This is a genomic window from Rhodobacter sp. TJ_12, from assembly GCF_020023995.1.
GTDB lineage: Bacteria > Pseudomonadota > Alphaproteobacteria > Rhodobacterales > Rhodobacteraceae > Rhodobacter.
Map to the genome: position 1 here is coordinate 1 of NZ_NRRD01000020.1, position 57,113 is coordinate 57,113.

A 57,113-nucleotide genomic window follows, 5' to 3' on the forward strand; every position below is an offset into this window, starting at 1 on the left:
ATGGGCTGATCCCGATCCGCTCGGTCGGGCGCGAGTTCTTCCATTATGACCGCGAGGCGCAGCAGCTTGTCGGGGCGGGCAGGCCCGCCGCGGGTCGGGCGCTTCGGGGGCGCTGCCCCCGCTTGGCCGTGTCGGCCAATTCACCCCCGGAATATTTTCACAAAGTCGAAGAACGCGGTTTCGGCCACGTCTGGCCCCGGTGTCTGGCCCCGGTGAGTTGCGGCCCGAAAGAAAAGGGCGCCTTGCGGCGCCCCAGGTTTCCCTTCCCGGTTTGGTTCGGAAGGTTTCTCAGATCGCCGAGCTATGGCCCGCTTTGGACAGATCATAGGCGTCGAAATGGCGCGCGATCATCCGCGTCAGAGGGCGACCCGGTTCGGGGATCGCGATGCCATCCGCGGTGATCTCGACCATCTCGCCGAATTTCTCGACACAGGCGGCGAATTCGCTGTCGAGTTGCGCGCCATCGGCGCCCCAATCCTCGACCAGTTCTTTCTTCGAGACCGCGAAATCGCACATCAGCATCTCGATCAGCCGCGCCCGCATCAGGTCTTCTTGGGTGAAGACATGGCCGCGATGGGTCGAGAAATGACCTTCGCGAATGGCCGAGGTATGCGCGCCGGTGGCGGATTCGTTTTGCGCATAGCCTTGCGGGAATTTCGAGATCGACGACGCACCAATGCCCACCAGCGCTTCGGCCAGATCGTCGGTATAGCCTTGGAAGTTGCGGCGCAGCTTGCCCGCATGCAAGGCCTTCGACAGCCCGTCGGTGGGCAGCGCGAAGTGGTCGATGCCGATGATGTCATAGCCGGCTTCGGTAAAGAGCTCTTGAGAGCGCTCAAACAGACCCAGACGCGCTTGCGGCGTGGGCAGTTGATCCGCCGGGATCAAGGTTTGGCGACGTGCCATCCACGGCACATGGGCATAGCCGTAAAGCGCGACCCGGTCGGGTTTCAGCGTCAGCAGCTTTTCGATGCTTTCGGTGATCTTTTCTTTGTTCTGATACGGCAGACCATAAAGGATATCGGCGTTCAGGCTGTTGATGCCGCGCGACCGGATCATATCGACGACCTTCGCGGTCACTTCGTAGCTTTGTTCGCGCCCGATCACCGATTGGATGAAGGGATCGAAGTCTTGGATGCCGATCGAGGCACGGTTCATGCCCGATTGCGCCAGCGCATCCATGCGCTCGTCATCGATTTCATTGGGGTCGATCTCGACCGAGAATTCCCCATGCTCGCCCAGATCCACCGCGTCAAAGACGGCATCGGCCACTTTGCGCATGCTGTCGGCGGGCAACAGGGTGGCGGTGCCGCCGCCCCAATGCAGACGCGACAGTTTCACGCCCGGCGCGAGATGCTTTTTGAGCATGCCCAACTCGGTCACGAGCGTATCGGCATAAGCTTTCACCGGCGCATCGGTCTGCGTGCCTTGCGTGCGGCAGGCACAGAACCAGCACAGTCGGCGGCAGAACGGCACGTGGATATAAAGCGAGATCGCGGCACCCGCAGGGATTGCCTCGATCCATTCGACGAATTTCGACGCGCCGACTTCAGTCGAGAAGTGCGGTGCAGTCGGATAGCTGGTATAACGGGGCACCCGGGCATCGAACAGACCGAGCCGGGCGAGTTGCGATTCATGTTTCATAGGCGTATTCTATCCTTCAAGACGCGCACCAGGATTTGACCCATATCAAGCAAGGCAATGTCTCACGACGACGTGTATCCTGCCTCGTTGCAATGCGGAGATTGCCCGATTCGACACCGGGCCGTCTGTGCGCGTTGCGAGGCCAACGAACTAGATGAACTCGAATCGGTCAAGTACTACCGAAGCTTCGAGGCGGGTCAGACCGTGGTTTGGTCGGGCGATCAGATGGACTTTGTGGCCTCTGTCGTGTCCGGAATCGCAACCCTTACCCAAACGCTGGAAGACGGTCGGACCCAGATGGTCGGGCTGCTGCTTCCCTCTGATTTCGTGGGCCGCCCGGGCCGAGAACGGGCGGCGTACAACATCACCGCAACCACCGATATTCTTATGTGTTGTTTCCGTCGTAAGCCCTTTGAGGAGATGATGGACCGCACCCCGCATATCGCCCAGCGGTTGCTGCAAATGACCCTTGATGAGCTGGATGCCGCGCGGGAGTGGATGCTGCTTTTGGGCCGTAAGACCGCACGCGAGAAAATTGCCTCGCTGCTATCGATTGTCGCACGCCGGGATGCGTCGATACGTCACCGGGGCGGAGGCAACAGTTTGACCTTCGATTTGCCGCTGACGCGCGAGGCGATGGCCGATTATCTGGGGCTGACGCTGGAAACGGTGAGCCGACAGATTTCGGCGCTTAAGCGCGACGGGGTGATCGCGCTTGAGGGCAAGCGGCATGTGACCGTGCCCGATATGGAGCGGCTGCTTTTGGAGGCCGGGGATGACAGTGACGGCGGGCTGCTTACGTAACGCGCTGTGCGCGGCGCTTGTGGTGCTGGGGCCGACGGTCGCGGGGGCGGAAACCCGCTGCGGCTGGTTTGCCAATCCGACGCCGGGGAATTTCTGGCTGACCGATGCCGATGCCACCTGGGCGCTTGCGGTGCAGGGACGGGGCGGTGTGCCCGGTTGGGAGGATCTGGATTGGGCCGAGGCCGATTTCACCGCCCGCTGGGTCGAGATGAATGGCCATTACGGCTATGGCTGCGCCTGTATCGAGGGCGCGTTCGGCGCGCCCGAAACCGGCGAGGTGACGCGCATCACCCATTTGCGCGCCTTGTCCTTGGCCAAATGCGAAAACGACCCGGCGCTGGCGCGCGCCAATAGTGCGCCCTAGGCCTAGGCTAGAGACCGCTTATTTTGCGATGATCCCTGCCGCCGTGGGCTGGGCCGAAAGGCAAATGCAAAGGCCTCCTGCATCTGGCAGGAGGCCTTTGTCCTTTTCGCGTGTCAGATCGGCTTAGGCCGGGGCCGCCCCCGGCCCGCGTGGCCATTTCTGGCGCAAGATGATCGGCGCGATCAGTGCCAGCCCCACCGCCGTGGCGCCAAGGTTCGGGGCCACCAAAAGCAGCGCGGCGATCACCAGCACGATCCGCTCAAACCAGTAAAGCGGCGCGAAAAGCCAGTTCGACACGGCAGAGGCCAGCACCCAGATGCCCAGAAGCGCGCCCGAGAAGGCGAGCGCAAAGGCCTGCCATGTGAACCCGTCGGTCACGATCAAAAGCGCGGGCTGGAAAGCAAAGACAAAGGGCACAAGCGCCTTGCCCATGCTCAGCCGGAACGCGGTATTGCCCGCCTTGAACGCATTCGCCCCCGCAATGCCGGCACCGGCATAGGCCGCCATTGCCACGGGTGGCGTCACATCGGCCAAAACCCCGTAGTAGAAGACGAAGTAATGCGCCACCATCTGTTGCACGCCCAGCATGCCCAAGATCGGCGCGGCGACGGCCACCATGATGATGTAGTTCGCCGTCGTCGGGATGCCGCAGCCCATCAAGATGCAGACAATCGCTGTCAAGATCAGCGTGAACAGCAGCGTCAGCCCCGCCACGGTCATCACCTCGAACGGCAAGAAGGCCAGCGTTTCATGCAGCGACACGGCCCAGCCCTGCGCGATGGAGGTGACCATATAAGCGATTTTGAAGCCCACGCCGGTCAGCGTCACAACGCCAATCACCACGCCCACCAAAGCGGCGGCGGCGGTGACCGAAAGCGATTGCTTGGCGCCAAGAATGAAGCCCTCGATCACGCCATCAAGCGTGCCGCGCAGCCCCTCGATCACGCCCGATTTCATCACCTGCTGGATCGCTAGCACGATGATCGAGGCAGAGATCGACCAGAAAGCGGCAGCAAAGGGCGTGCGGCCCGACAGCAGCACCGCGACCAGCACGACCAGCGGCACAACCGACAGCCAGCCCGCCTTGAACACTTTCCAAGCATTGGGCAGTTCCGCCGCCGAAAGCCCACGCAGGCCTAGACGCCGCGCCTCAAGGTGGACCTGCACCAGCACGCCAAAGAAGTGCATGAAGGCGGGCACAAGGGCTGCGGTCAAAATCGTGGTGAGCGGCACGCCCAGATATTCGATCATCAAAAACGCCACGGCCCCCATCACCGGCGGCGTGATTTGCCCGCCGGTCGAGGCGGCGGCTTCCACGGCGGCGGCGAAGTGGCGCGGATATCCGATGCGGATCATCGCCGGGATCGTCAGCGCGCCGGTGGTCACGGTATTGGCAATCGACGAGCCCGAGATAGAGCCCAAAAGTGCGGATGACAGCACAGACACCTTGGCCGGGCCGCCCGCATAGCGCCCGGCAAGCGCCGAGGCGATATCGATGAACAATTGCCCCAGCCCGATGCGCGTGGCCATCACGCCAAACAAAACGAAGTGGAACACGTAAGTTGCAATCACCCCCAAAGCGGTGCCGTAAATGCCCTGCGATGTCAGATAGAGGTGGTTGACGATATTCGACCAGCTTGCGCCGGGGTGCACCAAGATGCCGGGCATGGATTTGCCGAAATAGGCATAAGCGATGAACAGGATCGCAATCACCGGCAAGGGCCAGCCCATCGACCGGCGCACCGCTTCCAGCAAGACACCGATCAGCACCGTGCCCATGAAGATGTCGATCGGCAGCGGATTGCCCACGCGGAAGGCCAGATCGCTATAAATCCAAGGCACATAAAGCGCCGCGACCAGCCCCGCAAAACCCAACAGCCAATCACTGAGCGGTAGCCCCCAAGGCGCCATGACGCTGGGGCGCAGGTGTTTGCGGCCAAAGGCGGCAAAGCTGAGGAAAACCAAAAGGATCGTCACCCCAAGGTGAAAACCCCGGTGCACCGTCGCCTGCGGAATGCCAAAGCCCGCCGTGTAATAGTGATAGCACGACAGCAAGAACAAAATCGCCGCCGAGGCCAGCATCAAGGGGCGCGCTAAAACGCGAAACCGCAATTCAGGGTCGAATTTCTCCTCAAGCGCCTTGAGTTCCTCGGCGCTCAGATGGCGAATGTCATCGCTCTCTTGGTTGCGGTTTTCGGCCATCGGCACGCTCCTTGGGATTGGGCGAGGGGGGCGCGATTGTCTTTCGCGCCCCCCTGAAGGTCAAAGAATGATGCGTCTGGCCGCTTAGTCCAGCAGGCCGGCTTCTTTATAGAACTTTTCCGCGCCCGGATGCAGCGGGATGCCCACGCCGTTCAGCGCGGTATCGGCAGTGATCATTTTGCCCTTGGCATGACCCGAGTCGAGTTGCTTGCGGGTGTTGTCGTTCCACAGCGCCTTGGTGATCTCATAGATCAGATCGTCGGGCTGATCGGCGCTGGTGACCCATTGCGCGCCCACCGAAAGCGTTTCCACATCGGTGTCATTGCCCTCATAGGTGCCCGCGGGCACGACATCGGGGGCAAAGAATTTGAACTCTTCACAGATCGCCGGGGCCTCGTCACACGAAATCGGCACCAGTTTCACGTCATGCTGGCTGGCCAATTCGGCAATCGCGCCCGCCGGGTAGCCGCCGACAAAGAAGAACGCATCCATCGCGCCATCGCGCATCCGGTCCGCCGCCTGATCGGGTTTGAGGAATTCTTCTTCGATATCGTCTTCGGTCAGGCCATAGCCCGACAGGATGATTTTCGCATCGACCAGCGTGCCCGAGCCGGGTTCATCCAGCGAAACGCGCTTGCCCGCAAGGTCGGCAACGCTTTCAATGCCCGAGTCTGCGCTGGCCACAAGGTGGATGCTTTCGGGGTAAAGGTTGGCAATGGCGCGCAGTTTCTCGACCGCCGGTTTGCCTTCCCAGATGCCGGTCCCGGTATAGGCCCAGGTGGCCACGTCCGATTGCGAGAAGCCCGATTCAAGCGAGCCGCCCGCAATGGCGTTGATATTGGCGACCGAGCCATTGGCCGACAGCGCCGAGGCGATCAGGCCGGGCACGCCGCACGAGCCGCCTTGGTCGCAAGGCCGCGAGCCGGGCGGGTTGGAGATCGCATTCGCGAGCAGCCCGCCAATCGGATAATAGGTGCCAGCGGTGCCGCCGGTGCCGATGCGGAAGAACGACATGTCCTGCGCCGCGACGCCGGTGGCCGTCAGCGCGACCGCAAGCGCGGCGCCCGTAAAGAGCTTGTGATGTTTCATCGTGTTTCCTTCCTGTTGTGCATTCCGCGCGAAAGGTAAGCGTATTCTGGGCGCGACCGCAAGCCGCATCGCGGCAGATCGCGGCACTTTTGCAGCCGCAGAAAGTCAATAAAGTGCCTTTTATTACAGGGTTTTGCGCGATCTTTTATCAATAAGAAAAACCCTGCCGCCCAAAGGGAGGCAGGGCTGTGGTCTGGCTGGCCGCACCAGGGCGGCGCGTGGGGAATCAGCTGCCCGGCGCGCGCCACATCGAGGTGGTGAGCCCGGCATCCACCAGCGCCTTTTGCGCGGCATAGGCCTGCTGCCAGCGCTCGCGCGCCTCGTCATAAAGGGCGCGGTTGGCAAGGTTCGGGGTCAGCGTGCGATCCCAGCGCACAAAGGCGCGGCCCGCCTCGGCAATATTGGAAAACTGGCCCACGCCAGTGGCAGCAGCAGCAGCCCCCCCCAAAGCGGTGGCTTCGCGCACTTGCGGAATGTGAATCTCGCGCCCGGTTACATCGGCCAGAATTTGCGGCCACAGCACGCCCTTGGCCGCGCCGCCCGCCAAAATCAGCGGCCCGGTGCCGCCCACGCCAGCAAAGGCCTCCACCCGCGCTAGGTTCACCGCCGCGACGATGGCTGCATTTTCCTGAATCGCGCGGAAGATTGAGCCTTTGTTGGCCACCGCCGGGTCAATCGACAAGTTCAAAAGCGACGGCGCGGCGTGATACCAATTGCCGAAATCCATCGCATCGGAAAAGACCGGGATGATGCCATTGGCGCCGGGCGGTACTTGCATCGCCAGCTCTTCCATCAGCGCATAGGCATCGCGGCCCGTTTCCGCGGCGATCCGCATTTCTTCTTGGCAAAATGCATCGCGGAACCAGCGCGCGGTCAGGCCGACGAAAAAGCTGATCGCCTCGGCTTGGTTCATATCGGGCAAAGCTGCAGCGTTGACGCGCAGGCGCATCGTGTCATCGACCTTGCCTTTGGGGATGTTCACCACCTGCTGCCAGAAGGTGCCACCCAAAACGGCGGCAGAGCCAAGCTCCACCACGCCAAGCCCAATGGAGCCAAGCTGCACATCACCACCGCCCGCAACCACCGGCGTGCCCTCGGCCAGCCCGGTATCGGTGGCGGCTTCGCCCGTGACATGGCCCACAATGGTGCCGGGTTCGACGATGCGCGGAAAGATCGCGCGATCCAGCCCGGCTTTGGCAATCAGCGCATCGGACCATTGCCGGGTCGCCAGATCCAACAGCCCATTGGTGGAGCCATTCGTTGGTTCGACCGTAATCTCGCCGGTCAGCCGTTTTGCGATCCAGTCATTGACCATGGAAATCGCCCGGACTTGTTCAAAAATCTCAGGCGCGTGTTTGCGCACCCAGTTGAGCCGGGGCAGGGCGCCCAGGGCGAAAGCCTCGCCCGAGATATCATAAAATTCGCGCTCAAAGCCCTCGGACCGCGCGCGCAGGTCTGCCACTTCGGCGCTGGCGCGGCTGTCGACATTGGCGCAGGCCCAGATTTCTTGGCCTTTGCCATCATAAAGAACGATGGCCTCTCGCATCGAGGTGGAGCTGATCGCGGCAATATCGCTGCCTTTCAGCCCGCAGCTGTCCAGTGCGCCTTGGATGCAGCGGCGCAACAGCGCCCAGCCGCCTTCGACATCAAAGGCCATCGAACCGGGCACGCCCTCTTCGGGCAGGTGCCGCCATTCCTCTTGTGCGACACCGATCTGGCGCCCCTCACGGTCAAAGATCACGGCACGCCCGGAGCCGGTCCCGGCATCCAGAACAAGCAAGTGAGTGGTCATCAGATCCTCCGCAACAATTCCTTGGCTGTCGGTTCATCGGTCACCAAGATATTGGCGAGCCGGCCCCGCAAGAGCCCCAAGATGGCTTCCACCTTTTCGGGGCCCGCGGCGGCGCCGATCACCGACGGGATCTGGCGCATGTCTTCGGGGGTGACGGCGACAACATGGCGGTGCACATCCAGATCAAGGATCTGCCCGTCGCGGTCATAGAAATAGCCCAGCACATCGCCCACGGCGCCTTGGCGGGTGAACAGTTCGATCTCGGCGGCGGTGCAGTAGCCATAGCGCACCAGCGTGGCAGAGCGGGCCACAGAGCCGATGCCGATCAGCGCGGTTTTCGCCGTCAGCGCCATATCCAGCACATGGCGCACATAGGGCTCCACCCGCAACATCTCGGCCAGTTCGGGCGAGGAAACGCGCAGCGGCGTTGGGATCAGATGGGCAAAACCTTGCGGGCCATAAAGCCCGGTATTGCCAATATAGGCCGAAACGCCGCCCGTCAGGCTGACCAGTGAGACATTGGTTTGCGGAAAGACCGGCGCCATGTAGCGCAAAGTGGTCGAGACCGCCTCGCCCCAGCCGATCGCCAAAAGATCATTCGGCGCGAGCCCTTGCGTCAGCAGGCTGGCCGAGGCGCGGCCAATGCGCGGGGCGGCGGGCAGGCCTTCGGCGGCAGGCACAACGCGCGCATCGGTCAGCCCAAAGGCCGCTACCAGCTCTTCTTGCAGGCGCAGGCTGCCCTCGTGCGGGGAATTGATGCGCAATTCGACCAGCCCGGTCTGGCGGCCCTTTTCAAGCAGGCGCGAAACCTTGATGCGCGAAACGCCCAGCAGGTCCGCGATGTGGTTCTGTGTTAGCCCGTCATTGTAATAGTACCACGCGGCGCGGCTGATCTGTTCGACGTCTTCTGCATCCAGCAGAAAGCCGCCGTCTTGCGGTGCAGAGACCTGACTCATCACGTGCCTCCTCCTGCCGCACAAAGGATCATTTGATCGTCATTCTGTCAACATCGAACGCATGCAGGCATTGCAATGGAAGGCAGAAAAATCCTTATTTTGCAGGTGCAGAAAGAAATTTCGTGAATTTTCCCTGCTTGACAGGTGTGTTCAAAAAGTTCTTCATGGAACAAATGATCGGCATTCGAGTCCCGGGCCCTGCCCGCCGCCGATCCTCCGGCTTGCCCGGAATGAGGAGGAAGGGGCTCGCATAAGGAGGAGTGCGATGTTCGTTCAGCTTGTCCACATTCGGGTCAAACCGGGCTGTGTAGATCGGTTTCTTGAGGTGTTTCGGGTCAATTTCGAGGGCACCCGTGCCGAGCCGGGCAATTACCGGTTCGACGTGTTGCAAGACCCCGAAGACGATCATCACTTCGTCATCTATGAGGGCTTCGTGAATGAGGCGGCGGTGGACGAACATCGCAAGACCGCCCATTACGCCGAGGTCGTGAAGGGCCTTGCCGAAATTCAGATCGGTGGCCGCGAGAAACAATTCTTCCGCATGGTCATGCCCGATCATGCTGCGGCGTTGGCCGGGGAGTAAGTCCCATGGATAGCGTCGAGCGCGCTGCGCTGCGGGCCCGTGCCAAAGGCATCGGGGTCGGAATTTTTGCCGCGCCGCCACTGGCGATCGGCACGGCTCTGGAGGCGCTTGACGGCGCCGAGGTGCTGCATTTCGATATCATGGATGGTGTCTGGGTGCCGCAATTTACCGCCGGGCCGGGGTTTGTCTCTGCGCTGCGGGGGCAGGGTTTCTTGGATGTCCACCTGATGGTGGCCGCGCCGGAAAGCCAGATTTTGCCATTTGCCAAGGCTGGGGCCGATCTGATCACCGTTCATGCCGAGGCGCTGAATGCTGCGGCGGCATTGGGCGCGATCCGGACGGCCAGCGCCGATCTGGGCCGCCCGATCCTGGCGGGGCTGGGCGTGATGCCGGGCACCGCGCTTGAGAGTTTGGCCCCGCTTTTGGCGCAAAAGCCCGATGTGATCTTGGTGCTGGCGCTTGATCCGCGCGATGGCGCGCCCGCCGATGTGCCCGCCGCCGCCGAACGGCTGGCGCAATTGCGCGCGCTTTGCGCCGAAGTTGCCGCCGATTTCACCCCGGTGATGGCGATTGACGGCGGGATCACCGCTGACAGCATCGAAGCGGCCTGCACCACGGGCGCCGATCTGGTGGTTTCGGGCTCTGCAATCTTCAAGGCGGCCGATCCCGCGGCCATGCTGGCGCAGCTGGAAGCCGCGCGCAAAGCCGGGAAAGTGGCAGCGGAGCAGACCCATGACTGACACAGCAACCCCGCTTGTGGCGCTGCGCGGCATCTGGAAGGTGTTCGAAAGCGTCACCGTGCTGCGCGGCATCGATTTCGAGATTTTCCCCGGTCAGGTCCATGCCCTTTTGGGCGGCAATGGTTCGGGCAAATCCACCATCGTCAAGATCATCTCGGGTGCCTACACGCCGACAGCCGGCACGGTCGAGGTCGATGGCGCGCCGGTCAACTTGTGCAAACCCTCTGTCGCGCATGACAAGGGCATCTATATGGTGCCGCAAGAGCCGCATATTTTCCCCAATCTCACGGTTTTGGAAAACCTGATCATGGGGCTTTCGGGGGATCGTGCGGAAAACGCGCGCCGCGCCGAAAAAGCGGCGAAAGAAATCGGGCTTGAGGTCGATTTCTCGGCCCCGGGGGGCGAGCTTTCGATTGCCAACCAGCAATTGGTCGAAATCGGCCGGGGCTTGTTGCGCAATGCCCATGTGCTGATCTTGGACGAACCCACCTCGTCGCTGACGCGGCGCGAAGTGGCCAGCCTTGCCGCGCAGATCAAACATCTGACGGCGCAGGGGATCGGGATTTTGTTCATCTCGCACCGGCTTAATGAGGTGCTGGATTTTTCCGACCGGGTTAGCGTGCTGCGCGACGGGCATTTTGTGCTGTCGCGTCCGGCGTCCGAGCTGACCGCCGATCAACTGGTCGAGGCGATGCTGCCCGAAGACTTCACCCCGCCCGCCGCCGATGCGCGCCAATGCTACCGGATCGAGGGGGCGCAGCCCGTGTTGCAGGTGCGCAACCTGTCGGGCCAAGCCTTCCGCGATGTCAGCTTTGATGTCTATCCCGGTGAGGTGGTTGGGATTTCGGGCGTTGTCGGGTCTGGCCGCACCGAATTTGCCGAGGCGATCTTTGGCATCGATTCCGAGGCCACGGGCGAGGTGGTGATTGCGGGCCAGCCCGCAACGGATCGCTCGCCGCAGATCTGCCAAGAAATGGGGCTGAGCTATGTGCCCGAAGACCGCCATGCCCATGGCATCTTTCTGGCGCTGCCCTCGGCGCAGACGATTTCGTCGGGGGTCATGTCGATGCCGCAAGGCCGCTTCATGTCCAGCGCCGAGGAAAGCAGGCTTGCCACGCGCTTTATCGAAAAGCTGCGCATCAAGCTGTCTTCGCCGATGCAATCGGCCAAGACGCTTTCGGGCGGCAACCAGCAAAAGATTGTGCTGGCCAAGACCTTGGCGCCCGAACCTCGGGTGGTGATCTTGGATGAACCGACCCGCGGGATCGACGCGCGCGCCCGCCAAGATGTCTATCGCATCATTCGCGATCTGACCGCCGATGGGGTCGGCGTCGTGGTGATTTCCTCTGAAGTGGGCGAAATCGCCGAAGTCAGCGACCGGGTGCTGATCATGAAACGCGGGCGGCTGGTGGAACTGGCCGCAGGTGTCACGGGGGTCGAGCAAATCTCGGCCGCCACCTTCGATGCGACCGGAGGCGCAGGGGCATGATGAAGATTCTCAAAAGCCGCGAGCTTCTGGTGTTGGTCCTTTTGGTGGGGATGATCCTTGCCGTGGCCACACAAAACAAGGCGGTGCTTTACCCGATCACGCTGATCAATATCGTCAACTCATCGCTGTTTTTGATGTTGATCGCGGTGGGGCAGATGTTCGTGGTGCAAACCCGCGGCATCGACGTATCGGTGGGCGCGATCGCGGGGCTATCCGCCGTGATCTTTGGTTTTGCGCTCAATGCGGGGATGCCCTTGCCATTGGCGATGATCTGCGCGCTGATCACCGGCGCGCTGGCGGGCGCGGTGAACGCAGTGGGCGTGGTCTTTATCGGCATTCCACCGATCATCATGACCTTGGGCACTTTGGGGGCCTATCGCGGCTTCATGCGGGTGCTGACCGGGGGCAGCTGGATTGAATCGATCCCGCAAAACATCAAAAGCTTCGCGGTCACCCGCTACATGAACATTCCGCTGATGGTTTGGGCCGTGGCGGTGCTGGTGATCGTTGTTGCCGTGCTTTTGTGGCGCATCCGGGCCGCACGCAACTTCTATGCCGTGGGCGACAATGCCGATGGCGCGTACCTGCTGGGCATCAATGTGAAGGCCACGCGCTTTGCCGCCTTCACGCTTTCGGGGCTTTTTGCGGGGGCGGCGGCGATCGTCTTTGTCGGCCAGATCGGCTTTGTGCCGATGCAAACCGGCAATGGGCAAGAACTGAAAGCCATCGCGGCTGTGGTTCTGGGCGGCGTCAGCCTGATGGGCGGCACCGGCTCGGTCTGGTCGGCGGTCATCGGGGCGCTGTTCCTGACGGCCGTGGACAGCATGATGATCTTCCTGCACGTGCCGGGAAGCTGGAACAATGCGGTCGCGGGGGCGGTGCTGCTGGGGGTGGTGGTCTTTGACTACCTGATCCGCCGCACCGTGCGGAACCGGCAACTGGCCGCCCGTGCTGCCGAAATGCGCCGCGCCGAGGCCGATCAGGACCGGGGCGCAACCTCTACCACCACGCGGGAGATGGCATCGTGAAAAGCTCTGTCTTCAAAAGCTGGGAATTCATGCTGGCCGCTGTGCTGGTGGTCGAGCTGATCGTGCTGGGCCTGATCAATCCCGCCTTCCTCAATATCGAGAACCTGCTCTTTTCCACCTCGGATTTCGTGCATGTGATCATCGCCGCCGTCGGGCTGACGCTGGTCATCATGACGGGGGGGATGGATATTTCGGGCGTGTCGGTGATGGGGCTTGCCTCGATCGTGCTGGGGCTGGCCTTCGTCGCGGGGGTGCCGATCGGCGCTTGTGTGGTGTTGGCCTTGGCCGTGGGGCTGGGGGCCGGGGCCTTCAACGGGACGGTGATCGCGAAAACGGATGTGAACCCGCTCGTTATCACGCTGGCCATGCTCTTCCTCTATGCCGGGGTGGCCTCGGGTCTGCCGACGCTTCTTGATATGATGGGCTTCGCCGTGGCCGGTGCCGGGGGCTTTGAGGCCTATCAATACGAGGGCATCTCGGGCCTGCCGAAAAGCTTTACCTGGATTGGCACGGGGGCTGTGGGCTGGGTGCCAGTGCCGTTGATCATCACCGTGGTGATTGCGGCAGGGGCGACTTACCTCATGCACCGCACCCGCTTTGGCCGGTTCCTGAAGCTGATCGGCGTCAGTGCCGAGGTGGCGCGCTTTACCGGGGTGCCGGTCACGCGCACGCTGGTCACCGTCTATGCGCTTAACGGTTTTGCGGCGGCGGTCGCGGGGCTGGTGCTGACGGCTTACTTCACCTCGGCGCGCTCTGACCTTGGGGCCGAGGCGCTTTTGAACATCATCACCGCCGTGGTTCTGGGCGGCTCGTCGATCTACGGCGGGCAGGGCTCGGTGCTGGGCACCTTCCTTGCGGGGCTGGTGCTGGGCTTCTTGCGGCAAGGTCTGCTGGCGCTGGGCATCAGTTCGGATGTGGTGCCGGTGATCGTGGGCGCGCTGTTGATCGGCTCTGTCGCGCTGAAAATCGGCATGGGGGTGCTGGGCACCCGCCGCGCCAACCGCCGCGCCTATGAAACCGAGCGCGCGGCGGTCGGAGGGAATGGCTGACGCCCGTGGTGGGCGTCGCTTATGAGGCCGGGGCACGCGCGGCGTGCGCCGGTAGGGAAGAACCAAGTGGAGGAACTACCATGACTTTCGGACGTATCGTGACAGGGCTTGCCTTAGCCTCGCTCACCACGGCGCTTACCACGCTTTCGGCCAGCGCTGATGAGGCGCGCGTCGCCTTCATCCCGAAACTGACCGGCGTCGGCTTCTTCGAAAGCGGTGGCAAGGGCGCGCTGGAAATGGGCGAGCAACTCGGCATCGATGTCAAATACGACGGGCCGAGCGAAGCCTCGGTCTCGGGACAGGTTGAATTCATCAACAACTTCGTCAACCAAGGCTATAACGCGATCGCGATTTCCTCGCTCTCGCCCGAAGGTCTGTGTGAATCGCTCAAACGGGCAATGGACAAGGGCGTGGAAGTGCTGACCTGGGACAGCGATGTGAGCCCGGAATGCCGCAGCTATTACATCAACCAAGGCACGCCCGAACTGCTGGGGGCGCTTTTGGTGCAGATGACGGCCGATCAGATGGAAGATCCGACCGCGCCGCAAAAGGTGGCTTTCCACTATTCCTCGCCGACCGTGACGGACCAAAACCAATGGGCCGAAGAAGCCAAGGCGCTGATTGCGAAAGACTATCCGAGCTGGGAAATCGTTGCGACCGAGTTTTCCAACCAAGATGCGCAAAAAGCCGTGCAGGTGCCGACCGCGCTCTATCAGACCTATCCCGATCTTGACGCGATCATCTGCCCCGATGCCAATGCGCTTCCGGGCTCGGCGCAGGCGGCTGAAAACCTTGGTGTGAACGGCAAGATCATCGTCACCGGTTTCTCGACGCCGAACACGATGCGCCAATATGTGAAATCGGGCACGGTCGAACAATTCGGCCTGTGGGATGTGGTGATGCAAGGCAAGTTGGCGGTCTATATCGCCGATCAACTGGTCAATGGCGCGGAATGGGAAAAAGGCGACACGCTGGATGTTCCCGGCGTCGGCACCGTCGAAATCAGCCCGAACTCTGCGCAAGGCTATGATTATGAAGCCGAAAACAACGGCATCATCTTGCTGCCCGAACGCACCGTCTTCACCGCCGAAAATATCGACGACTACGATTTCTAAGGCGTGTGCAGCCACCCGCCGCTCCCCCTGAGGGCGGGCCAAGATCAAGACGACCGGCGCTTCGGCGCCGGTCCCAATGCGCCAATAAAGCGGCGCCACGATACGGGCGCCAATGAAAGGACCTCCCATGGCCGATCTCGACGACATCAAGGAAGGCAAGGATTTCGGGCTCGACCAGCCTGCCGACTTGCAAGGCTTTTACCTCAAAGGGGCCGCGCATTACGATTGGGGGATGAAGAACCGGCTGAGCCGCATCTTCAACCCGAAAACCGGTCGCACCGTGATGCTGGCCTTTGACCATGGCTATTTCCAAGGCCCGGCCACGGGGCTGGAGCGGATGGACCTCAACATCCTGCCCTTGGCGGATTACGCCGATGTGCTGATGTGCACGCGCGGCGCCTTGCGCTCGACCATTCCGCCGACCAACACCAAACCGGTGGCGTTGCGTTGCTCGGGCGGGAACTCGATCCTAACCGAACTGTCGAATGAAACGGTTGCGGTGGAAATCGAAGATGCGATCCGGCTGGGCGCCTGTGCGATGGCCGCGCAGGTCTATATCGGCTCGGAATACGAGCATAAATCGATCACCAATGTGCTGAAGCTGATCGACACCGGCACCCGTTACGGCATCCCGACCTTGGCGGTGACGGGCGTGGGCAAAGATATGGCGCGCGACGCGCGGTATTTTGGCTTGGCCACCCGGATCGCCGCGGAATTGGGCGCGCATTACGTCAAGACCTATTTCGTGGAAGAAGGGTTCGAGAAAGTGGCCGCCGGTTGCCCGGTGCCGCTGGTGATTGCCGGCGGCAAGAAGCTGCCCGAGCTTGAAGCGCTTGAAATGGCGTATAAAGCCATCGACCAAGGCGCGGCGGGCGTGGATATGGGGCGCAATATCTTCCAGTCGGACGCGCCGATTGCGATGATCCAGGCGGTCAACAAGGTGGTGCATGAAAACGCCACCGCCAAGGAAGCCTATCAACTCTTCCTCGATCTGAAAAACGCCTGAGCCTTTCCTCACGGAACGGACCCCTCCCACCTACTCAGGCGGTGCGCCCCGGCCTCGGTCGGGGCGCATTTTTGTGCGAATTCTGCCGCGTGTCAGGCTGTTTTAAGCGCGTGATTTTGGAGGATCCAATTCGCCAGATCGGCCTCGGCCATCGGGCGGGCGAAATAAAAGCCTTGCAGACAGTCGCAGCCGTGCCGGGCAAGCACGCGGGCCTGTTCGGGGCCTTCGACCCCCTCGGCGGTCAGCCCGATGTTCAGCGCACCGCCAATATTGCAGATCGCTTCCACCACCGGGTCAATCGCCTCGGGCGTGGGGCCGCCCTGCGTGATCAAGGAGCGGTCGATCTTCAGCCGGTCGGGCCGGATGCGTTGCAAGGTCGCCAACGAGGTGCGCCCGCGGCCGAAATCATCGATCTCGATCGCGATTCCCATCGCGCGCAGCCGCGCCAGAACCTCTAGCAGGCTGTCGGTGATTTCGTCGTAATCGAGCGTTTCGAGCAATTCGAAAGACAGCGCACAGGGCAGCGGGTGCAGGTCCACCAGATCGTCGAACAGATCTGGCTGCATCAGCCGCTGCAAATCCACATTGACCGAGATTCGCGGCAGATCCAGCCCCCGCGCGACCAGCCGATGCGCCGCTTCGATGCTTTTGCGCAACACCAGCGCATCGATACGCCCCATAAGCCCCATTTCGCGTGCCACCGGCAAGAATGTATCGGGGCGGATCATGCCATCTTCTGGATCGCGCCAGCGCACCAGCGCCTCCACCCCCATCAGTTCATGGCTTATGGCACTGACCTGCGGCTGGAAATGCACCTCCAGCCGGTCCCGGCGCAGGGCATCAACCAGCTTGTCGGCAATGCGCTTGGTTTCTTCGACCCGAAGCCGCAATTCGGGGGAAAAGGGCACGATCCGGTCACGCCCGGCATTTTTCGCGCCGTAAAGCGCGATATCGGCATTTTGCACCATGGATTCGGCCGCTTCGGCGCTGTGACAGCTCAGCCCGATCGAGACGCTGAACCACAATTTGCGCCCGCCGTAATCCACCGGCTCGCGGCAGGCCTTCAGAAACTGCTCGGCGCAGGCCTGCGCCAGACGCGCCGCCCGTGGCCCTTGCAAGAACACCGCGAATTCGTCGCCGCCCATGCGGGCCACCTTGGCGCCGGGTGGGGCGGCCTCGGCCAAAAGCCGCGCCACGGTGGACAGAAGGTGGTCACCTGCAGGGTGGCCAAACACATCGTTGATCGCCTTGAACCGGTCGACATCGATATGCAGATAGGCCATCGGCGTTTGCGGATCGGCGGTTTGCAGGCAGCGTTGCAGGTGATCGTCCATGCCGCGCCGGTTGGCCAGACCGGTCAGCGGATCATGCAGCGCATCATGGGCAATGCGGGCCCGTGCCGCTTCGGCCTCGGCGCGGGCAAGCTGCAATTCGTGTTCGCGTGCCACCCGCTCGGAAATGTCGTAATTGACGCCGATCGCCCGCACCGGCTTGCGGTTGCGATCGCGAAACAGCCGCGCATGGGTGGCCATCACCCGGATTTCGCCCGCCGGGGTCACGATCCGAAATTCGTTGGACAAATCGTTGCCGCGTTGCATCGCATCTCGAAAGGCGGATACGGCCTGCTCTCGATCTTCGGGGTGGACCATGCGCAGCCAATGCGCATGGGTCCCCGAAAAGCTGCCCGGCGCCAGCCCGTACAACCGATGCATCGTTTCGTCCCACACTTCGTGATTGTTGACGATGTCGTAATCCCAGACCCCGATGCCGCCGGCGGTGGTGGCCAGCCGCAACCGTTCGCCCAAAAAGCGCGCCCGCTCGGCCTCGGTACGGGCGGCATTGGCCCAACGCACAAGGCTTAGACCCGCCAAGGCCAAAAACGCTGCCCCCAAAAAGACGCCAAACCCACCCCGCACAGCCACATTGCGCGCTTGGGCCTGTAGCGCCGCGTGACGGCGCAACACCAAGACATCAAACAGGCCCGAAGGGCTTTCGCTTAGCGTCGCGACCGCTTCGGGCAGGTCAAATCGCAATGTGCCGGGTTGGGGGGCGCTGCTTTGTGGCGGGCGCTGCGCGATCGCGGCTTCCACCGCCGTCAACAGCGGCGGCGCGCCTTGCGGCCCCGGCAGCGCAACAAAGCGCCCATCCGTGTGCAGGCGCAGATAGATTTGCACATCTTTTGCCGCGAAAGGTCTGTAAAGATGGCTGAAATAGTCTTCCTGCGCGACCACGGCGACAACCCCGCCAAAGCGCCCATCGGCGGTGGAAATGGGTAGGCTGACGGGCAGCGACCAGGTTTGATCTACGCGGGCGCGCAGCGGCGCGTTGATATAAAGCCCCTGCCACGTGCCATCGCGATGCCGGGTGAAATAGGGCCTGTCGGAAAGGTCCAGCCCGACCGGCGTCCCATTCTTGTAATGCCCATCGACCACATGACCGGTGGAATCGATGATCAGCACCGCCGCAATGCCAACGTTTTCATCGGTGACGGTCTGGATCGCATCATCGCCGGAATGCACAAGATCGTCGGCACTAACGGCTTCGGCCACCGTTTCCGCCGAGAGCCGCATGGAGCGAACCAGCAGATCCATGTGATCTGCGGCCAAAGCGCTATTGTCCACCAGTGCCTTGGTCGCTTGCGACCAAGCCCGATGATATTGAAGCACCCCATACCCTGCTCCGAGAACACTCGCAAAACCAAGAACAAGCAAGATGCCGGTGAAAGATCGAAAGGTCATTTCGCACCGCAAATTGTAACACCCAAAGATAGGAAGCAGAGGGTTAACGGAAGCTTAACAAGATCCGGCCGCGCCCAAAGGCCCGGCCGGCTATTTGCATCTCAGCACGCGTGGGCCGGATGAGATCAATCCATCTCGGCAATATGGCGCAGTTTGGAGCGCGAAACGGGCAGGGCATCGCGGTCTTGCGGGCTGAGCCCCTGTGCACCAAGTGCTGCGATCTGGGCGGCGCGGTCGTGCAGGCGGCGGCGCAGATCGGCGGGCAGGGCATATTCGCCCTCCGCCTCTTGCAAAACCAGATCGGGATAGTTTGGCGCGCCGGGGAATTCGCTCGCCCAATGTGCCGCGAATTGCGCCAAAAGCGCATCAAGCGCCTGTATCTCGGTCAGGAAGCGGCGCATCCGATGCTGACGGAAGTCGAAATCCTCGACCAGGGTTTCGCCTGCCTGCGCGCCGAAATCGCCCAAAAGCGTGATCGTTTCGGGGCGCATTTGCAGGTTCAGCCCACCTTCTTTTTCGGTCAGGTTCACGGTGACGATGCGTTCACGAAAGCCCGTGAGGACCGATTGCAGCGAATCTTGCCAATCCTTGGCCGAGGCAAACAGCGCGCCAACGAAACCGCCCAACCCGGTCACCGGATGGGTGCGCAAGGCGCGGCCCGCCTTTGTGGAGGTGGGCAGATCGATCCGGCCGGCATGGGCGTCGTCGGGTCCGGCGCGCTCGGCGTCATAATCGGCCAGCGCGATCCCGAAGGTGGGGCGCAGCGGCAAGAGCGCGTCAAAGAAATGCACCGGGAAATTCGACGACAGCCCGCCATCCGAAAACAGGCACCGCCGCAGCCGCGCCTCGGGCGGGGCGTTTTTCAGCGTGTAATCGATCCGGTAAAGCGGCACCGCCGAGATCAGACCGGGAAAGGACAGGCTCATCCGCGCCAGCACCACCACGGGCAGCGCCTCCATGCGGAAGTAATGCAGACGCCGCGCGCCTGCGTGCCAATGATCTTCGACCGGGCTTGTGGCGGCGACCATCGCATCCACCACCCGGTCAGGGAAAATGCGGCGGAACTCGTCTTCGTCAAAGGCGTGCAGATTGCTACGCATCGGCAGCACATAGGGGCGCCGGGTGGTGATATCCGTGGTCATGGTCTGCACGGTGATGCCACGCGCGGCCAACATTTCGGTGGTCAGCGGTCCGCTTTCCGGGGCAAGCCCGGCAATCTCGTCCAGCCGCTGGGTCATCCAATCCGACAGCGCGCTGTTTTCGGGGTAACCCGCTTGGCTGCGTCCAGAGCACAGCCCGTAATCAAGACCCGGCAGCACGTCTGTGATCTGGCGTTTGATCTCAAGCCCCACGCCGATCAGCATCCCGGCGATCAGCGCCACAAGCCCGATCAGCAGCCAGCCCCAGACCACGGTGGACGAGGCGAAAAGCGCCAGCACCACGATCACCGCGCCCGGAACCGCGCCTTTGGCCATTTCCCGCGGATAGCCGCGCATCAGTGCCCAAACCAGCCCAAGCGGGGTTTTCCAGTCGATCTTGCGGCTGTCTTGCACGGCGCCGGGCGGCAACGGTTTGGGTTGGGCCGCCAGCAACAGCCGGAACAGGTTGGCCACCGCCGGATCGGGCTGGAATTTTTCCAGCACCGAGGTGGAAAGTTCCTCGGCCAAGGCTTCGATCTGGTCGAACCCGCCGCTGTCGCGGCCATATTCGGCCGCAGCGGCGAAAACGGCGGCAATCGCCCCTGCCGAAGTGCCCCCGACCTGCCGCAGCCGATAGGCTTGGGACAGGCGTTTGAGCGCAAGGGGATAGATCACCCCCGAGGTGATGCCGCCTTTCATCACAAGATCGCAATGGGGCAGGGCGCCGGGGTCGGTCATGGGTGTCTCCTTCAGCTTTGCATCGTGGCGATCCAGTGGTCGATCCACTGGCGCACCAGTTCCGAATAGGGGTGATCGGGGGCGGCCATCGCGCCAATGGCGGCAATCAGCCGGTCGCCAAAGGCTTCGATCAGCGCAGCGGCGTCGCGCGCGCCGGGATCGGGGCTTGTGTGCAGCCGCGCGGCGATCTCATCGGCCTCAAGGATCATCTGTTCCAGCACGGCCAAATGACGCAAGACACGGGTGCGCGCCTGCACCAGGCCCAGCCGGTTCAGCCCATACACTTGGATCGATACCGCTCCGCGCGCCGAGACATGGGGCGGCGCCGCATCGGGGGCCATATCCGCCCCCGCAAGCGGCAAGGGCAGCGCATCGCTTTCGTGCGGGGCCAGCGGTGCGGGCAACACAAGGCCAAAGGGGTCCGCCGCATCAACCAAAAAACGCAAATGCGCGGCGGGATCATCGCGGCACGGGTCCAGCAGATAGGGCCGCTCTGCCGCGCTTTCGGCAAAGGGATCCGCCGAGGTGCCATAGGCGCGCGTGCCCGCAAAGACCGGAAAGGCGTTTTCCTTGCCGCTTTGCCAGATCGGTTCGCTTGCGGCCTGCAAATCGGAAAGGCTGGCCGTTTCGGGCGTGGGCAGGTGCTGGTAGCGGCGGCGGTTACAATCGATGCAAGAGGGCAAAAGATTGTCCCAATCCGCGGCGAGCCACCAGTAGCCGAAATGGTCGGGGTCGTCTTCCACCCCGCCTTTGGGGCGGTAATGTTCAATATCAACAGGGGCTTGCGCGGCATAATCGCTTTCGCAATAGGCGCATTTTCCGTGAAAGAGACGCTCCAGCGCCAGTTTTGCGGCCTCGTCCTTATAGACCCGGAAGCCAAAGGATTTGCCACGTTTTTCGCCGGCTGCCACGCGGGCACGGGCCTTGGCCACATGGGCGGCGGCCTTGGCGCGTTCGCGCGCGGCACGGCTTTCGGGGCCGTCCATCGCCTTGGGCACAGGGCCGATGCGCTCAACCCGGCGCATTCTGGCCCCCTTTCAAGATCGCCACGATCCGCGCCTTTGTGGCGTCGCGCAGGGCGCGGCGGCGGCTGTCGGTCAGATGGCGCTGGGCGCGCAGGTAATCGGCCACCGCCTCTTGTACCAGCATCGCCACCGCCGAAGGGCCGACCGGCAGCGCCCCGGTCACCTCGGCGCGAAAGCGGGCCAACAGCGCCTCTTGCTGGGCGGCACGGGCAGGGTCTGTGGTGTCCAGCCCCGCCAAAGCATCCGCCAGTTCGGCGAGGCTCGATCCGGTTTGCGGATCATCGGTGTCGTAAAGGGCAAAGAAATCCGATTTCAAAAGCTGCTCAATCGTGAGCTTGCCGACATCGGGCAGGGTGGTCAGCGCATCGACCTTCATCGGCAGGTGGCTGCCCGCCTCGATTCCCGGAATGCGGCGCAGCACCAACACCTCGCCATCCTGCATTCCGCGCAGGCATAATGGGTCATGGGTGGTGGCGATCAGTGTCATACCGGGCAGCGCCCGGCGCAGCCCGGCCATCACCTGCACCTTCCAGCGCGGGTGCAGATGCGCCTCGATCTCATCCACCAGCAACAGCCCGCGCGCCGATTTCAGGCTGGGAAAGTGGCCGGGCGCCGCTGGGTCGATCAGCCAGCGCATCACATCGCAGGTCAGCGCCAGCATGGTGCGAAAGCCCGAGGAAACGGCATCCAGCGGGGTGAACCGCTCGCCCGCCGCGGGGTCATTGGGATCGGGGCTTGTCACCACCATGCAGCCGCGCGCATCCCGCGCAATCCGGGCAAAGCCACCGCCCGGGCCAAAGATGAAGCGCAGCGCCTGCACCACCTCGTCAAACCGCGCTTCGGGCAGGATTTCAAGCCATTTTCCGGGGTTTGACAGCAGGTTGTCGGACCGAAACAGCGTAACGATGCCGCGTTCGGGCGCCCAGTCATGGCTGGCCTTCACGTAATGACGATAGGCCCCATAGGCAAAGACCGGCAGCCCCTCGGGCAAATGCCCGTCGGTTTCCAGCCCGCGCCGGGTCAGGCGCAGCATCACCCGGCTTTCCGCCCCCCCTGTCGCATCTTGGAAGGTCAGCCGCACCAGCCCGGTTTTGCGCGCGGCGCGGGCACTGCCCATCTGCGCGGGGTCAAGCAACAGCGCTGCGGGGTCAAGGTCCAGCGCGGCGCGGGCCGCGGGCGGGGCGAGCGTCAGCGCAATCGCCTCCAAAAGCGAGGATTTGCCCGCCGAATTTTCCCCCAAGATCAGCCGCGCTGCGGCCGGGGCATCGAACGGGGCGGGGGCGGGCAGGTCCAGATCCAGCCGTTCGATCCCCTTGAAACCTTTGATTTCGACCTTCACCAACGCGGGCGGCAGCGCATAGCCCGGCGCCGTTGCACGCTCTGGCGCGGCGCTTGGCCAAGGCGCTTTGGTCTTGATAGCAAAGCTTTCAGGGGCTTGGGGGGGCAAGCGATCGGGTGTTTGACGGCGTGCGAGATTGGCCAGAAATCCGGCGAACTCCGATGTTTGGGGGGGCTTTGTGGATGAGGCCCCTAGTGCGTCCCCCAGCGCGGTGACCGCCCGTGCCCTTGCGGCGACAAGATCGGGGCGGTTCAGCCGGTAAAGCCGCAGGGTTTCCAGCCCGCGCGGGCTGAGACCTTCCCAATAGCCATCGGGGCGGGCGCGCAGATGCGCCTCCAGATCGGCGTCAAAGGTGGGGTCCAGCAGCAGCGGCTCTTCTGCCAAGCCGCTTTCATCTTCGGCGGGCGCGCGCGGCCAGACCCCGGTGCCCGCCTGCACATAGTCTGCGTAAAGCGTGGCCGAGGGCAGCGCGGCGCGGCGCCCCGCAACCGGAAAGGCATTGCGCGGGTGGGGCAGGCAGTCGGCGCAGATCGGCAACAGGTTTTGCCAGCTATCGGCCAGCCAGCCATAGGCCAGGGTGCCCTCGGTATTGGCAAAGGGCAGCGCTTCGGAGGGCGGCCGAAACCGGAAAAGTTGCAACGTCACCTTGCGTTCGCAAAAAGCACATTTGTGATCAAACAAAACGGCGAGCGCGTCCAGCAGCTCGGGGGTCGGGGGCAGGCCGCGATCGGGCGGGCGGGTTTGCGCCCGCGCGCGCGGCTCAAGGCGCAGCCATGCCAAATAGGCGGTGCGCATCCGCGTGAATGCGGGGCCGGCAAGGGATTTGGGGGCCTGAGGCGGGCGCGGAACAAAGCGCATGGCAAGGCCTTCGAAAAGGAAAAGGGCAAAACGTCGCGCGATCATAGCATATCGCGCGCGAAAATCACCTGCCGCCCAAGCATTCCGGGGCGCGTCAAGCTTTTGGTTGCATCTTTCTGCCTATGTGACCGCGAACCCTATGACCTTGGAGGAACAGGTGCGCGCCGCGCGACAGGAGCACAGAAAAATGGGCCGCGGCCGCGCTGTCTTGTTCTTTTGGGGGCAAGGTTGATGCGGTCCCGGTCAGATGGGATCGGCGCGCCGGATGCTTCTTTGCCAAAAGGGGCCTTGTTTTCGTGCGATCAGGCGGGGCTTGCACAGCTTGAACGGCTAAGCGGGCTGGGCGCTTGGGCCTATGATCCGCGCGCGGGCGCGGTTTTGGTCAGTGCGCGCGTGCGCGATACGCTGGGCCTGCCCGACACCACAGAGGCCACGCTTGAGGCGGTGCTGGCACGCTTGGTATCCCCGAAGGCGCGCAATCTGCTGCGAGCGCGGCTGCATAATTTGCGCATGGCGCCGGTGCCGGGGCAGGGGGACGAAACAGACCTTGCCGCGCCTTTGCGCTTTGACACGACGATTGCCACCCCCTCGGGCAAGCTGCGCCGGGTGCGGCTGCGCGCGGAATTGCAACCCGCCCCCTGCGCGCGGGTGGTTGGCACGCTTGAAGATGTGACCCATGAAAACCGCGACCGGCAGCGGCTGTGGCGCGCGGCCAATATCGATGAGCTGACCGGGCTGATGAACGCGCGCGCCTTTCAAAACCGCCTGCACCAAGCCGTGCGCAGCGGCGAAACGCTGGCGCTGGTGCTGTTGGATCTGGATGGTTTAGCGCAGGTGGGCGATCGGCTGGGCGCGGCGCAGGCCGATGCGGTCCTGCGCGAAATCGCGGCAGGGTTGTCGGGTTTGGTGGGCGAAGATGGGCTGGTGGCGCGCCTTGCGGGCGATGAATTTATGTTGATGCGCGAAGACCCCGACCCGGATACGGCGGCGCAAAGCATGGCCACGCGGGCCTTTGCCGCGCTGGCCGAACCGTTCAGAATTGCCGCGAGCGCGGGCTTTGCGCTGGATGCGGCGGCGGGTCTGGCGACGCGGCCCGGCGATGCGCCGGATGCCGAAGGGCTGATGCGCGCCCTGCGCGATGCCTTGTCAGAGGCGAAACGGCACGGCCCCGCGCGCGCGGCGTTCTTGCGCGGGGAAACACGCGCCCGGTTCGAAGCACGCCGCGACGCCATTGCCTTCGTGCAGGAGGCCGTGCAGGCGGGCCGCCTGCGGGCCTATTACCAGCCCAAAGTCTGCTTTGCCTCTGGCAAGATCGTGGCCTATGAGGCGCTGGCCCGGATCATGGCGCAAGACGGCACCATCAGCGGGCCCGAGCAATGGGGCCCCGCGCTGGACGATGTGGATTGCGCGCGCCGGATCGATGCCGGGATATTGGCGGCGGTGCTGCAGGATCTGTCCACCGATGCGGCACGGCTGGGCCGCGTGGGGGTGAACTTTTCCGAATTTAGCCTGCGCGATCCAAGCTTTGCCGACTGTTTGCTGGCCGAGATCGCCCGGCATCGCCTGTCCCCCGATTTGATCGAGCTTGAGGTGATCGAGACGGTCTTGGTGGGCGAGCGGATGGGGCCGCTTTCGCAGGGGTTTCGCACATTGCGCGCGGCGGGCATGCGCATCGCGTTGGATGATTTTGGCACCGGTTTTGCCTCGCTCTCGCATTTGCGCGACTTGCCGATCGACCGGATCAAGCTCGACAAATCCTTTGTGCTGGGGCTGGATCAAGATCCGCGCAACGCGCCGATTTTGCGTGCGATTATCGCGTTGGCACATGCGCTGGATCTGGAAACCGTGGCCGAAGGCGTCGAGACAGAGGCCGCCGTTGCCTTTTTGCGCGCGCTTGATTGCGGCGAAGGGCAGGGGTTCCATTTCGGCCCGGCGCGCCCGTTTTCCGCGCTGCCGGCTTTGGACTAAGCGGGCCGCCCGCACGGGCGCGGCGGGCATGGCAAAAGCCTTTGCGACCTTTGCGGGGGGCGGGGCGGGCGCGCGCTGGTTCGCGCGCCTTTCGCACCTTAGATCGCGCGCAGGTAAGGGGCGATGGCCGCTTCCATTTCCGCCGGGCTGACCCCGTCGCCGAACCGGTTGGCGCGGCCTTTGGCGTCCAGCACGACGCCGAAACCGGCCGCGCGCCACAGCAGCAGCGTGACATTGCCATAGCGCGAAATTTTCGGCGGCTGGCGGGTGATTGCAGTCGAAGCCATGGTGATTCCCCTTGGTGGCGGCAGCAGATTGTGGCGCCAGCTTCGCGGGGCAAGGTTAACACCGGGTCAACCGTAATAACGCTTCTTTGCGCCCTGCGCGCGGTTTTCGCGCGCGGGTTCAGGGTCCGACAACCTTTTGATGCGATGCAGAAGATACCTGTAGCAACCGACATCTTGCCGTGCATCCGTTCCTTCGCTCTCTGCTTGCTCCGATTCGCGCGATGCTCTCCAAGCATCCTAGCCCGGAGGATGTGTCCAGCGTGGTCTCCGGCACCGCTTTCGGGGCCTTTATCACCGGGCTAAACGCACTGATTTATTTCATTGGTGCGTTCGACGAGGGCGATGTTTATTTTCTGGGGCCTTGGCTGGGGGCGGTGTTCTTGCTCTGCGTCGGGCTTAGCTGGATGTCGCAACGCGCCAACGGACGGCTGATCACCAAAGTGTCGAAACGCGCGGCGCGGCGTCTGATCCTGACCTCGGTTTTGCTGGCCTTGCCTTGGGCGGCGCTGCCGATTCATGTCTTCGCGTTGCATGGCAGTGGCGAGCCGATGCTGGTGATGGTGGTCTGCACCGGGATGCTGGCGGGCGGCGTGTTGATGCTGCATCGTGCGTTGACCGCCGCGGTCAGCTATATGGCGACGATTTTCCTTGCGGTGACAGGCTCGGTGCTGTGGGGCGGCTGGGAAGAGGCTTTGCCGATCACCGCCTATTGCTTCCTTTACGGGATGTTTCTGGCCTATTTCGCGGTGAGCGCGGGCGAGACTGCGCGGCAGCGCGATGACTCGGTCAATGCGCTGTCGCAAGCGGTCGACGGGCTGCGCCGGGCGCGCGATGAAAACTATCTGCTGGCCAATATCGACGACACGACCGGGCTTTTGAACCGCAAGGCGTTCAACACCCGTCTGGCGGAGGCGGTGGCGCGGCAAGCGGCCGAGGGCGGCCATTTTTCGGTGTTGTTGATGGATCTTGACCGGTTCAAGAACGTCAACGACCTGTTTGGCCATAGTGTCGGGGACGAACTTCTGGCCGAGATCGCGCGTCGGCTGCGCGCCAATCTGCATGAAGGCGATGTGATTGGGCGTATCGGCGGCGATGAATTCTCGATCATTCTGGTCGATGCGGCGACCGAAGACGAGATCCGTGCCGTGGCGGGGCGGCTGCTGGAGGCGCTGAACGTGCCCGCCCGTCTGGCCGGGCGGCAGGTGCATCCGGGGGCGTCGATCGGTGCAGTGATCTGCCCCGATGACGCGGCCGATCCGGTTGAATTGTTCCTCAAGGCCGATCTGGCGCTGAACCGGGCCAAGGAATCGGGGCGTGGGCAATGCGTGAAATTTGACAGCCAGTTGCGCGAGCAGGTGATCAATGATGACCGGATCGAAGCGGGGCTGCGCGATGCGCTGAAAGGCAACCTTCTTTACGTGCAATACCAGCCCAAGATTTCGCTGCGCGATGGCACATTGATGGGGGCCGAGGCGCTGGTGCGTTGGACCTTGCCGGATGGGCAGAAGGTGTCGCCCGAATGGTTCCTGTCGATCGCGGCCGAGCGCGGCATGTTGCCCGCATTGTCGCGCCATATCGCCGAGGCCGTGGCCGAACATATCACCGGCTGGCGTGCGCAGGGGCTCGACCCGGGCAAGATTGCGCTGAACATTCACCCCGACGACATCAAATCCCCGGAACTTCTGATGGAAACGATCCAGATGTTCGAAAGCCACGGCATCCGGGGCGATGCGCTGCTGCTCGAAATCACCGAGGGCTGCCTGATCGGGCGGGGCACCGATATGGTCAGCCGCCTGCTCGATGCGATTGCGGATCGGGGCTATGAATTGTCGCTTGATGATTTCGGCACCGGCCATGCGGCCTTGGCGCATTTGAAAAAAATTCCGGTGGCGGAAATCAAGATCGACCGCAGCTTCGTGTCGGGGTTGGAATACCGTCGCGACGACCGTGCCATCGTGGCCGCGATCATCGAAATCGCGCGCGGGATGGGCATTCGGTCCGTGGCCGAAGGGGTCGAGACCGAGGCCCAATGCGCGATCTTGCGCGATCTGGGCGTGGATTGCGGGCAAGGCTATTTGTGGTCGCGCCCGATCAGCGCCGAAAGCTTTGCGGCCTTTCTGGCCGACCAGCAGCGCAAGACCGGCTAAGCGGGTTTAAAGCCCTGCGGCCGCCTAAAGCTGGTCTGGATAGCGCGCGCCTTGCACCCCATGCTCGGTCACGGCGCGGTCGATTTTGGCCAGCATGTCGGGGGATAGGCGCAGATTGGCGGCACCAAGGTTTTCCGCCAAACGCGACGCTTTCGTGGTGCCGGGAATCGGCACGATCCATGGTTTTTGCGCCAACACCCAAGCCAAGGAGAGTTGCGCTTGAGTGGCCCCTAACTCCTGCGCAAGCGTGGCAAGCTGGGCAAGCAACGCGCGGTTATGGGCGAGCGCTTCGGGCTGAAAACGTGGATGGTTTTTGCGAAAATCCTGCGTGCCCAGTTGCGTGGCGTCGGTGATCGCCCCGCTTAAAAACCCCCGGCCCAACGGCGAAAAGGCGACCAGTGCGATCCCCAGCGTTTCCAAGAGCGGTAAAATCTCGGCCTCGATGTGCCGGGTCCAAAGCGAATATTCGCTTTGCAAGGCGGTCACGGGCTGCACCGCATGGGCGCGCCGGATCGTGCCCGCCCCGGCTTCTGACAGGCCAAAATGCGCCACTTTCCCCGCCGCGATCAGATCGGCCACCGTGCCCGCCACCTCTTCAATCGGCACATCCGGATCGACGCGATGTTGATAAAAAAGATCGATCCGGTCGGTGCGCAGGCGGCGCAGCGACGCCTCGCAGACCGCGCGGATGTGTTCGGGGCGGCTATTGGTGCCAATCGACCGGCCAGCAGTATCGATCTGAAAGCCGAATTTCGTCGCGATCACCACCTTATCGCGGATCGGGGCGAGCGCTTCGCCCAGCAATTCCTCGTTGCGATAGGGGCCATAGACCTCTGCCGTATCGAAAAAATTCACGCCTTGGTCATGGGCGTGGCGGATCAGCCGGATCATTTCGGCGCTTGCTGGCGGCGTGCCATAAGAGGCGGTCATGCCCATGCAGCCCAGACCAAGGGCCGAAACGGTGGGGCCATCTGTGCCCAATGTGCGTGTGATCATCCGCGTCTCCTTTGGCCCAGCGTAACACCCGGCACGGCAAAGACACAAACCGCCACCCGCGCCGCTGCGCCAGATCGTCCCGGCGCGGTGCGGGGGCTACCGGGCGGCGCGGCGCGGCGCTAGCATCGCGCCAGCATCAAGGGGGCGGATATGACCGAACAGCAACTCCATTTCTGGGACAAGGTGGCCGAGCGATATGCGGCGCGCCCGCTTAAGGACCCGCAGGCGTTCGAGGATATGCTGGTCGAGGTGGGCGGCTGGCTGCACCCGGGCGATAAGGTCTTGGAAATCGGCTGCGGCACAGGCTCGACGGCGGTGCGGCTGGGCGGCACCGTGGGGGCGTGGCTGGCCACCGATCTGTCGCCCGAAATGGTGCGGATTGCCCAAGCGAAAGCGGCGCCCGAAGGGGTGCGCTTCGTGCAGGCCGCCGCCGATGTCCCCCATGCTGCGGGGCCGTTCGACGCGATCTGCGCCTTTCACATCCTGCATCTGGTGCCCGATGCCCCCGCCACGCTTGCGGTGTTGCGCGACCAGCTTGTGCCGGGGGGGCTGTTGATCTCGAAAACTTGGTGCTTGCGCGACTTTAACCCGCTGATGCGGCTGTTGTTTCCGATCTTGCGCAAGCGCGGGCTGATGCCGCCGCTCAATCTTTTGCGCCACAAGGAATTGCGCGCGATGATCGAAACCGCAGGCTTTACAATCGAAGGCGAGCGGCACTTTGGCAAGCACCGCCACAGCCGCTTCATCGTCGCCCGCAAAGCAGGCTAAGCCTCAGGCCGCGTCGTCGCCTTTGGGCGCGTCTTTCGGCGCGGGCGGGACGTATTTCACCAGCAGATGCCAGCCAGCATAGGCCCCGGCGGCGGCAAAGATCGCCGCCCAAAGGTAGCTTTGCGTGGAGACCACCTCGAAACCGGCCCAGATGAAGCAGAAGGCCACCACGGCAATGCGCACCCACAGCGGTTTGAACATCGGATGATCGAAGCTCGACATCGGTTATTTCCCCTCTGACGCCCGCCCGGTATGCCCGGCGGCGCCCGTTCGGCCCCACCGGGCCTGTCTTCTGCCTTGTCCCGGCCCCGGTCTGCGCGGCACGGGCGCCCCGCCGCGTGCGGAGCCCGGGCCAAGCTTTGCCAAGGCGCGGGCAATGTCAATGCGGCGTAAACGGAGACGCATGCGGCGGGGGCCGCTGTGCGAAAGGATAGAAGTTTAGGAACCAATGTTGGAATTAGACCAGATCATAAGGGTTTCTTGATCCTTTGGTGCAAACTTGCCCGCACTCACTTCCCGGTTTTGTTTCTTGTCGCTTTGTTTTTCTGGTTTCCGGGCACATCGAAATCTCTTTTGTGCAAGTAGGCCCACCTTGACCCGACTGACTGGAATATCCGCCCGTATTTACGGCATCGTGGCCGTTGCCGCGCTGTCGCTTGTCATCTTGTCCGAGATCCTTTTGGGATTTGCGGCTGATAACGCCTTTGAGATGCGCAGCCAGCATCTGAGCGATGTCACCGACACCGCGATCAGTGTTCTGCGCGATTTGGAAGAAGAGGTCGCCGCCGGCACACTGACCCCCGAAGCCGCCCGAGCCGAAGGCGCGCGGCGCCTTGCCGGGCTGCGCTTCGACGAATCTGGCTATTTTTACGTCTTGGATCATAGCGGTAATATCGTGATGCATCCGACAAAGGCCGACTGGGTCGGAACCTCCCAGATCGATTATGCCGACCCCCACGGTACGCGCATCTTTGCAGAGATGATCGCCTTGGCCGAAACCGCGCAAAGCGGGGCGCTGCGCTATTTCTTCAACAAGCCGGGCAGCGATATTCCCGAGGAAAAAGTGGGTTTCGTGCGAGAATTCGCTCCTTGGGGGTGGATCGTCGGCACCGGCTCTTATCTAAGCGATATTCAGACGGCACTGGCCCATTTGCGCACGGTGTCGAATATTGCGATGGTGGTCGCTGTGTTCGCGCTGATTGGCGTCGCCACGGTTCTGGCGCGCTCGGTCACGCGCCCCATTGCGGCGGTGCATGCGCGGATGGAGCGCATGACCGCAGGCGATACGCAAAGCGATGTGCCGGGCACGGATGGGCGCAGTGAAGTGGGCGATATGGCCCGCGCACTGGAAAAATTCCGCGCCGCTTTGGCCGAAAAGGACGCGCTTGAGGCGCAGCAGCGGGCGCAGGCCGAAAGTCTGGCCCGTGCCGAAGAAGAGGCCCGCGCCCGCGACGAGGAATTGGCGCGCCGCGAGGCGGAAGCCGAAGCCGAACGCGCCCGCGAAGCCGAGGTTCGCGCCGCCGAAAAAGCCGCCGAAGAAGCGCGCCTTGCTGCGGAACGAGAAGCACAATTGCGCGAACAATCGCTGATCGTGACGGCTTTGGCCGAGGGGCTGCATGCGATTTCTGCTGGTGATCTGACGGCGCGGATCACGGCGGACTTCCCCCCGGCCTATGTGGGCCTGCGCGAGGATTTCAACGCCGCGCTGGAAAAGATGGCTGATCTGATTGGCGCTATCGTCGAGACGACGCAAGCGGTTGAGGACGGGGCTGGCCAGTTGAGCATCGCCTCAAGCGAATTGGGGCGGCGCACCGAGACGCAGGCCGCGTCGCTTGAAGAAACCGCTGCGGCGATGAACCAGATGTCGTCTTCGGTCGAGCAATCGGTCGAGGGGGCACGCACGGCGGCTACTGCGGTGCGGCGCACCCGGTCGACCACTGCGACGGGGCTTTCGGTGGTGCGGCAGACCGCCTCTGCGATGAACGATATCGCGGAAAGTTCGGAGCAGATTTCGCGCATCACCTCGGTGATCGACGATATCGCCTTCCAGACCAATCTCTTAGCGCTCAATGCCGGGGTGGAGGCCGCGCGGGCGGGCGAAAGCGGGCGCGGTTTTGCGGTTGTGGCCTCGGAGGTGCGCGCTTTGGCGCAACGCTCTTCGGAGGCGGCCAAAGAGATTGCCAAGCTGATCGAAACCTCGGCCCGCAATGTGCAATCGGGGGTGCATCTTGCGGCCCGCTCCGACACGGTTTTGGTCGATATCGACAAGCTGGTGTCTGAACTGGACGATCTTCTGGGCGGGATCGCCACCGCCGCCAGCGAACAATCGACCGGGATTTCCGAAGTGACGATGGCCGTGAACCAGCTTGATCAGGTGACCCAGCATAATGCCGCTATGTTCGAGGAAAATTCCGCCGCCACGCAGGGGCTGTTGAGCGAGGCGCGCAAGCTCAAGGAATTGAGCGCGGTGTTCCGCATCGCCCCCACCTCCGAAGACGAGGCCCTAAGGCTGGCGGGTTAAGCGTCGCCTGACATTTGATAAAGGCAAGGGGCTGGGGCGGTTGCTCTGGCCCTTTGTTTTGCCCCTAAGGGGTGCGGATCTTTTCGGAAAACGACAGGCCGGGCAGGTTGCGCTGCGCGCGCGGGGTGATGCGGGCGGCCCGGTCGCGCGCTTCGGGCAGGGCAGGGGCGATCACGCCCAGATCGGTCAGGTAATCGGGCAAATGCCCCGACAGGACCAGCCGCCAATCCAATGGCAGATCGGGGTTGAGGCTGCGCGCAAGGCGCCACACCACCGTGGTGCAATTGGCGGTCAGCGTGTTGTAAAAGGTGGGCTCGGCCTGCAACTCCTGCGCCAGCGCAACATAAGACATGAACATCGTGCGGCGCTGCGCGGCGCTAAGCGCAACCGGGTAAAGCCGCACCTCTTCGCGCCGGTGATTGGTGCGCAATTGCACGATGTCGCGTTCGGTCGCGCCGATCAACACCAGCTCGAATTGCCGAAAGAAGCCGCCAATTTCGTTGAACTGCTCTTGCGCCTCGCGCCGGATTTCAACGGAAAACACCACATGCTCGCCCCCTTTGAAGCCGAAACTGACCAAAAGATGCGCGATATCGGGGCTGTCCCAGACCGAGGTGATCATATCGACGGTTTCGAGATCGTTCAGATCGACGCGGCGGCTGATCCAGCGCGGCGTCGCTTCGGTGGGCGAGCGCCAATCGAAATCGCGGATATCATCAAGCGTGACGATATCGCCGCGCAGTTCGGCGCGGACGCCGCGCGCCACATCCAAAGCCCAATCGCGATCTTGGCGCGGCGTGATGGTCTGATACCAGCCTGCGACCAGTGCCGCACCAAAGAGCAGCAGCGCCCAGCCCATGCGGCGGCTGCGCAAGACGCGCGCGGCCAGCGTGGCACTTGCCGCAAGGGTTAGCCCCGTCAGCGCGAAAAGCCGCGGCAGGCCCGCCAGATGCAGCCAAAGCGCGGTTGCGGCCCAAAGGCTGGCCAAGATCACCAAAGCGATGAAGGCCGCATGGGCAAGGGGGCGGGTAAGGCGGGGCATCGGCGTTTCCTTTCACCGGGTCTTTCCGTTTGCCGGGGCGGGGCTGTGGACAGGTGCTCGTCCGCGCTTTCTTACAAGGTGGTTTGGCCGCGCGCTTCGGCCAGCAGCGGCTCGGCGCGGGCCTCTTCGAACTTGTTGTGAAGGCCGCCGATTCTTCCTTGTCGCGCAGCGTCTTGGGGATGGAAGCCGTGGAAGACACCGGCAACAGTGCGGCCGTCATCTTGAACGATGTTCCCAAAAGATGGCGCACGGATGGGGACCACGCGCGCAGACCAGAAAGCCGACGTGAAGGCCCGCCTGATCGCGGCGGAAGAGGCAAAGAGCGTCGCCCAAGGTCTGGCCGCGTTTAAGGCGCGCCTAAACCGACCAAAGAATAGCTCTAACAAACGGAAACGCCCGCTCTCCGACCGAAGAGCGGGCGCCACCCGAGGCAGGCGGGCGGCTTACGCCGCCCGGTGCATGATTATTCGCCCGGACGACGCGAGATCGTGGCGAAACCGAAGGTGTCCGAGAACGGCAGGAATTTGCCGGGGATCACGTTCGATTGACGCGGGCTGTCTTTGACCAGCGGCATTTTCCAGAACGCAGCCGATTTCGGGGCGGCGTCACGCGGGCACAGGTTCGGCTTGCGCGGGGTGTCTTTCACCAGCGGTTGCGGCCAGAAGCCTTGCGACATGTATTTGGTGCCTTCGTAGACGTTCTTCTCACGCGGCGTGTCCTTCAGAAGGGGCCAGCCGAAGCGCGACGAGAACTCGCCAGCCGGTTCCGCTTTGATCGGCGTGTTCAGGAAGATGTGACGATGGTCTTTCATGATGTTGTCGGTGTTCATTTTGGTCTTTTCCTCGCAGGTGAACTCTTCAGTGACGTTTTCAAGCGCAACAGCATCCGCACCGTGCGGAGATGATACGCAGAACTTGCGCCGCGCCTAGCGGCTTGTGGCTGACTTTCGCGACGAGCGCGGCGGCACCGCCAGCGAGCCGCTCTGCAGAACCGACGACGGCACGTATGTGAACGCCGGCGGCTTTGAGTGCTTGGTCAAGGGCGACGCGCTTACAGCCGTCGGCAGTAACGACGGTGACCGCGCCGGGTCTTATCCCCTTTTTCCGGAGCAGACTTGCGATCCCGCAAGCCGACTCTGCATCGGCATATAGCCGCGTTTTTGCCGTCGTCATGCATCCTCCTCGGGTAAGGACAATCCAAAGTCTAAACCCCGTCGCGCAAAAGCGCTCCGTGGTCACTTGTCACGGCTCAGCGCTAACGGCACGGCAAACACGATGGCGATGAGCAACAAAAAAGCTTCCAGTGCAAACACGGTATTATAGGGGCCTGCCGCCCCGGAGCCGAACACGCCGGGCATGGCCACAAGCCCGTCGCGCACCACGCCAGCCAGCGCAATGCCCAGTCCGGCAGCGGTGGCTTGCACCGCCCCCCAGGCGCCCAAGGCAAGACCGATCCGGTCACTGGGCGCGGCCCGCATGGTGGCGGTCAGCGTGGCATGGCCGAACAGCCCAATGCCGAAGCCGACGACATAGGTGCCGACGACGAACAGCGCGAACATCGGCAAAAGCGACGAATAGATGATGGCGCCAAAACCGGGCACGCCGATGATCGCGCCAAGCAGGCCCAGATGCATCGGTTTCATCCCCCGGCCCAAGACGCGCGAAGCAAGGCCGAACCCCGACAGCGTGCCAAAGGCGAACAGCGCCGAAAGCTTCGTGGTATCGCCGACACTCAGGCCCAAGGCTTGCCCGCCATAGGGTTCCAGCAAGACATCCGCCATCCCATAGGCAAAGGTGCCAAGGGCGATCACGGCGAGCAGCGGAATCATCCCGCGTTGCGCCATCAGCTCGTTGAACGCGTCCTTGAAGGTCGGGTGCACGGCGGCTTCCATCTCGCGCGCCTTGGCGCGGTCAAAGGCCTCTTGGCGCCACAGCGCGGCCATGTTCAGCGCGACCGACACCAGCGCCGTGCCCTGAATCACCTGAATCAGGCGCCCGGGCGTGTAGTTGGACAGCAAGAACCCATAAATCAGGGCCGAGGCAACGCTGCCAAACAGCAACATCACATACATCAGGCCGACGACTTTGGGGTGATCTTCTTCTTCAACAAGGTCGGTGGCCAGCGCAAGGCCTGCGGTCTGCACGATATGTGCCCCCGCACCCACCAGCAAAAAGGCAAGCGCCGCAGCGGAAATGCCGATCCAACGCGGCGCATCATAAGATTCGCCAAAGCCCGACAGCACCAAAAGCGCAAAAGGCATCATCGCGAAGCCGCCGAACTGATAGATCGTGCCCTTCCAGACCCACGGCACGCGCTTGAGCCCAAGCGCGGATTTATTGGTATCGGATTTGAAGCCGATCAGCGTGCGGAAAGGGGCGAAAAGCAGCGGCATTGCCAGCATGATCGACACGATCGAGGCATGCACACCCATTTCGACAATCATCACCCGGTTGAGCGTGCCAGCCAGCAGCACAAGCGTCATACCAACGGTGACTTGAAACAAAGAGAGCCGGAGAAGGCGGGAGAGGGGAACCTCTTCCGTGGCCACATCGGCAAAGGGAAGATACCTGGGACCGAATCGCGCCAGATTTTTCAGAGCGAAGTCACGGTAGCCCATGGGTGCCGCCCAAGAGTAGAAGGGGTATTGAAGGGGGCAGGCCCCCGGAGAGAGAATGGGCCCACCGGTCTAAACCGATGGGCCCATCAAAATTATTGCGCCGGAGCGGCCACGACCACGGTCGGGGCGGTCATCGGCTGACCGTTCCAGTACGCGCCGAACCAATCGGTGGTGGCCAGCAGGCCGCCATGCAGGATCAGAGCGGTCACGGCAACGGCGCCGAGCACCAGCGGAACACCGGTCGAGGGGGCGACAACGGTCCAAACTTTAGCGTTGTTCATGGTATATCTCCTCTACCCGATTAGCCGAGCCACGGCGTGGCGATCGCCGAGAGGATGTGCGCAACAAGCGCCATCGCCCCGAACACACGGGTGCCATCGATCAGATAGCTGTGAACTTCTTCAGCTTCTTTCAGCGTCAGGCCGCTCGGCCCAGCTTTGTCGTCAGTCATGTCCCGAATCCTCCAAAAAACTGGGATCTCTCGAAGGCTTTACCCAAACGTCGCGCCTTGCGATGCGAGCCTGAGCTTTTGCCTCCCCGCTACCACACCCGGACTGGCGTGGCATCGTGGGGTCACTATGCGAGTGGGGGATGGCGCGATCAAGTGTAAATTGCGGCTGACACTGCGGCAAATTCGGCACTTCGGTGGGCAGAGTGCCAGACACAAAAGGCACCTTTCAGAAGTGCCTTTTATCGCGCTTGACGGGAACGCGGCTGGGGCGTCAGCGCCCATGTTTAAAGGCTGAATCGGATGCTTTGCCCTGTGTGACAAGGCGATGACGGTGTCGCAATTGCTGGCCCACCGCGCGAGCGGGGCGGGGTGTTTTGTGAAGTGTAAGATCAGATGTACATTTTTCTGCGTTGAGGTGTCGCAGCTTATCGGGCGCGGCGGGCGCGGCGGGCCGTGCTGCGATGCGGCAATTCTGGGTCGAATTGTCGCGTGAATAAATCTTCAAAAAAAGTTCAGGGCGAGGGTTGAAAGGCCCCAAAGCGATCCCCAATTCGCATTCATAAGCTGTCGTCAGCTTTCAGAAGCCGATTCAGTCACCGAATCCTCCAAAGATGCGCCCAGGTGACAGGATCATGCGGCTCTCCTCGCCGGACACGGGGAGGGCCGCACCCACCTCCAGAAGTAAATCGCCCCCTCATGGGGCCCCGGTGTCGCCAAACTGGCCGAATCTATGCGCGCAATTCGCGATGCGGGGCTGTTGAGCAGAGGGTTTGCCTGAAAATTAGGCAAACGCCGGGAATCAGCGCCGATCTGGCAGGGATCACTAATTTTACCTGTTGATAAAAATTCGATCCGTGGCAGCGTTGTTTCAAACACTAAGCCAGGGAGGTCCAAACGTGACCACAAGCCAGTTTCAGCCCGGGGTCGTGCCCGGGCGTCTTCCGGCCGAAGACTATTGCCACGCCTTTGCCGATACCGCGCCGCCGCTGACCGACCATGCGGCGCGCGTCGCCGCAGATCGGTGTTACTTCTGTTATGATGCGCCCTGCACCACGGCCTGCCCGTCCGATATTGATGTGCCGCTTTTCATTCGGCAGATCGCCACGGGCCAGCCCGAGGCGGCGGCGGTAACGATCCTGTCGCAAAACATCTTTGGCGGGATGTGCGCACGCGTCTGCCCCACCGAAACCCTGTGCGAGGGGGCCTGCGTGCGCGAAGTGGCCGAAGGCAAGCCGGTCGAGATTGGCCTGTTGCAGCGCCATGCCACCGACAAGCTGCAAGAACAAGGCGTGCATCCCTTTAGCCGCGCGGAGCGGACCGAGTTTTCCGTCGCAGTGGTGGGCGCGGGGCCTGCGGGGCTGGCCTGCGCGCACCGGCTGGCGATGAAGGGGCATGAGGTCACCGTCTATGATGCGCGGCTCAAACCCGGCGGTCTGAACGAATACGGGATCGCCGCTTATAAAGCGCCGGGCGGCTTCGCGCATAAAGAAGTGGCGTGGCTTTTGCAGATTGGCGGCATCACCGTTTTGGAAAACTGGCAGCTTGGGCGCAATGGCACGCTTGAAGACCTGTTGGAGGAACATGACGCGGTGTTCTTGGGCATGGGGCTTGCGGGCGTGAATGCGCTGTCGATCCCCGGCGCGGAATATGCGACCCCGGCGACGGACTATATTGCCGCGCTGCGTCAGGCCGAAGATCTGTCCACCTTGCCGGTGGGGCGGCGCGTCGTGGTGATAGGCGGCGGCATGACGGCGGTGGATGCGGCAGTGCAGGCCAAACTGCTGGGCGCGGAAACCTCTACCATCGTCTATCGCCGCTCGCAGCCGGAGATGCCCGCCTCGTTGCATGAACAAGACCACGCGCAAACGCATGGGGTGCAGATCGTGCCCAACGCAACGCCCGTGGCGATTCATAAAGAAGACGGCGGCTTGGTGGTCGAATTCGCCCGCACCGCGACGCGCGATGGCAAGATGACCGTGCTTGATGACACGATCCGCTTCGAGGCCGATCAGGTTTTCACCGCTATCGGCCAAACGCTGGGGGCGACGCCCGAGGGGCTGACGATCACCGGCGGCAAAATCGCCATTGATGCGCAGGGCCGCACCGGGTTGGCCAAGGTTTGGGCCGGGGGCGATTGTGCCACGGGCGGCGAAGACCTGACCGTGACGGCATCGGCCGAGGGTCGCGACGCGGCCGAAGACATCCACGCTTTTCTGATGGGGGCCTGAGATGGCGAACCTTGCTTCTGAATTCCTTGGCATCAAATCGCCGAACCCGTTCTGGCTGGCCTCGGCCCCGCCCACAGATAAAGAATATAACGTGCGCCGCGCCTATGAGGCGGGCTGGGGCGGGGTGGTCTGGAAGACCTTGGGCATGGATGGCCCGCCGGTCGTCAACGTCTCTGGCCCGCGCTATGGGGCCATTCACGGGCCTGATCGCACTTTGCTTGGCCTCAACAACATCGAGCTGATCACCGACCGCCCGCTGGAGGTGAACCTGCGCGAGATCAAATCGGTCAAGCGCGATTACCCGGACCGGGCCTTGGTGGTCAGTCTGATGGTGCCTTGCGATGAGGAAAGCTGGAAGTTCATCCTGGGGCAGGTGGAGGACACCGGCGCGGACGGTGTCGAACTGAACTTTGGCTGCCCGCATGGGATGGCAGAACGCGGTATGGGCGCCGCCGTGGGGCAGGTGCCCGAATATATCGAAATGGTCACGCGCTGGGTGAAGCAGCATTCGCGCATGCCCTGTATCGTGAAGCTGACGCCTAATATCACGGATATTCGCAAACCTGCCGAGGCGGCGCTGCGCGGTGGCGCCGATGCGGTGAGCCTGATCAATACGATCAACTCGATCACCTCGGTCGATCTGGATCTCTTCGCGCCCGAACCGACGATTGACGGCATGGGCACGCATGGCGGCTATTGCGGCCCGGCGGTGAAACCCATCGCGCTCAATATGGTGGCCGAGATCGCCCGCAACCCGGCAACCCGCGATTTGCCGATTTCCGGCATTGGCGGGGTCACCACATGGCGCGACGCGGCAGAGTTCATGGCGCTTGGGGCCTCGAACGTGCAGGTGTGCACTGCGGTGATGACCTATGGCTTCCGCATCGTCGAAGAGATGATCGCGGGGCTGAGCACCTTCATGGATCAAAAGGGCTTCACCTCCACCTCGGAACTGGTGGGATTGGCCGTGCCCAAGGTGACCGACTGGCAATATCTGAACCTGAACTACACCACCAAAGCGGTGATCGCGCAGGAAGATTGCATCAAATGCGGGCGTTGCCATGTGGTGTGCGAAGATACCTCGCACCAAGCTATCGCCATGGCCGAAGATCGCACCGTGACGGTGAAGGAAGAGGACTGCGTGGCCTGTAACCTTTGTGTCGATGTCTGCCCCACCAATTGCATCACGATGAAAGAGATTGCGGTGGGCGAGATGGATGCCCGCACCGGTCGCCCGGTCGGCACGCCTCTCAATTGGACCGAGCATCCCAACAACCCAACCGGCTCAGGCGCGGCTTGTGCGAAAGCGCCGGCCGAGTAAGCTTTGTGATGAATGGTTTCGCCGCGGCAGGGCCGCGGCGATCCGGCGGGGGGGCAGGCCCCCTGCACCCCCGACCTCTTTGCTGATGGTGCACAAGGCCCCTTTTGTTGGGCGAGTGCTCGGGTCGCGCCACACCTTCTGAATGTAAAAATTCTGCAACGCAGCATATTTCTATTGAAATGCTGCACTGCAGCATATATACAATAGACAAGCGAACGGGCCCCGCGCCATTCCCGGGCCCTTAACCGGAGCAAGACCATGGCTAAGACCCAAGATTTCACCAAGATGATGCAAGACATGATGTCCTCGATGCCGATGGACATGTCGAAAATGCAAGACGCGTTCAAAGCGCAAACCGCGCTGGGCGAGAAAATGACGAAAGTCGCGCTCGAAGCTGCCGAAAAGTCGACCGACATTTCCTCGAAATGGACCAAAGACACGCTGGGCAAATTCGGTGCGCTGGCCAATACGAAGAACGAACCGGCTGACTATGCCAAAGCGATGAGCGATTTCGCCTCTGCCTCGGCGGAAATGGCGGCTGAAAACCTCGCTGCTTTCGCCGAAGTCGCCAAGAAAGTGCAGATGGACACCGTTGAGCTGATGCTTTCGGCGGGCAAGGAAATGACCGACGAAACCACCGCCGCGATGAAAAAGGCCACCGAAGAGGTGACCGCCGTGACCAAGAAAGCCGCGGCCGCGAAATAAGATCTGGAAGTTTTCTTCCTGGTGTGTCCGGCCTCCTCCTCCCTGCCGGGCACCGTTCTAGGGCGCACTTCGGTGCGCCCTTTTCTTTTGTTGCTTTTGCGGCGTTGCGGCTTAATCATTGCTGCAGCGCCAAAATGCGGGCAAAATAATTCCGGGAGGAGATAATCATGGCCGAAGAGACCAAGCCCTTGCTGATCAAGCGCTATGCCAGCCGGCGGCTTTATAACACCGAGACCAGCGATTACGTCACGCTGGAAGATATCGCCGCCTTTATCCGCCAGGGCCGCGAGGTGCAGATCGTCGATCTGAAATCGGGCGATGACCTGACCCGGCAATATCTGTTGCAGATCATCGCCGAGCATGAAAGCCGCGGCGAAAACGTGCTGCCCGTCGATGTGCTGACCGATCTGGTGCGCAGCTACACCAGCCAAGCACAGTCGGTGGTGCCGCAATTCTTGGCCGCCAGCTTCGAGATGCTGCGCGAGGGGCAATCGAAGATGATGGAGAATCTCTCCACCATGCCGAACCCGATGGCGACGATGCCGGGGTTCGAGGCGTTGCAACGCCAGCAAGAAGCCTTTTTGAAGTCGATGATGGCCGGTTGGGGCGCGACGGTGAACGGCGAGGGAGAGGCTGGCACCGAAGGCGCAAGCGGGCGCGAGGAGTTGGACGCGATCAAGAAACAACTCGCCGATCTGCAATCGAAACTGTCGAAACTCTGACACAAGCGGGGCGCAAGGCGCGTCTTGCATTCTGCAGGCATAAGAAAGGGCACCGTTTCGGTGCCCTTTTCCGTCTTAGACTTTGTGAAAATATCCCGGGGGTGAATGGCCTTCGGCGCAGAGGGGGGGCAGCGCCCTCCGTAATGGGTCGCCGCGGCCACGCCGAGGCGGAACCGGCCCTAGGCGACCTCGGCAAAGACTTTTTTCAAAGCCTTATCAAGCTTTTCAAACATTTCATCCATCTGCGGCTCGGTCAGGATGAAGGGCGGGCACAGCACCACGGACTGCCCCAGCGGACGGCAGATCAGCCCCATATCGGTGCAGGTATTGGCGATCCGCTCCGACACGCTCAGGCTGCCATCGAACGGGGTTTTCGTGGCGCGGTCTTTCACCGCCTCCAGTGCCCACATATAGCCCACGCCGCGCAATTCGCCGATATTGGGGTTTTGCGCGATCTCGGCGAGCCCCGCCTCAAGACGCGGTGCAAGCCGGTTCACATTCTCGGCCAGCCCCTCGTTCATCACCACATCAATCGCCTTCAGCGCAATCGCGCAGCCCACCGGATGGCCCGAGGCGGTAAAACCATGTGGGAATTCCTCGATCGTTTCCACCGCCGCCTGCATCCGGTCGGCGAGATCCGGCCCCAAGATCACCGTGCCCATCGGGAACAGGCCCGCCGTCAGGTTTTTCGAGGAAATGATCGCATCGGGCATGAAATCATAGGTTTCACAGCCCCAGGTGTTGCCGGTGCGCCCAAAGCCGCAAATCACCTCATCCGAGATCAGCGGAATGCCATATTTGCGCAAGATCGGCGCCACGGCTTGGAAATAGCCTTTCGACGGCGGGATCACGCCGCCGGCGCCCATCACCGGCTCGGCAAAGAAAGCCGCAATCGTGTCGGCGCCTTCCTTGAGGATCGTGGCTTCCAGTTCGGCAGCCATCCGTGCGGTGAATTGTTCCTCGGTCTCGCCCTCTTGGCCAAAGCGCCAGTAATGGGGGCAGCTCAAATGGATGAAGCCCGGCAGCGGCAGCCCGAAGACCGAATTATAGGGCTTGCCGGTCATCGAGGCGGAAACCGCCGTGACCCCGTGATAGGCGTTCATCCGGGTCAGGATCTTGCGCCGCTGCGGCTTGCCTTCGGCCGCATGCAGGAACCACAGCATCTTGACCATCGTGTCATTCGCCTCGGAGCCGGAGTTGGTGTAGAACACGCGCCCCCGGTCAAAGGGCGACACCTCGACCAGCTTTTCGCTTAGCAAAACGGTTTGATCTGACATCCGGCCAAAAAACGCATGATAGCCGGAAAAGCGCGCATATTGCGCCTGCGCCGCCGCGATCAGACCGGGATGGTCGAAGCCCGCGACCATGTTCCAAAGCCCCGAATTGGCGTCCAGATATTTGCGCCCCTGGGTGTCGAAGATATAGGGGCCTTCGCCATGCGTGACCACGACCGCGCCCCGGTCATGGACCGAGGGCAGGTCGGTAAAGCCATAAAGGCTATAGGCATCGGCTTTCTGTTCCCAAGAAAGGTCGGTCATGTCGCGGGCTCCTGCACGAGTTTGGCACAGGCTAACGGGTGGCGCGGCGGCGTCAATGGGGCGCGCGTGGCGCTGCGCGCTTTGGGCAGCCGTGGCGGGGGCGGGCTTGCCAAAGCGGGCAGGGGCCGCGCATTGTGCCAAAGGGTATCGGCAGGGGGCCAGATGAGCGGACGCGGCGAGAAGATCAGCCTTTGGGCGGTGGAAATGCTGGTGGCCACGGCCGAAGAACGCGCGATCACCGCCGCCGCGCGGCGGCTGGGTGTCTCGCCCTCGTCGGTCAGCCAGCAGATCGCCGCGCTTGAAGCCGCGCTTGGCGCGGAACTGGTCGACCGCTCGGCCCGCCCCTTTGGGCTGACGGCGGCGGGGCGGGCGTTTTTGCCCCATGCCGAGGCGATGCTGGATGAGCTGGCCAAGGGCCGGGCGGGTGTGGGGCTCGCCGATCCGGCGGGGCTACGCAGCTTTCGGCTGGGCATGATCGAGGATTTCGAAGCCGAGGTGACGCCGCTTTTGCTTGCGGGGATGGGGGCCGAATTGACCGCTTGCCGATTCTTGCTCGAAACCGGGCCGAGCCATCGGCTGGCCGCGCAATTGGAAGCGCGCGCACTTGATATGGTCGTGGCCGCCGAGATCGAGGGGCCGGGGGATGCGTTGGAACGGCACCCGCTGTTGAGTGAACCCTTTGTCGCCGTCTGGCCCGAGGGGCAGGTGGGCGCCGATCTGCCGCTTTTGCATTACAGCCCGCGTACGGTGATGGGGCGCCAGATCGCGGCGCATCTGGCACGCACTGGGGTGCAGCCGACGCATCGCTTTGAAATTGATAGCTATCCGGCGATCTTGGCTTTGGTGGCGGCGGGGCAGGGGTGGTCTATCCTGACGCCGTCAGGGGTGCGCCATGGCAAACGCGCGGGGGTAACCTTGGCGCCTTTGTCGGGCGCCGGGTTACAGCGACGCATTTTGCTCAGCGCGCGCGCGGGCACGATGGGCGAGATGCCGGCCGCCGTGGCCGCGCGGCTGCGCGGGCTGCTGTCAGATCGGATCGTGGCGCCGATGGTGCAAGAGGCGCCTTGGCTTGCGGGCGCGCTGCGTATCGACGGCTAGGGCGATCAGGCTGGCCGGGCAGCGCCCCCTCCTGAGGCGCCCGCGCCAGCGGGCGCACCCCGATTCAGACCAGACGGCTTTGGGCCAGCGCCGCTTTCACAAAGCCCGCGAACAGCGGATGCGGCGCGAAGGGTTTGGATTTCAGCTCGGGGTGGAACTGCACACCGATGAACCACGGATGGTCTTTGTGCTCGACGATTTCGGGCAGCCGACCATCGGGGCTCATGCCCGAAAACACCAGCCCGCATTGTTCCAGCGCTTCGCGGTAGTTCACATCCACCTCATAGCGGTGGCGGTGGCGTTCCTCGATCTCGGTCGCGCCATAGACCTCGGCCACGCGCGAGCCCGCTTTGAGCGTGGCGGAATAGGCGCCCAGCCGCATCGTGCCGCCCTTGTCATCGGTCACCTTGCGTTCCACCCGGTGGTTGCCCTGCACCCATTCTTTCAGGTGATAGACGACCGGGGTGAAGCGCTTTTCGCCCGCCTCATGGTCGAATTCCTCTGACCCGGCATCCGTCAGCCCGGCCAGATTGCGTGCAGCCTCAATCACCGCCATTTGCATGCCCAGACAGATACCCAGATAGGGCACGCCTTTTTCACGGGCGAATTGCGCGGCGCGAATCTTGCCTTCGGTGCCGCGCTCGCCAAAGCCGCCGGGCACCAAAATCGCGTGGAACCGTTCCAGATGCGGGGCCGGATCTTCGTTTTCAAAAATCTCGGCGTCGATCCATTCGGCCTTCACTTTCACCCGGTTGGCCATCCCGCCATGGGTCAGCGCCTCGGCAATGGATTTATACGCGTCTTCCAATTGGACATATTTGCCCACGATGGCCACGCGCACCTCGCCCTCGGCATGGGTGAGCCGGTCCATCACATCTTCCCAGCGCTGCATATCGGGGCGCGGCGCGGGCGAAATGCCAAAGGCATCCAGCACGGCTTGGTCAAGGCCCACCCGGTGATAGGCCAAGGGCGCCTCGTAAATCGAGCGCAGATCATAGGCCGGGATCACCGCTTCGGGGCGGACGTTACAGAAAAGCGCGATCTTGGCGCGTTCCTTATCCGGGATCGGATGCTCGGAACGGCACACCAGCACATCGGGCTGCAAACCGATCGAACGCAGCTCTTTCACCGAGTGCTGGGTGGGTTTGGTTTTCAACTCGCCCGAGGCGGCCAGATAGGGCAGCAGCGTTAGATGCATGAAAATGCACTGCCCGCGCGGCTTGTCTTGCGCGAATTGGCGGATCGCCTCGAAGAAGGGCAGCCCCTCGATATCGCCGACGGTGCCGCCGATTTCGCACAGCATGAAATCCACCTCTTCATCGCCAATGCCGATGAAGTCTTTGATTTCATTCGTCACATGCGGGATCACTTGGATCGTCTTGCCCAGGTAGGCGCCGCGGCGCTCTTTCTCCAATACGTTGGAATAGATCCGCCCCGACGAGACTGAATCCGTCTTGCGCGCGCTGACGCCGGTGAAGCGTTCGTAGTGCCCAAGGTCCAGGTCGGTCTCTGCCCCGTCGTCGGTGACGAAAACCTCACCATGTTCAAACGGGCTCATCGTGCCGGGATCGACGTTCAGATAGGGGTCAAGCTTGCGCAGCCGCACCGAAAAGCCACGCGCTTGCAAAAGCGATCCAAGCGCTGCCGAAGCAAGACCCTTGCCAAGCGAGGAAACCACGCCACCCGTAATAAAGACATATCGTGCCATGAGACCCCGCGAGCAGAAAATATCAGCCAGAACCGGCAGCCGCACTGCCAGCATCACGGGACTTGAGTGTTACACGATTCGCGGCCTGCCCGCAACCGGACCGCTACACCTAGAGGAAACTAAAGGTAGCGGCCCCAAAGGATTGTGGCCGCTATGCGAAATTGCGCTTGGCCTCAGTTCGAGGCGGGCGCATCCGCGTAGGGCGAGACACCCAGCGGCAGCTCCGGCACGGCGGGCGCCTGTGTCGCAGGGGCCTCTTGCGTCGCGTTTTCTTCCGCAGCGGGCGCTTCGGGCGCGGCCTCGTCCGTCACCGGGGCAACGGGCGCGGGCACGGGCGGCAGAACCGGCTCATCGGCGGCGGGCGGCGGCGGGGCCACCAGCGGCGCGGAGCCCGTGGGCAGCGCGGGCGCATCGGCCTCAGCCGGGGCTTCGATGGTCACGGAATCAAGCACCGAGCCTTCTTTCGCGGCGCGCGCGGCAAAGACAGTGAGCGTGATCGAGGTGGCAAAGAACGCCGCCGCGAACACCCAAGTCACCTTGGAGAGCGCATTGGCGGCCTGACGGCCCGTCATCACACCGGTGCCACCGGCACCGCCGCCGCCACCGCCGCCCATGCCAAGCCCGCCGCCCTCGGAGCGTTGCAACAGAACGACCCCGATCAAGAGCAGCGCCAGCACGAGGTGGATGACGAGGATGACGTTTTGGACGTTTTCCATAGGGTGGCCGCGCCTTTTTTCATTCGACGCGCCTATCTAGGCGCATGACCGCCCTCGTGCAACCCGGTTTTCCACCGCAGGCGCGCGGCATTGCCCGCTTGCGGCGAAAAAGCGGTTTCCCCGGCGGCGTGTGACCGCTATATGTCGCACGGTTTCACACCAGCGGAGAGAAATACATGGCCAACGTGGTGGTTGTCGGCGCCCAATGGGGCGACGAGGGCAAGGGCAAGATCGTCGACTGGCTGTCAGAGCGTGCCGACGTGATCGCGCGGTTCCAAGGCGGCCATAATGCAGGCCATACGCTGGTGATCGGCGGCAAGGTCTATAAGCTGAATGCGCTGCCCTCGGGCGTGGTGCGCGGCGGCAAATTGTCGGTGATCGGCAATGGGGTCGTGCTGGACCCGTGGCATCTGATCAAGGAAATCGCCACGATCCGCGAACAAGGCGTCGATATTTCGCCCGAAAACCTGATGATCGCGGAAAACACCCCGATGATCATGCCCTTCCATGGCGAACTTGACCGTGCGCGCGAGGCGCAGGCGACCGGCTCGAACGCAAAAATCGGCACCACCGGGCGCGGTATCGGCCCGACCTATGAAGACAAGGTGGGGCGCCGGGTGATCCGGGTCGCTGATCTGTCGGATGATGCGACGCTGGAAACCCGCGTTGATCGCGCCTTGATCCACCATAATGCCTTGCGCGATGGTCTTGGGCTGCCGCCGATCGACCGCGACGCGCTTTTGGCCGAATTGCGCGCGATTGCGCCGGAAATCCTGCAATATGCCAAGCCGGTCTGGAAAGTGCTGACCGAGTTGCGCAAAGCGGGCAAGCGCATCTTGTTCGAAGGCGCGCAGGGCTCGCTTCTGGATATCGATTTCGGCACCTATCCGTTCGTGACTTCGTCAAACGTGATCGCGGGGCAGGCGGCGACCGGCGTCGGCATGGGGCCCAATGCGGTGGATTATTCGCTGGGCATCGTGAAAGCCTATACCACCCGCGTCGGCGAAGGGCCGTTCCCGACCGAGCTGGATGACGAAGATGGCGAGCGTCTGGGCACGCGCGGCCATGAATTCGGCACGGTCACCGGGCGCAAGCGCCGCTGCGGCTGGTTCGATGCGGTGCTGGTGCGCCAGACCTGCGCGATTTCGGGCATGAACGGCATCGCGCTGACCAAGCTTGATGTGCTTGATGGCTTTGAGACGCTGAAAATCTGCGTCGGCTATGAGGTGGATGGCGTGCGCTACGACTATCTGCCCACGCAAGCCGCGCTGCAAGAAAAGGCCACGCCGATCTATGAGGAGATGGAAGGCTGGTCGGAAAGCACGCAAGGCGCGCGCTCGTGGAACGACCTGCCCGGCGCGGCGGTCAAATATGTGCGCCGGATCGAAGAGTTGATCCAATGCCCGGTGTCGATGTTGTCCACCTCGCCCGAGCGCGACGATACCATCCTTGTCACTGATCCGTTCGCAGACTGATGGCTTTGAAATATCGCACCCGTCGCCGCCTGTCGCTTCTGGTCCTTGTGCTGGGCCTGCCTGCCTATATCGTCGTGGCGATTTCCGCCGTGGCTTGGGCCGAGGCGCGCTGGGGCATGATGCCATGGTGGGGGGCGGTGCTGACCTATCTGGTGCTTGGGGTGCTTTGGATCGTGCCGCTCAAGCCGATCTTCATCGGTGTGGGCAAGCCCGATCCCGATGCGGACCCGCCAGAGCAAAAGTAAAAACGGGGGCTTCGGCCCCCGTTTTGCATTTTAGATCAGGTGTTTGTCTGGCGAGGTTCAGGCGCGGCGCTGGTAGAACCGGCTCGCTTCGGTGATCGCATATTGGCCGCGTTTGACCTTGGCGATCTTGCCTTGGCGCAACAGCGTGCCAAAAACCCGCAGCCGGTCTTCGCGGCTGAAGGTTTCATCGCCCATCGCGGTCACCTTGCGCATGATTTGCGGCGGCGAAAAATGCGGCCGTCCTTCGATTTGCGCGGTATAGGCGGCGGCGGCTTCCAGCAATTCGCCCAAGCCCTGCGGTGCACGACTTTCGGCGAATTGCGCAAAGCTCGTCGCTTCGTCGGCGGACAGCGGGGCGTCGCTGTCGTGATGTTCCTCTGCTGCGTGGCCCTCTGCACTTTCGCGGTGGAGGCTGGCGGCGATCACCCGCCGCGGGCGCACGGCTTGGGCTTTCATCTCATCTTCTGCGGGCGTTTGGTCGACCCGCTGTTCCGAAACCAAAACCAAAGGCGCAGGGCGCGCCTCGGGGCGGGCCGTCGCGGGCGTAGGGGTGGTTTCGCGTCCACGACCCGCCTGGCCCGAACTCACGGGGCGGCGCGGGCGCACCGCTTGGCTCAGATCGGCGCGATAGGCTTCGGTCCCGTCGGTGCCCGGCTGGGTATCGGTGCCCGCGCGGCGGTCCGCCACGGTGGCGGCGACGGCGGCCTTTAGATGCGCAATCGCAGAGATACGGCGGCGATTCTCGGTCCCGGCCATCTGGGCATCGGTTTTTTCCAGCAGGCGCGACAGATCGCCCTCGGGCGCGGCCCGACTGGCGGGCGGGCGCGGCGCGCGCGGGGCCGGATCGGCGTTCTGGTCCGGTGCGGCCTCGGCGGTGGTTTCGGCGGCGGTTTTGGGGGCCTCCGCTTCTGCCGGATCTTGATCGACGGGCAAAGCCTGCGCGACCGCTTCGGGGCTGTCGCCGAACTCATCGGCAAAGTCTTCTTCCGCCTCAGACGGATCCGCCTCAAAATCTTCGGCCGCCGCTTTCGTGGCTTCGGCGGGGGCGCTGGCCCCAAAGGTTTCGGCATTAAGCCAGTCGGCCCGTTCTTCGGCGCTCAACTCTTTGGCCGGGGTTTCTGCGGTCGCGGGGCTGGCATTTTCGGGCTGCGCCAAGGTTTCTTGGGCTTCCGCGTCACCTTGCGCGATATCTGCCGCCAGATCGTCTTGATCCAGATCGTCTTGCGCGGCAGCGGCTTCGGGCGCGGCATGGTCTTGCGGCGCGACGTAATCGGGCCGCACGGCTGCCAAATTGCCCCAATCGTCATCGTCGGGCAAATCGGCTGTCAGCGCGGCCAGTTCCGCCATCAGCGCATCGTCCGCGTCGTCTTCCGCCACCGGCGCGGGGTCCGCATCGGGGGCGGGGTCCGGGTTTTCAAGCTGGGCGGCAATCGCGGCCAACACGGCCTCAGATTCGTCTTGGGAGTCGTCTTGCGTGTCGCCCGCGTCGGGGGCCGCCTCATCCTCAACCATCGCATCCGTGGTTTCGGTCTCGGTTACGGGCAGGGCCGGGGTCACCGGCTCGGCGCGCCGCAGCTTGATCACCCGGGCGCGGATCGCCGGGCGCGTCGGCGCGGGTGCGGGCGCGGTCTCAAGCGCGTCGTCTTCGTCCGAAAAATCTGCCGGGTCTAACGCTTGCGCGGCGTCCTCGGGCCGTTCGGCGTTGTCTTCCATGTGCGTTTCGCGGGACTCCGGCTCCGCATCGGCCACCGCCGTCTCTGCCGCTACTGCTTCGGGGGCCTTCTCCGCCTCGGCCGTCTCGGTGGGCAATTGCGGTTCTTGGGCGCGCTGTTCCTCTTCGGCCTGCGCGATCCGGGCGGCGCGGCGGCGTTGCCGCTTGGCTTGCAAAAGCGCGGCCGCCGCCTCGGCGTCGGACAGATCATCGGCATCCACCGCATCTTCTTCGGTTTCGATCGTGTCTTCGTCGCGGGCGGCATCTTCCGGGGGCGCCTCGACCTCGGCGACATCCTGTTCTGGCGCGTATTCCGCCACCAGCGGTTCTTCGGTCACCGCTTGTGTTTTGGCGTCTTTTTCTGCGTCGGGCGCGGCAATATCGGCGGTTTCTTCGTCGCTCAGCGGCCCAGAGATATCGAGCGCAAAGCCGAAATCGTCGCCCCCCGCTGCGGGGTCGGGTTGATCATCGGTCTCTGGCGCGGGCTGTGCGGCCAGCGGTGCTTCGGGCTCGGGTTCGAATTCGGGCTCTAGGTCGACCTTCGGCTCGGCCTCAGCTTCGGGCGCTTGCGTGGCGCGGGCCTGCGCTACGGCGGCCCGGATACGTTGCAGCTTGGCCGCGACCGATTCCGATACCGGATCATGCGGCAGGCTGTCCTCCGGCGCGGCATCGGGATGGGCCACAGGGATCGACCGCTGCGCCAGCGGCGGGCTGGCGGGTGGCGCGGCGGTGGCAAAGGGCGGGGTCGGCGGCGCGCCTTCGGGCTGTGTCGCCGGCAGGGTTTCGCTTTGCGCTTCAGAAGGGCGCAGCAAGATGCCGTTTTTCTGGATCTTCGCCTCGACCCGGCGCTGAATCTCGCGCTCGGCGATCTTGTGCAGCATCTCCGTATCGGGTTGGGGCGGCTCGGCGCCGAAATAGCGATCCTCCGCCGCCAGATCACGGAAATATTCCGCGATGGCCTTCATTGTGTTGAAGGGCTGCTCGAACCCCTCAAGGGTGCACGAGAAAGTCCCGTAAGATACGGTGAGAATCTTGCTCGCTCCAACCATCGACCATCGCCTTCTACCAGAACGTGTTGCGTTAACAATGAACGCGGAACTGGTTCCTTGAGGTGAACGAAAAAAGGCAATTTCAGGGAATCTTCGCGTTTGCGCTTGAGTTTCCTCGCCTTAATCGTAACCAATCATGCCATGTCTGAGGGAATTGTCCAATGCTCTGGCGGGGTCACGTTGCTGGGCGGCGGGGCTGTTGCGCCTTCTGATGTTGCCATTTGCGCGACAATAGCCCCGTTTTTGGTGGCCGCAGATGGCGGCGGGGATCGGGCGTTAACACTTGGGCAGATGCCGCAGGCGGTGATCGGGGATATGGACAGCCTGTCCGAGGCCGGGCGCGCCGCTTTTGCCGACCGGCTGAGGGTGATTCCCGAACAAGACAGCACCGATTTCGGCAAATGCCTGCGCTATGTGCAGGCGGATTTCTATCTATGCCTTGGGTTTACCGGGATGCGGCTCGATCACACATTGGCCGCGCTCAGCGAGATCGCCGCGCGGCCCGCCCAAAAGATCGTGCTGATCGCCGAGGATGAGGCGATCTTTCTGGCCCCGCCACAGTTACGGCTGGATTTGCCACAAGGCACGCGGTTGTCGCTTTACCCGATGGGCCCGGCGACAGGCCATGCAACGGGGCTGCGCTGGCCCATTGAAGGGCTGTCCTTCACCCCCGCCGGGCGGGTGGGCACATCGAACGCGGTGACCGGCCCGGTCGCGATGGAGATCACCGGCCCGATGCTGGTCATGGTCCCAAAGGCACATTTGGCGGCGGTGCTAGTGGGGCTTTTGCCGTGACGCGTTCGCGGTGGATGATGTAAAGCCCCGAGGCGGTGATGATCGCAATGCCGACCCATGTGAGTGCATTGGGGAAATCGCCGAACACCAGATAGCCAAACAAAGTGGCGGTTAGCATTTCAAAATAATGCAGTGGCGCCAATGTGGCCGACGGGGCAAATTTCAACGCATAGCTCATCGCCACATGGCTGATTGTGGCGGCAAGCCCAACGCAAAAACACCACAGCCACGCGTCGCCCGTCGGGGCGATAAGCTGAAGCTGGCCGATCTTGAACGCATCCCCGAGCGCCAGCGCCGGGGTCATCAACACCACCGCCGCCCAAGCGGTGTGGAGCTGCATCGGCACCGGGTGCATGTGGCGCGAAAGCCCCCGCGTCAGCAGGATATAAAGCGCAAAGCTGACCGCCGTGCCCAGCGGGTAAAGCGCGACCGCGCCGAAATGCGCGAAAGAGGGCTGGATCACGAAAAGCGCGCCGATGAACCCTACGACCGAGGCCCCAAGCCGCCGCGGCCCCACCTCTTCGCCCATCGCAAAGCGTCCGATCAGCAAGATCACGAAAGGTTCGACAAAGGCGATGGCCAGCGCATCGGCAATTGGCATCACCTGAATCGCGGCCACAAAGGAATAGGTGGCGCAGATTGACACGCCCGCGCGCGCAAAAATCAAAAGCGCCGCGCGCCGCCCCATTTTGAAAGGATGCCCCAGCGCCGCGACCAAGGGTACCATCAGCGCCATTTGCACCAGATAGCGCCCAAAGGTCACCGTGCCCACGGGCACATCTTGCGCGGCAAGTTTCGCCGCCACATCAATCAGCGGCGCGATGGTGCAAAAGCCAAGCATCAGCACAATGCCGGGCAGGATACGGTCGGTCTGGGTCATGCCCCCGCCTAGCTTGGCCCAAACTTTCCGTCCATCCCGAAAGCGACGGCGCCCGCGTCCTTTCGCGCGCCTTGAGAAGGGCGAGGCAGGGCGCTAGGCTCGCCGCAACCAATTGCAGGAGGCCCCATGACCGAGTTTTTCACCACGCCCGAAGGCCATCGCATCGCCTATAAAAAGCGCGCGGGCTCCGGCCCCGGGGTGTTGTTCCTGCATGGGCTGCATTCGGATATGAACGGCGACAAGGCCGAGGCGCTGGATGCCTGGGCCGCCGAAAAGGGGCGTGCCTTTTTGCGGTTCGACTGTTCGGGCCATGGCGAGTCGTCCGAGCAATATCCCGACACGTCGATTGCCGATTGGTATGCCGATGCCAAAGCCGTCTTGAATGATCTGGCCGAGGGGCCGCAGATCTTGGTGGGCTCGTCGATGGGCGGTTGGCTGGCGCTATTGCTCGCCCGCGAATTTCCGCAAAAGGTCGCCGCCCTTGTGACCGTGGCCGCCGCGCCCGATTTCACCGAAGACGGTTATTTCGCCTCGTTCACCGAGGACCAGAAAACCGCGCTGATGGAACAGGGGTATGTCGATCTGCAATATGGCCCGCAACCCTATCGGATCATGAAGAAATTCATCGTCGATGGGCGCGATCACTTTGTCATGCGCGACCCGCTGCCGCTGCCCATGCCGACGCGGCTGTTGCAAGGCACGGCGGATCGCTCGGTCCCGCCCGATTGGGCGGTGAAGCTGCTGCATCATGCACAGGGCGATGATATTCGGCTGAATATGGTCAAGGGCGCCGATCACCGGTTCTCCGCGCCCGAGAATATCGCGCTGATCAAGGCCACGCTGGACGATCTGCTGGCGTGATCCCGCGCAGCCTGTCTAACCTTTTCGTGTAGGGGATTCCCCTTGCGCGTGGATCGGATTAGCGTGTGACCCAATGCGCCACGCAGAGCGCGGTTCCGGGGTGTGCATGTCTTCCGTTCCATTGATCTTCTTGCCGGGTTTCATGTGCGATGCGCGGCTGTTTTGGCACCAGATCATCGCATTTTCCGCCGATCGCGCGGTGATCACGGTGCCTTTGCACGGAACCACGATCGAAGAAATGGCCTCCGCCGTACTGGCGGTGGCGCCGCCGCGTTTTGCCCTGATCGGGCATTGGCTGGGCGGGCTGGTGGCGATGGAAATTCTGCGTCGTGTGCCCGAACGGGTCAGTGAAATCGCCCTGCTTAATGTTTCGCCCTTGGCCGAGCCGCCCGCCGTCGCCGCGCAGCGCGAGCCGCGGATCATTCGCGCGCGCACCGGACGGCTTGATGAGGTGATGCTGGAAGAGGTGCCCGAGACCGCGCTGGCCCCCGGTGCGGGCCGCCCCGAGGTGCAGGCGATGCTGTTGGAGATGGCGGACGCGCTGGGGCCCGAGACCTTTACCCAGCAATCGCGCGCGCTGATGCGCCGCCCCGATCAGCAACGCGCACTGCGCGCCACGCGGGTGCGCGCGGTGCTGATCTGCGGTGAATATGACACGATCTGCCCGCCGCGCCGGCATGAAATTCTGGCCGAATTGATGCCGCAGGCGGAGTTTCGGTTGATCCTTGGCGCGGGGCATCTGTGCCCGCTGGAACAGCCGGTCAAGGTGTCGCGTGCGTTGCGCGATTGGTTTGAGGCGCCGCGTTAGCGGCGTTTGGGTGGGCGGCGACTGGCGCGCCGCAACCTGCGCAAAACCGCTGTTTGGGGGTTAGGCGCGGCCTCGGCTTAGAACCATTGGCCCGGTTCCATCAGGCCAAGATCCATCAATTGCTGACCGGTCCAGCTGAAACGCTCTGAATTGTGCCACATGAAGGTGGAAATGTCATAGGTGGAGCCGGGGTTGCGCTTGAGCGCCTTGGCCACGCGAAACGACACGATTGCCGCCGTCAGATTGTTATGCCACGGACAGGCGAAAGTGTTCCGTTCCTCGTCATTGAACGTATGGTCGGGGCGCAATTCCAGCCCCGGCGCGGTACGAAACAGCGCGATCCGGTCGATCTTGCGGCGTTTTTCGGGGATATGTTCGTCAAACCGCCACCGCAGCCCGCCAAAGAAATCAAGCTGGCGCTCTTTGGGGTGGTTGTGGTTCGCCGGATCGGGCCGCCCCAGCGCGTAATAGCCCGCGCGATCCAGCATCGCCTCGTCAAGGTTCACGCCATCGGGGTTCTTGTCCAGATCGGGCGCGTACAGGTCGATCACATAGGTCAGCATCGAAAAGCGCCGTTCTTCGGTGTGGAAGGCCAGCATTTCGCGCACGTTGCGATGGTCGCAAAACGGAAAGAACAGATATTCCGCATTGAAACAGTAATACATCCATGTGCCCACCGGCGCTGCGGCGATCAACGGGTTCAGCGCCGCCGCCAGCGCGCCATCGCGGTGCATGTCCCATGGGATGCGGTGGATTTGATCGGCCAGATCGTCGGGCAGCACCAGCGCTTCGGGCGCGTAAACCACCAAGGTGCGAAACCCCGCCGCCAGATGGTGGCGCAGGCAGCTTTCCACCTCGACCAGATCCTCGACAAGGATCACCGCCACCGGCCCGTTGGCAAGGGCAGTTTTAGCCGTGGAAAGGAAAGCGCTTTGCGATGGGTAATCCATATCCTGCCCGGTTTGCCCGTTTGCGCCAATGTCGCCAAAGCAGAGCCCGATTGCAAGCGGGGCCGACGGGCGTTGCAGCGGTTGCGAGGGGGGGCCGTTTGCGGTATCGACGCGCCGATCACGGAGAGCCCTATGACCGATGCGCCCGCCGAGCCCAAGAAGCTCTTTATCAAGACCTATGGCTGTCAGATGAATGTCTATGACAGCGAGCGCATGGCCGAGGCCATGGGCGCAAAGGGCTATGTGCCCACCGACGTGTTGGAAGACGCCGATCTGGTGCTGCTCAACACCTGCCACATTCGCGAAAAGGCGGCCGAGAAAGTCTATTCTGACCTTGGCCGACTGCGGCCCTACAAAGACGCCAAACCCGATCTGAAAATCGGCGTGGCGGGCTGTGTGGCGCAGGCCGAGGGCGAGGAAATCCTAAACCGCATGCCCTTGGTCGATCTGGTGGTGGGCTCGCAGAATTATCACCGCCTGCCCGAGATGGTCGCGGCGGCGGAACGTGGCGAACATCCGGTCGATACCGAATTCCCCGCCGAAGATAAGTTTGACCTTTTGCCCGAACGCCCGGTGCAGGCCCGCCCGACAGCGTTTTTGACCGTGCAAGAAGGCTGCGACAAGTTTTGTGCCTTTTGCGTGGTGCCCTATACCCGCGGGGCGGAAATCTCGCGCCCCGTCGCGCGGATCTTGGGCGAGGCCGAAAAGCTTGTGGCGAAGGGCGTGCGCGAAATCACGCTTCTGGGCCAGAATGTGAACGGCTACCATGGCGAGGGGCAGGGCGGCACATGGGGCTTGGGCCGTTTGGTGCGCGAATTGGCCCAGATCGATGGGTTGGATCGCATCCGCTACACGACCTCGCATCCCAATGATATGGCCGATGATCTGATCGAGGCGCATGGGCTGGAACCGAAGCTGATGCCCTATCTGCATTTGCCGGTGCAATCGGGCTCGGATCGGGTGCTCAAGGCGATGAACCGCAAGCATACTGCCGAAGACTATTTACGGCTGATCGAGCGCATTCGCGCCGCGCGCCCCGATATTCTGATTTCGTCCGATTTTATCGCGGGCTTTCCGGGCGAAACAGATGCCGACCATCAAGCGAGCCTTGATCTGATCCGTGAAGTGGGTTTTGGCGCGGCCTTTTCGTTCAAATATTCGCCCCGTCCGGGCACGCCCGCTGCGGGGCGCGAGGGCGTGCCGTCCGAGGTGGGCGATGCGCGGTTGCAGGAATTGCAGGCGCTGATCACCGCCCAGCAAAAGGCCGCGCAAGACAGCATGGTGGGGCGCACGGTCGGGGTTCTGTTTGAAAAGCCGGGCCGGATGGAGGGGCAGTGGGTCGGCAAATCCGACTATCTGCATGCGGTCCATGTCAAAGCCGAGGGGATCGGCCAAGGCACGCTTGCGCAGGTCAGAATCACCGCTGCCGGGCCGAATTCGCTGGCGGGCGAACTGGCCTAGGCCGGTTTGCCCGCCGCGGCGGGGCGGAAATCGCGCCGCGCGCATTGTGGCAAAGCGGTTTCGTCAGATCGTATTCGTGACGCATTCGCGCTGGTTTGTTTACGGTTCGGACACAATAACGGGGGAAAGTCCCTTCCTTTGTCTCAAGATTTTGTTACTCTCAGACAAATTCTATGACGCCTCGCCTTGCCACGGGGCGATGCTTTCAGGAGGCTTGGTGGGGATGACCAGATTGACCCAAGGATTGAAACCGGTTGGCCTGCGCCTTGGCGCAGCGGCCATTGTCCTTGCGGCCAGCTTCGGCATGGCCTCGGCGGATGAAACCTATGTGCCGACGATCTGGGTTG

General features: G+C 62.9%; 48 protein-coding genes (1 of these 48 running past the window's edge). 25 read left to right on the forward strand and 23 right to left on the reverse strand.

What is annotated here, in order from left to right:
* Positions 1-288: 288 nt before the first annotated feature.
* The gene (gene hemN / locus CKO11_RS13530) at positions 289-1,644 is read right to left on the reverse strand and encodes an oxygen-independent coproporphyrinogen III oxidase (RefSeq protein WP_223639798.1); all 1,356 of its coding nucleotides are present in this window, start codon (positions 1,642-1,644) and stop codon (positions 289-291) included.
* Positions 1,645-1,701: 57 nt separating this feature from the next.
* Between hemN and fnrL the strand changes: the two genes are divergently transcribed.
* Positions 1,702-2,448, forward strand: a complete 747-nt coding sequence (fnrL, locus tag CKO11_RS13535) for a transcriptional regulator FnrL (RefSeq protein WP_223639801.1) — start codon at positions 1,702-1,704, stop codon at positions 2,446-2,448.
* Positions 2,420-2,812: a DUF4087 domain-containing protein gene (locus CKO11_RS13540; RefSeq protein ID WP_223639804.1), complete on the forward strand. Its 393-nt coding sequence runs from the start codon at positions 2,420-2,422 to the stop codon at positions 2,810-2,812. The genes fnrL and CKO11_RS13540 overlap by 29 nt, the downstream gene beginning before the upstream one ends.
* A gap of 123 nt (positions 2,813-2,935) precedes the next feature.
* Here CKO11_RS13540 and CKO11_RS13545 read toward each other — a convergent pair whose 3' ends face one another.
* The 4 genes from CKO11_RS13545 to CKO11_RS13560 form a co-directional block, all read right to left on the reverse strand.
* Positions 2,936-5,014 carry a TRAP transporter permease gene (locus tag CKO11_RS13545; RefSeq protein WP_223639807.1) on the reverse strand — a complete coding sequence of 693 codons (2,079 nt, stop codon included), beginning with the start codon at positions 5,012-5,014 and terminating at the stop codon, positions 2,936-2,938.
* An 84-nt stretch (positions 5,015-5,098) separates the two neighbouring features.
* Entirely contained in the window at positions 5,099-6,103 is a 1,005-nt protein-coding gene (locus tag CKO11_RS13550; protein WP_223639810.1) for a TAXI family TRAP transporter solute-binding subunit, read from the reverse strand.
* 226 nt (positions 6,104-6,329) lie between these two features.
* The gene (lsrK, locus tag CKO11_RS13555) at positions 6,330-7,895 is read right to left on the reverse strand and encodes an autoinducer-2 kinase (RefSeq protein WP_223639814.1); all 1,566 of its coding nucleotides are present in this window, start codon (positions 7,893-7,895) and stop codon (positions 6,330-6,332) included.
* Positions 7,895-8,851 (reverse strand): sugar-binding transcriptional regulator, encoded by a 957-nt coding sequence (locus CKO11_RS13560; RefSeq protein ID WP_223639817.1) that lies wholly within the window; start codon positions 8,849-8,851, stop codon positions 7,895-7,897. The genes lsrK and CKO11_RS13560 overlap by 1 nt, the downstream gene beginning before the upstream one ends.
* A 265-nt stretch (positions 8,852-9,116) precedes the next feature.
* On the opposite strand from CKO11_RS13560, the gene CKO11_RS13565 reads away from it, so the two are divergent.
* From CKO11_RS13565 to lsrF, 7 genes are all read left to right on the forward strand, one after another.
* Entirely contained in the window at positions 9,117-9,434 is a 318-nt protein-coding gene (locus tag CKO11_RS13565; protein WP_223639820.1) for an antibiotic biosynthesis monooxygenase, read from the forward strand.
* A gap of 5 nt (positions 9,435-9,439) precedes the next feature.
* Positions 9,440-10,174: a ribulose phosphate epimerase gene (locus CKO11_RS13570; protein ID WP_223639823.1), complete on the forward strand. Its 735-nt coding sequence runs from the start codon at positions 9,440-9,442 to the stop codon at positions 10,172-10,174.
* Complete coding sequence (locus CKO11_RS13575) at positions 10,167-11,663, forward strand: sugar ABC transporter ATP-binding protein (protein ID WP_223639826.1); 1,497 nt, start codon at positions 10,167-10,169, stop codon at positions 11,661-11,663. Before CKO11_RS13570 ends, CKO11_RS13575 begins: the two co-directional genes overlap by 8 nt.
* Positions 11,660-12,691 carry an ABC transporter permease subunit gene (locus CKO11_RS13580; RefSeq protein ID WP_223639829.1) on the forward strand — a complete coding sequence of 344 codons (1,032 nt, stop codon included), beginning with the start codon at positions 11,660-11,662 and terminating at the stop codon, positions 12,689-12,691. Before CKO11_RS13575 ends, CKO11_RS13580 begins: the two co-directional genes overlap by 4 nt.
* Complete coding sequence (locus CKO11_RS13585; RefSeq protein ID WP_223639832.1) at positions 12,688-13,740, forward strand: ABC transporter permease; 1,053 nt, start codon at positions 12,688-12,690, stop codon at positions 13,738-13,740. The genes CKO11_RS13580 and CKO11_RS13585 overlap by 4 nt, the downstream gene beginning before the upstream one ends.
* Positions 13,741-13,820: 80 nt before the next feature.
* Positions 13,821-14,855 (forward strand): autoinducer 2 ABC transporter substrate-binding protein LsrB, encoded by a 1,035-nt coding sequence (lsrB, locus tag CKO11_RS13590; RefSeq protein ID WP_223639834.1) that lies wholly within the window; start codon positions 13,821-13,823, stop codon positions 14,853-14,855.
* 127 nt (positions 14,856-14,982) lie between these two features.
* Entirely contained in the window at positions 14,983-15,861 is an 879-nt protein-coding gene (gene lsrF, locus CKO11_RS13595; protein ID WP_223639836.1) for a 3-hydroxy-5-phosphonooxypentane-2,4-dione thiolase, read from the forward strand.
* Between the two features lie 92 nt (positions 15,862-15,953).
* Here lsrF and CKO11_RS13600 read toward each other — a convergent pair whose 3' ends face one another.
* From CKO11_RS13600 to CKO11_RS13615, 4 genes are all read right to left on the reverse strand, one after another.
* On the reverse strand, positions 15,954-18,452 hold the full coding sequence (locus CKO11_RS13600) for an EAL domain-containing protein (protein WP_223639838.1): 2,499 nt from the start codon (positions 18,450-18,452) through the stop codon (positions 15,954-15,956).
* A 272-nt stretch (positions 18,453-18,724) separates the two neighbouring features.
* On the reverse strand, positions 18,725-20,476 hold the full coding sequence (locus tag CKO11_RS13605; RefSeq protein WP_223639840.1) for a patatin-like phospholipase family protein: 1,752 nt from the start codon (positions 20,474-20,476) through the stop codon (positions 18,725-18,727).
* 11 nt (positions 20,477-20,487) lie between these two features.
* The gene (locus tag CKO11_RS13610; protein ID WP_223639842.1) at positions 20,488-21,501 is read right to left on the reverse strand and encodes a hypothetical protein; all 1,014 of its coding nucleotides are present in this window, start codon (positions 21,499-21,501) and stop codon (positions 20,488-20,490) included.
* The gene (locus tag CKO11_RS13615) at positions 21,488-23,698 is read right to left on the reverse strand and encodes an AAA family ATPase (protein ID WP_223639844.1); all 2,211 of its coding nucleotides are present in this window, start codon (positions 23,696-23,698) and stop codon (positions 21,488-21,490) included. The genes CKO11_RS13610 and CKO11_RS13615 overlap by 14 nt, the downstream gene beginning before the upstream one ends.
* A gap of 231 nt (positions 23,699-23,929) precedes the next feature.
* Between CKO11_RS13615 and CKO11_RS13620 the strand changes: the two genes are divergently transcribed.
* Positions 23,930-25,666, forward strand: coding sequence for a putative bifunctional diguanylate cyclase/phosphodiesterase (locus tag CKO11_RS13620; RefSeq protein ID WP_223639846.1), 1,737 nt, complete (start codon positions 23,930-23,932; stop codon positions 25,664-25,666).
* Between the two features lie 98 nt (positions 25,667-25,764).
* Here CKO11_RS13620 and CKO11_RS13625 read toward each other — a convergent pair whose 3' ends face one another.
* Complete coding sequence (locus tag CKO11_RS13625; RefSeq protein ID WP_223639848.1) at positions 25,765-25,953, reverse strand: hypothetical protein; 189 nt, start codon at positions 25,951-25,953, stop codon at positions 25,765-25,767.
* A 251-nt stretch (positions 25,954-26,204) separates the two neighbouring features.
* Here CKO11_RS13625 and CKO11_RS13630 point away from each other — a divergent pair, with 251 nt between their 5' ends.
* Complete coding sequence (locus tag CKO11_RS13630; RefSeq protein ID WP_223639851.1) at positions 26,205-28,100, forward strand: putative bifunctional diguanylate cyclase/phosphodiesterase; 1,896 nt, start codon at positions 26,205-26,207, stop codon at positions 28,098-28,100.
* Between the two features lie 24 nt (positions 28,101-28,124).
* On the opposite strand, the gene CKO11_RS13635 is transcribed toward CKO11_RS13630, so the two are convergent.
* The gene (locus CKO11_RS13635; protein WP_223639854.1) at positions 28,125-29,096 is read right to left on the reverse strand and encodes an aldo/keto reductase; all 972 of its coding nucleotides are present in this window, start codon (positions 29,094-29,096) and stop codon (positions 28,125-28,127) included.
* A gap of 150 nt (positions 29,097-29,246) precedes the next feature.
* Here CKO11_RS13635 and CKO11_RS13640 point away from each other — a divergent pair, with 150 nt between their 5' ends.
* Positions 29,247-29,864, forward strand: coding sequence for a class I SAM-dependent methyltransferase (locus CKO11_RS13640; protein WP_223639857.1), 618 nt, complete (start codon positions 29,247-29,249; stop codon positions 29,862-29,864).
* 3 nt (positions 29,865-29,867) lie between these two features.
* Here CKO11_RS13640 and CKO11_RS13645 read toward each other — a convergent pair whose 3' ends face one another.
* Positions 29,868-30,086, reverse strand: coding sequence for a hypothetical protein (locus CKO11_RS13645; RefSeq protein ID WP_223639859.1), 219 nt, complete (start codon positions 30,084-30,086; stop codon positions 29,868-29,870).
* Positions 30,087-30,456: 370 nt separating this feature from the next.
* Here CKO11_RS13645 and CKO11_RS13650 point away from each other — a divergent pair, with 370 nt between their 5' ends.
* Positions 30,457-32,385: a methyl-accepting chemotaxis protein gene (locus CKO11_RS13650; RefSeq protein ID WP_223639861.1), complete on the forward strand. Its 1,929-nt coding sequence runs from the start codon at positions 30,457-30,459 to the stop codon at positions 32,383-32,385.
* A gap of 64 nt (positions 32,386-32,449) precedes the next feature.
* Here CKO11_RS13650 and CKO11_RS13655 read toward each other — a convergent pair whose 3' ends face one another.
* The 5 genes from CKO11_RS13655 to CKO11_RS13675 form a co-directional block, all read right to left on the reverse strand.
* Positions 32,450-33,427, reverse strand: coding sequence for a DUF4105 domain-containing protein (locus tag CKO11_RS13655; protein WP_223639863.1), 978 nt, complete (start codon positions 33,425-33,427; stop codon positions 32,450-32,452).
* Positions 33,428-33,890: 463 nt separating this feature from the next.
* Positions 33,891-34,256, reverse strand: coding sequence for a hypothetical protein (locus CKO11_RS13660; protein ID WP_223639865.1), 366 nt, complete (start codon positions 34,254-34,256; stop codon positions 33,891-33,893).
* Between the two features lie 405 nt (positions 34,257-34,661).
* Positions 34,662-35,909 (reverse strand): PucC family protein, encoded by a 1,248-nt coding sequence (locus CKO11_RS13665; RefSeq protein ID WP_317851810.1) that lies wholly within the window; start codon positions 35,907-35,909, stop codon positions 34,662-34,664.
* Positions 35,910-36,136: 227 nt separating this feature from the next.
* Positions 36,137-36,325, reverse strand: coding sequence for a light-harvesting protein (locus CKO11_RS13670; protein WP_223639869.1), 189 nt, complete (start codon positions 36,323-36,325; stop codon positions 36,137-36,139).
* 20 nt (positions 36,326-36,345) lie between these two features.
* The gene (locus CKO11_RS13675) at positions 36,346-36,495 is read right to left on the reverse strand and encodes a light-harvesting protein (protein ID WP_076483014.1); all 150 of its coding nucleotides are present in this window, start codon (positions 36,493-36,495) and stop codon (positions 36,346-36,348) included.
* An 896-nt stretch (positions 36,496-37,391) separates the two neighbouring features.
* On the opposite strand from CKO11_RS13675, the gene CKO11_RS13680 reads away from it, so the two are divergent.
* From CKO11_RS13680 to phaR, 4 genes are all read left to right on the forward strand, one after another.
* Positions 37,392-38,723 (forward strand): NAD(P)-dependent oxidoreductase, encoded by a 1,332-nt coding sequence (locus tag CKO11_RS13680; RefSeq protein ID WP_223639871.1) that lies wholly within the window; start codon positions 37,392-37,394, stop codon positions 38,721-38,723.
* Between the two features lies 1 nt (position 38,724).
* Positions 38,725-40,044: an NAD-dependent dihydropyrimidine dehydrogenase subunit PreA gene (gene preA / locus CKO11_RS13685; protein ID WP_223639874.1), complete on the forward strand. Its 1,320-nt coding sequence runs from the start codon at positions 38,725-38,727 to the stop codon at positions 40,042-40,044.
* A 258-nt stretch (positions 40,045-40,302) separates the two neighbouring features.
* Positions 40,303-40,749: a phasin family protein gene (locus CKO11_RS13690; protein ID WP_223639877.1), complete on the forward strand. Its 447-nt coding sequence runs from the start codon at positions 40,303-40,305 to the stop codon at positions 40,747-40,749.
* A gap of 167 nt (positions 40,750-40,916) precedes the next feature.
* Positions 40,917-41,471 carry a polyhydroxyalkanoate synthesis repressor PhaR gene (gene phaR, locus CKO11_RS13695; RefSeq protein ID WP_223639880.1) on the forward strand — a complete coding sequence of 185 codons (555 nt, stop codon included), beginning with the start codon at positions 40,917-40,919 and terminating at the stop codon, positions 41,469-41,471.
* 179 nt (positions 41,472-41,650) lie between these two features.
* Here the strand turns inward: phaR and CKO11_RS13700 are convergent, their stop codons facing one another.
* Positions 41,651-43,009, reverse strand: a complete 1,359-nt coding sequence (locus CKO11_RS13700; RefSeq protein ID WP_223639882.1) for an aminotransferase — start codon at positions 43,007-43,009, stop codon at positions 41,651-41,653.
* A gap of 162 nt (positions 43,010-43,171) precedes the next feature.
* Between CKO11_RS13700 and CKO11_RS13705 the strand changes: the two genes are divergently transcribed.
* The gene (locus CKO11_RS13705; protein WP_223639884.1) at positions 43,172-44,107 is read left to right on the forward strand and encodes a LysR family transcriptional regulator; all 936 of its coding nucleotides are present in this window, start codon (positions 43,172-43,174) and stop codon (positions 44,105-44,107) included.
* Between the two features lie 64 nt (positions 44,108-44,171).
* On the opposite strand, the gene CKO11_RS13710 is transcribed toward CKO11_RS13705, so the two are convergent.
* Both CKO11_RS13710 and secG read right to left on the reverse strand, forming a co-directional pair.
* Positions 44,172-45,815, reverse strand: coding sequence for a CTP synthase (locus CKO11_RS13710; RefSeq protein ID WP_223639886.1), 1,644 nt, complete (start codon positions 45,813-45,815; stop codon positions 44,172-44,174).
* Between the two features lie 173 nt (positions 45,816-45,988).
* Positions 45,989-46,531 carry a preprotein translocase subunit SecG gene (gene secG / locus CKO11_RS13715; RefSeq protein ID WP_223639888.1) on the reverse strand — a complete coding sequence of 181 codons (543 nt, stop codon included), beginning with the start codon at positions 46,529-46,531 and terminating at the stop codon, positions 45,989-45,991.
* Positions 46,532-46,707: 176 nt separating this feature from the next.
* Between secG and CKO11_RS13720 the strand changes: the two genes are divergently transcribed.
* Together CKO11_RS13720 and CKO11_RS13725 are read left to right on the forward strand one after the other, a co-directional pair.
* Positions 46,708-48,006, forward strand: coding sequence for an adenylosuccinate synthase (locus CKO11_RS13720; RefSeq protein ID WP_223639890.1), 1,299 nt, complete (start codon positions 46,708-46,710; stop codon positions 48,004-48,006).
* Positions 48,006-48,251 carry a DUF2842 domain-containing protein gene (locus tag CKO11_RS13725; protein ID WP_223639892.1) on the forward strand — a complete coding sequence of 82 codons (246 nt, stop codon included), beginning with the start codon at positions 48,006-48,008 and terminating at the stop codon, positions 48,249-48,251. Before CKO11_RS13720 ends, CKO11_RS13725 begins: the two co-directional genes overlap by 1 nt.
* Positions 48,252-48,308: 57 nt before the next feature.
* Here CKO11_RS13725 and CKO11_RS13730 read toward each other — a convergent pair whose 3' ends face one another.
* Positions 48,309-50,927 (reverse strand): hypothetical protein, encoded by a 2,619-nt coding sequence (locus CKO11_RS13730; protein ID WP_223639895.1) that lies wholly within the window; start codon positions 50,925-50,927, stop codon positions 48,309-48,311.
* Positions 50,928-51,152: 225 nt separating this feature from the next.
* Here CKO11_RS13730 and CKO11_RS13735 point away from each other — a divergent pair, with 225 nt between their 5' ends.
* The gene (locus tag CKO11_RS13735) at positions 51,153-51,806 is read left to right on the forward strand and encodes a thiamine diphosphokinase (RefSeq protein ID WP_223639898.1); all 654 of its coding nucleotides are present in this window, start codon (positions 51,153-51,155) and stop codon (positions 51,804-51,806) included.
* Here CKO11_RS13735 and CKO11_RS13740 read toward each other — a convergent pair.
* Positions 51,754-52,686: a DMT family transporter gene (locus CKO11_RS13740; protein ID WP_223639901.1), complete on the reverse strand. Its 933-nt coding sequence runs from the start codon at positions 52,684-52,686 to the stop codon at positions 51,754-51,756. The two genes, CKO11_RS13735 and CKO11_RS13740, sit on opposite strands and share 53 nt — an antisense overlap.
* A 126-nt stretch (positions 52,687-52,812) precedes the next feature.
* On the opposite strand from CKO11_RS13740, the gene CKO11_RS13745 reads away from it, so the two are divergent.
* The gene (locus CKO11_RS13745) at positions 52,813-53,547 is read left to right on the forward strand and encodes an alpha/beta fold hydrolase (RefSeq protein WP_223639904.1); all 735 of its coding nucleotides are present in this window, start codon (positions 52,813-52,815) and stop codon (positions 53,545-53,547) included.
* A 106-nt stretch (positions 53,548-53,653) separates the two neighbouring features.
* The gene (locus CKO11_RS13750) at positions 53,654-54,355 is read left to right on the forward strand and encodes an alpha/beta fold hydrolase (protein WP_223639907.1); all 702 of its coding nucleotides are present in this window, start codon (positions 53,654-53,656) and stop codon (positions 54,353-54,355) included.
* A gap of 77 nt (positions 54,356-54,432) precedes the next feature.
* Here the strand turns inward: CKO11_RS13750 and CKO11_RS13755 are convergent, their stop codons facing one another.
* Positions 54,433-55,305 carry a glycosyltransferase family 2 protein gene (locus CKO11_RS13755; RefSeq protein ID WP_223639910.1) on the reverse strand — a complete coding sequence of 291 codons (873 nt, stop codon included), beginning with the start codon at positions 55,303-55,305 and terminating at the stop codon, positions 54,433-54,435.
* 132 nt (positions 55,306-55,437) lie between these two features.
* Here CKO11_RS13755 and miaB point away from each other — a divergent pair, with 132 nt between their 5' ends.
* Positions 55,438-56,766, forward strand: coding sequence for a tRNA (N6-isopentenyl adenosine(37)-C2)-methylthiotransferase MiaB (gene miaB, locus CKO11_RS13760; RefSeq protein ID WP_223639913.1), 1,329 nt, complete (start codon positions 55,438-55,440; stop codon positions 56,764-56,766).
* 223 nt (positions 56,767-56,989) lie between these two features.
* Positions 56,990-57,113, forward strand: the start of a protein-coding gene (locus tag CKO11_RS13765; RefSeq protein ID WP_223639916.1) for an OmpA family protein. 425 nt of this gene lie beyond the right edge of the window; the window shows 124 of its 549 coding nt (coding positions 1-124); its start codon is at positions 56,990-56,992; its stop codon lies beyond the right edge, outside the window.

What these genes read in the sequence shown, in the direction of transcription:
- hemN (WP_223639798.1), bottom strand. Translation starts at nt 1,644, where the DNA reads ATGAAACATGAATCGCAACTCGCCCGGCTCGGTCTGTTCGATGCCCGG.
- fnrL (WP_223639801.1), top strand. Translation starts at nt 1,702, where the DNA reads ATGTCTCACGACGACGTGTATCCTGCCTCGTTGCAATGCGGAGATTGC.
- CKO11_RS13540 (WP_223639804.1), top strand. Translation starts at nt 2,420, where the DNA reads ATGACAGTGACGGCGGGCTGCTTACGTAACGCGCTGTGCGCGGCGCTT.
- CKO11_RS13545 (WP_223639807.1), bottom strand. Translation starts at nt 5,014, where the DNA reads ATGGCCGAAAACCGCAACCAAGAGAGCGATGACATTCGCCATCTGAGC.
- CKO11_RS13550 (WP_223639810.1), bottom strand. Translation starts at nt 6,103, where the DNA reads ATGAAACATCACAAGCTCTTTACGGGCGCCGCGCTTGCGGTCGCGCTG.
- lsrK (WP_223639814.1), bottom strand. Translation starts at nt 7,895, where the DNA reads ATGACCACTCACTTGCTTGTTCTGGATGCCGGGACCGGCTCCGGGCGT.
- CKO11_RS13560 (WP_223639817.1), bottom strand. Translation starts at nt 8,851, where the DNA reads ATGAGTCAGGTCTCTGCACCGCAAGACGGCGGCTTTCTGCTGGATGCA.
- CKO11_RS13565 (WP_223639820.1), top strand. Translation starts at nt 9,117, where the DNA reads ATGTTCGTTCAGCTTGTCCACATTCGGGTCAAACCGGGCTGTGTAGAT.
- CKO11_RS13570 (WP_223639823.1), top strand. Translation starts at nt 9,440, where the DNA reads ATGGATAGCGTCGAGCGCGCTGCGCTGCGGGCCCGTGCCAAAGGCATC.
- CKO11_RS13575 (WP_223639826.1), top strand. Translation starts at nt 10,167, where the DNA reads ATGACTGACACAGCAACCCCGCTTGTGGCGCTGCGCGGCATCTGGAAG.
- CKO11_RS13580 (WP_223639829.1), top strand. Translation starts at nt 11,660, where the DNA reads ATGATGAAGATTCTCAAAAGCCGCGAGCTTCTGGTGTTGGTCCTTTTG.
- lsrB (WP_223639834.1), top strand. Translation starts at nt 13,821, where the DNA reads ATGACTTTCGGACGTATCGTGACAGGGCTTGCCTTAGCCTCGCTCACC.
- lsrF (WP_223639836.1), top strand. Translation starts at nt 14,983, where the DNA reads ATGGCCGATCTCGACGACATCAAGGAAGGCAAGGATTTCGGGCTCGAC.
- CKO11_RS13600 (WP_223639838.1), bottom strand. Translation starts at nt 18,452, where the DNA reads ATGGATCTGCTGGTTCGCTCCATGCGGCTCTCGGCGGAAACGGTGGCC.
- CKO11_RS13605 (WP_223639840.1), bottom strand. Translation starts at nt 20,476, where the DNA reads ATGACCGACCCCGGCGCCCTGCCCCATTGCGATCTTGTGATGAAAGGC.
- CKO11_RS13610 (WP_223639842.1), bottom strand. Translation starts at nt 21,501, where the DNA reads ATGCGCCGGGTTGAGCGCATCGGCCCTGTGCCCAAGGCGATGGACGGC.
- CKO11_RS13615 (WP_223639844.1), bottom strand. Translation starts at nt 23,698, where the DNA reads ATGCGCTTTGTTCCGCGCCCGCCTCAGGCCCCCAAATCCCTTGCCGGC.
- CKO11_RS13620 (WP_223639846.1), top strand. Translation starts at nt 23,930, where the DNA reads ATGCGGTCCCGGTCAGATGGGATCGGCGCGCCGGATGCTTCTTTGCCA.
- CKO11_RS13625 (WP_223639848.1), bottom strand. Translation starts at nt 25,953, where the DNA reads ATGGCTTCGACTGCAATCACCCGCCAGCCGCCGAAAATTTCGCGCTAT.
- CKO11_RS13635 (WP_223639854.1), bottom strand. Translation starts at nt 29,096, where the DNA reads ATGATCACACGCACATTGGGCACAGATGGCCCCACCGTTTCGGCCCTT.
- CKO11_RS13640 (WP_223639857.1), top strand. Translation starts at nt 29,247, where the DNA reads ATGACCGAACAGCAACTCCATTTCTGGGACAAGGTGGCCGAGCGATAT.
- CKO11_RS13645 (WP_223639859.1), bottom strand. Translation starts at nt 30,086, where the DNA reads ATGTCGAGCTTCGATCATCCGATGTTCAAACCGCTGTGGGTGCGCATT.
- CKO11_RS13655 (WP_223639863.1), bottom strand. Translation starts at nt 33,427, where the DNA reads ATGCCCCGCCTTACCCGCCCCCTTGCCCATGCGGCCTTCATCGCTTTG.
- CKO11_RS13660 (WP_223639865.1), bottom strand. Translation starts at nt 34,256, where the DNA reads ATGAACACCGACAACATCATGAAAGACCATCGTCACATCTTCCTGAAC.
- CKO11_RS13665 (WP_317851810.1), bottom strand. Translation starts at nt 35,909, where the DNA reads ATGACGCTTGTGCTGCTGGCTGGCACGCTCAACCGGGTGATGATTGTC.
- CKO11_RS13670 (WP_223639869.1), bottom strand. Translation starts at nt 36,325, where the DNA reads ATGAACAACGCTAAAGTTTGGACCGTTGTCGCCCCCTCGACCGGTGTT.
- CKO11_RS13675 (WP_076483014.1), bottom strand. Translation starts at nt 36,495, where the DNA reads ATGACTGACGACAAAGCTGGGCCGAGCGGCCTGACGCTGAAAGAAGCT.
- preA (WP_223639874.1), top strand. Translation starts at nt 38,725, where the DNA reads ATGGCGAACCTTGCTTCTGAATTCCTTGGCATCAAATCGCCGAACCCG.
- CKO11_RS13690 (WP_223639877.1), top strand. Translation starts at nt 40,303, where the DNA reads ATGGCTAAGACCCAAGATTTCACCAAGATGATGCAAGACATGATGTCC.
- phaR (WP_223639880.1), top strand. Translation starts at nt 40,917, where the DNA reads ATGGCCGAAGAGACCAAGCCCTTGCTGATCAAGCGCTATGCCAGCCGG.
- CKO11_RS13700 (WP_223639882.1), bottom strand. Translation starts at nt 43,009, where the DNA reads ATGACCGACCTTTCTTGGGAACAGAAAGCCGATGCCTATAGCCTTTAT.
- CKO11_RS13705 (WP_223639884.1), top strand. Translation starts at nt 43,172, where the DNA reads ATGAGCGGACGCGGCGAGAAGATCAGCCTTTGGGCGGTGGAAATGCTG.
- CKO11_RS13710 (WP_223639886.1), bottom strand. Translation starts at nt 45,815, where the DNA reads ATGGCACGATATGTCTTTATTACGGGTGGCGTGGTTTCCTCGCTTGGC.
- secG (WP_223639888.1), bottom strand. Translation starts at nt 46,531, where the DNA reads ATGGAAAACGTCCAAAACGTCATCCTCGTCATCCACCTCGTGCTGGCG.
- CKO11_RS13720 (WP_223639890.1), top strand. Translation starts at nt 46,708, where the DNA reads ATGGCCAACGTGGTGGTTGTCGGCGCCCAATGGGGCGACGAGGGCAAG.
- CKO11_RS13725 (WP_223639892.1), top strand. Translation starts at nt 48,006, where the DNA reads ATGGCTTTGAAATATCGCACCCGTCGCCGCCTGTCGCTTCTGGTCCTT.
- CKO11_RS13730 (WP_223639895.1), bottom strand. Translation starts at nt 50,927, where the DNA reads ATGAAGGCCATCGCGGAATATTTCCGTGATCTGGCGGCGGAGGATCGC.
- CKO11_RS13735 (WP_223639898.1), top strand. Translation starts at nt 51,153, where the DNA reads ATGTCTGAGGGAATTGTCCAATGCTCTGGCGGGGTCACGTTGCTGGGC.
- CKO11_RS13740 (WP_223639901.1), bottom strand. Translation starts at nt 52,686, where the DNA reads ATGACCCAGACCGACCGTATCCTGCCCGGCATTGTGCTGATGCTTGGC.
- CKO11_RS13745 (WP_223639904.1), top strand. Translation starts at nt 52,813, where the DNA reads ATGACCGAGTTTTTCACCACGCCCGAAGGCCATCGCATCGCCTATAAA.
- CKO11_RS13750 (WP_223639907.1), top strand. Translation starts at nt 53,654, where the DNA reads ATGTCTTCCGTTCCATTGATCTTCTTGCCGGGTTTCATGTGCGATGCG.
- CKO11_RS13755 (WP_223639910.1), bottom strand. Translation starts at nt 55,305, where the DNA reads ATGGATTACCCATCGCAAAGCGCTTTCCTTTCCACGGCTAAAACTGCC.
- miaB (WP_223639913.1), top strand. Translation starts at nt 55,438, where the DNA reads ATGACCGATGCGCCCGCCGAGCCCAAGAAGCTCTTTATCAAGACCTAT.